At 40.2% G+C, this 57,671-nt stretch carries 51 protein-coding genes and 1 pseudogene (1 of these 52 running past the window's edge); 26 read left to right on the forward strand and 26 right to left on the reverse strand.

The window, feature by feature from the left end; translation table 11 throughout:
• Positions 1-70: 70 nt before the first annotated feature.
• Positions 71-1,114, reverse strand: coding sequence for a nitrilase-related carbon-nitrogen hydrolase (locus tag VB693_RS17340; protein WP_323267339.1), 1,044 nt, complete (start codon positions 1,112-1,114; stop codon positions 71-73).
• 555 nt (positions 1,115-1,669) lie between these two features.
• On the opposite strand from VB693_RS17340, the gene VB693_RS17345 reads away from it, so the two are divergent.
• From VB693_RS17345 to VB693_RS17355, 3 genes are all read left to right on the forward strand, one after another.
• Positions 1,670-2,053, forward strand: coding sequence for a hypothetical protein (locus VB693_RS17345; RefSeq protein WP_323267340.1), 384 nt, complete (start codon positions 1,670-1,672; stop codon positions 2,051-2,053).
• A 288-nt stretch (positions 2,054-2,341) separates the two neighbouring features.
• Complete coding sequence (locus VB693_RS17350; RefSeq protein ID WP_323267341.1) at positions 2,342-3,508, forward strand: pyridoxal phosphate-dependent aminotransferase; 1,167 nt, start codon at positions 2,342-2,344, stop codon at positions 3,506-3,508.
• Between the two features lie 210 nt (positions 3,509-3,718).
• A complete protein-coding gene (locus VB693_RS17355; RefSeq protein ID WP_323267342.1) occupies positions 3,719-5,044 on the forward strand; it encodes a hypothetical protein in 1,326 nt (441 codons plus the stop codon).
• Positions 5,045-5,099: 55 nt separating this feature from the next.
• On the opposite strand, the gene VB693_RS17360 is transcribed toward VB693_RS17355, so the two are convergent.
• Positions 5,100-6,071: a DUF1517 domain-containing protein gene (locus tag VB693_RS17360; RefSeq protein WP_323267343.1), complete on the reverse strand. Its 972-nt coding sequence runs from the start codon at positions 6,069-6,071 to the stop codon at positions 5,100-5,102.
• 1,460 nt (positions 6,072-7,531) lie between these two features.
• Here VB693_RS17360 and VB693_RS17365 point away from each other — a divergent pair.
• Positions 7,532-8,749 carry a glycosyltransferase family 4 protein gene (locus VB693_RS17365; RefSeq protein ID WP_323267344.1) on the forward strand — a complete coding sequence of 406 codons (1,218 nt, stop codon included), beginning with the start codon at positions 7,532-7,534 and terminating at the stop codon, positions 8,747-8,749.
• A gap of 223 nt (positions 8,750-8,972) precedes the next feature.
• Here VB693_RS17365 and VB693_RS17370 read toward each other — a convergent pair whose 3' ends face one another.
• A complete protein-coding gene (locus tag VB693_RS17370) occupies positions 8,973-10,244 on the reverse strand; it encodes a tetratricopeptide repeat protein (protein WP_323267345.1) in 1,272 nt (423 codons plus the stop codon).
• Positions 10,245-10,339: 95 nt separating this feature from the next.
• Here VB693_RS17370 and VB693_RS17375 point away from each other — a divergent pair, with 95 nt between their 5' ends.
• A complete protein-coding gene (locus VB693_RS17375; protein WP_323267346.1) occupies positions 10,340-11,473 on the forward strand; it encodes a DUF711 family protein in 1,134 nt (377 codons plus the stop codon).
• A gap of 158 nt (positions 11,474-11,631) precedes the next feature.
• On the opposite strand, the gene VB693_RS17380 is transcribed toward VB693_RS17375, so the two are convergent.
• Positions 11,632-12,300, reverse strand: coding sequence for a 2OG-Fe dioxygenase family protein (locus tag VB693_RS17380; RefSeq protein WP_323267347.1), 669 nt, complete (start codon positions 12,298-12,300; stop codon positions 11,632-11,634).
• Between the two features lie 234 nt (positions 12,301-12,534).
• On the opposite strand from VB693_RS17380, the gene sfsA reads away from it, so the two are divergent.
• The 4 genes from sfsA (at position 12,535) to VB693_RS17400 (ending at position 15,534) form a co-directional block, all read left to right on the forward strand.
• Entirely contained in the window at positions 12,535-13,260 is a 726-nt protein-coding gene (gene sfsA, locus VB693_RS17385; RefSeq protein ID WP_323267397.1) for a DNA/RNA nuclease SfsA, read from the forward strand.
• An 80-nt stretch (positions 13,261-13,340) separates the two neighbouring features.
• A complete protein-coding gene (locus VB693_RS17390; RefSeq protein WP_323267348.1) occupies positions 13,341-13,514 on the forward strand; it encodes a hypothetical protein in 174 nt (57 codons plus the stop codon).
• Between the two features lie 202 nt (positions 13,515-13,716).
• Positions 13,717-14,886: a transposase gene (locus tag VB693_RS17395; RefSeq protein ID WP_323267349.1), complete on the forward strand. Its 1,170-nt coding sequence runs from the start codon at positions 13,717-13,719 to the stop codon at positions 14,884-14,886.
• A gap of 165 nt (positions 14,887-15,051) precedes the next feature.
• On the forward strand, positions 15,052-15,534 hold the full coding sequence (locus tag VB693_RS17400; protein WP_323267350.1) for a gluconokinase: 483 nt from the start codon (positions 15,052-15,054) through the stop codon (positions 15,532-15,534).
• A gap of 55 nt (positions 15,535-15,589) precedes the next feature.
• Here VB693_RS17400 and VB693_RS17405 read toward each other — a convergent pair whose 3' ends face one another.
• Together VB693_RS17405 and VB693_RS17410 are read right to left on the reverse strand one after the other, a co-directional pair.
• Positions 15,590-15,793: a chlorophyll a/b-binding protein gene (locus VB693_RS17405; RefSeq protein ID WP_237991246.1), complete on the reverse strand. Its 204-nt coding sequence runs from the start codon at positions 15,791-15,793 to the stop codon at positions 15,590-15,592.
• 142 nt (positions 15,794-15,935) lie between these two features.
• Positions 15,936-16,142 carry a chlorophyll a/b-binding protein gene (locus tag VB693_RS17410; RefSeq protein WP_323267351.1) on the reverse strand — a complete coding sequence of 69 codons (207 nt, stop codon included), beginning with the start codon at positions 16,140-16,142 and terminating at the stop codon, positions 15,936-15,938.
• A gap of 593 nt (positions 16,143-16,735) precedes the next feature.
• On the opposite strand from VB693_RS17410, the gene VB693_RS17415 reads away from it, so the two are divergent.
• Positions 16,736-19,849, forward strand: coding sequence for an MFS transporter (locus VB693_RS17415; RefSeq protein ID WP_323267352.1), 3,114 nt, complete (start codon positions 16,736-16,738; stop codon positions 19,847-19,849).
• A 291-nt stretch (positions 19,850-20,140) separates the two neighbouring features.
• Positions 20,141-20,467 (forward strand): XisI protein, encoded by a 327-nt coding sequence (locus VB693_RS17420; RefSeq protein ID WP_323267353.1) that lies wholly within the window; start codon positions 20,141-20,143, stop codon positions 20,465-20,467.
• 30 nt (positions 20,468-20,497) lie between these two features.
• Here VB693_RS17420 and VB693_RS17425 read toward each other — a convergent pair whose 3' ends face one another.
• Together VB693_RS17425 and VB693_RS17430 are read right to left on the reverse strand one after the other, a co-directional pair.
• Positions 20,498-23,074 carry a PAS domain S-box protein gene (locus tag VB693_RS17425; protein ID WP_323267354.1) on the reverse strand — a complete coding sequence of 859 codons (2,577 nt, stop codon included), beginning with the start codon at positions 23,072-23,074 and terminating at the stop codon, positions 20,498-20,500.
• Positions 23,075-23,525: 451 nt separating this feature from the next.
• The gene (locus tag VB693_RS17430) at positions 23,526-23,660 is read right to left on the reverse strand and encodes a hypothetical protein (protein ID WP_323267355.1); all 135 of its coding nucleotides are present in this window, start codon (positions 23,658-23,660) and stop codon (positions 23,526-23,528) included.
• A gap of 216 nt (positions 23,661-23,876) precedes the next feature.
• On the opposite strand from VB693_RS17430, the gene VB693_RS17435 reads away from it, so the two are divergent.
• Together VB693_RS17435 and VB693_RS17440 are read left to right on the forward strand one after the other, a co-directional pair.
• Complete coding sequence (locus VB693_RS17435; protein ID WP_323267356.1) at positions 23,877-24,350, forward strand: hypothetical protein; 474 nt, start codon at positions 23,877-23,879, stop codon at positions 24,348-24,350.
• 283 nt (positions 24,351-24,633) lie between these two features.
• Positions 24,634-28,638, forward strand: a complete 4,005-nt coding sequence (locus VB693_RS17440; protein WP_323267357.1) for a hypothetical protein — start codon at positions 24,634-24,636, stop codon at positions 28,636-28,638.
• 327 nt (positions 28,639-28,965) lie between these two features.
• Here the strand turns inward: VB693_RS17440 and VB693_RS17445 are convergent, their stop codons facing one another.
• Together VB693_RS17445 and VB693_RS17450 are read right to left on the reverse strand one after the other, a co-directional pair.
• The gene (locus tag VB693_RS17445; protein WP_323267358.1) at positions 28,966-29,889 is read right to left on the reverse strand and encodes a CRISPR-associated protein Csx3; all 924 of its coding nucleotides are present in this window, start codon (positions 29,887-29,889) and stop codon (positions 28,966-28,968) included.
• A 63-nt stretch (positions 29,890-29,952) separates the two neighbouring features.
• Positions 29,953-30,258: a CRISPR-associated protein Csx3 gene (locus tag VB693_RS17450; protein WP_323267359.1), complete on the reverse strand. Its 306-nt coding sequence runs from the start codon at positions 30,256-30,258 to the stop codon at positions 29,953-29,955.
• A 375-nt stretch (positions 30,259-30,633) separates the two neighbouring features.
• Between VB693_RS17450 and VB693_RS17455 the strand changes: the two genes are divergently transcribed.
• The 3 genes from VB693_RS17455 (at position 30,634) to VB693_RS17465 (ending at position 33,396) form a co-directional block, all read left to right on the forward strand.
• Positions 30,634-31,962, forward strand: a complete 1,329-nt coding sequence (locus tag VB693_RS17455) for a TIGR03985 family CRISPR-associated protein (protein ID WP_323267360.1) — start codon at positions 30,634-30,636, stop codon at positions 31,960-31,962.
• 327 nt (positions 31,963-32,289) lie between these two features.
• The gene (locus VB693_RS17460) at positions 32,290-32,967 is read left to right on the forward strand and encodes a response regulator transcription factor (protein ID WP_323267361.1); all 678 of its coding nucleotides are present in this window, start codon (positions 32,290-32,292) and stop codon (positions 32,965-32,967) included.
• Positions 32,968-33,072: 105 nt separating this feature from the next.
• On the forward strand, positions 33,073-33,396 hold the full coding sequence (locus tag VB693_RS17465; RefSeq protein WP_190703907.1) for a hypothetical protein: 324 nt from the start codon (positions 33,073-33,075) through the stop codon (positions 33,394-33,396).
• A gap of 68 nt (positions 33,397-33,464) precedes the next feature.
• On the opposite strand, the gene VB693_RS17470 is transcribed toward VB693_RS17465, so the two are convergent.
• Entirely contained in the window at positions 33,465-33,842 is a 378-nt protein-coding gene (locus VB693_RS17470) for a KGG domain-containing protein (protein WP_323267362.1), read from the reverse strand.
• A 355-nt stretch (positions 33,843-34,197) separates the two neighbouring features.
• Between VB693_RS17470 and ligA the strand changes: the two genes are divergently transcribed.
• Positions 34,198-36,237 carry an NAD-dependent DNA ligase LigA gene (ligA, locus tag VB693_RS17475; RefSeq protein WP_323267363.1) on the forward strand — a complete coding sequence of 680 codons (2,040 nt, stop codon included), beginning with the start codon at positions 34,198-34,200 and terminating at the stop codon, positions 36,235-36,237.
• Between the two features lie 66 nt (positions 36,238-36,303).
• On the opposite strand, the gene VB693_RS17480 is transcribed toward ligA, so the two are convergent.
• Complete coding sequence (locus VB693_RS17480) at positions 36,304-36,726, reverse strand: hypothetical protein (protein ID WP_190703917.1); 423 nt, start codon at positions 36,724-36,726, stop codon at positions 36,304-36,306.
• A 643-nt stretch (positions 36,727-37,369) separates the two neighbouring features.
• On the opposite strand from VB693_RS17480, the gene VB693_RS17485 reads away from it, so the two are divergent.
• From VB693_RS17485 to VB693_RS17500, 4 genes are all read left to right on the forward strand, one after another.
• Positions 37,370-38,149, forward strand: a complete 780-nt coding sequence (locus VB693_RS17485) for a carbonic anhydrase family protein (RefSeq protein WP_323267364.1) — start codon at positions 37,370-37,372, stop codon at positions 38,147-38,149.
• 218 nt (positions 38,150-38,367) lie between these two features.
• Positions 38,368-38,946 carry a hypothetical protein gene (locus VB693_RS17490; RefSeq protein ID WP_323267365.1) on the forward strand — a complete coding sequence of 193 codons (579 nt, stop codon included), beginning with the start codon at positions 38,368-38,370 and terminating at the stop codon, positions 38,944-38,946.
• 52 nt (positions 38,947-38,998) lie between these two features.
• Positions 38,999-39,262 carry a DUF433 domain-containing protein gene (locus VB693_RS17495; RefSeq protein WP_323267366.1) on the forward strand — a complete coding sequence of 88 codons (264 nt, stop codon included), beginning with the start codon at positions 38,999-39,001 and terminating at the stop codon, positions 39,260-39,262.
• A gap of 45 nt (positions 39,263-39,307) precedes the next feature.
• A complete protein-coding gene (locus tag VB693_RS17500; RefSeq protein WP_323267367.1) occupies positions 39,308-40,318 on the forward strand; it encodes a site-specific DNA-methyltransferase in 1,011 nt (336 codons plus the stop codon).
• 92 nt (positions 40,319-40,410) lie between these two features.
• On the opposite strand, the gene VB693_RS17505 is transcribed toward VB693_RS17500, so the two are convergent.
• The 4 genes from VB693_RS17505 to VB693_RS17520 form a co-directional block, all read right to left on the reverse strand.
• Entirely contained in the window at positions 40,411-41,160 is a 750-nt protein-coding gene (locus VB693_RS17505; protein WP_323267368.1) for a ScaI family restriction endonuclease, read from the reverse strand.
• Positions 41,161-41,382 (reverse strand): helix-turn-helix transcriptional regulator, encoded by a 222-nt coding sequence (locus VB693_RS17510; RefSeq protein WP_323267369.1) that lies wholly within the window; start codon positions 41,380-41,382, stop codon positions 41,161-41,163.
• A gap of 232 nt (positions 41,383-41,614) precedes the next feature.
• Positions 41,615-43,210, reverse strand: a complete 1,596-nt coding sequence (locus tag VB693_RS17515) for a nickel-dependent hydrogenase large subunit (protein WP_323267370.1) — start codon at positions 43,208-43,210, stop codon at positions 41,615-41,617.
• Positions 43,211-43,265: 55 nt separating this feature from the next.
• Positions 43,266-44,228 (reverse strand): hydrogenase small subunit, encoded by a 963-nt coding sequence (locus VB693_RS17520; protein WP_323267371.1) that lies wholly within the window; start codon positions 44,226-44,228, stop codon positions 43,266-43,268.
• A gap of 828 nt (positions 44,229-45,056) precedes the next feature.
• Between VB693_RS17520 and VB693_RS17525 the strand changes: the two genes are divergently transcribed.
• From VB693_RS17525 to VB693_RS17535, 3 genes and pseudogenes are all read left to right on the forward strand, one after another.
• On the forward strand, positions 45,057-45,323 hold the full coding sequence (locus VB693_RS17525; RefSeq protein ID WP_323267372.1) for a hypothetical protein: 267 nt from the start codon (positions 45,057-45,059) through the stop codon (positions 45,321-45,323).
• An 8-nt stretch (positions 45,324-45,331) separates the two neighbouring features.
• Positions 45,332-45,556, forward strand: coding sequence for a hypothetical protein (locus VB693_RS17530; protein ID WP_242039387.1), 225 nt, complete (start codon positions 45,332-45,334; stop codon positions 45,554-45,556).
• Between the two features lie 53 nt (positions 45,557-45,609).
• A pseudogene (locus VB693_RS17535) lies at positions 45,610-45,879 on the forward strand (hypothetical protein); the annotation flags it as partial.
• Positions 45,880-45,949: 70 nt separating this feature from the next.
• Here the strand turns inward: VB693_RS17535 and VB693_RS17540 are convergent.
• Positions 45,950-46,447: a hypothetical protein gene (locus VB693_RS17540; protein WP_323267373.1), complete on the reverse strand. Its 498-nt coding sequence runs from the start codon at positions 46,445-46,447 to the stop codon at positions 45,950-45,952.
• Between the two features lie 177 nt (positions 46,448-46,624).
• Here VB693_RS17540 and VB693_RS17545 point away from each other — a divergent pair, with 177 nt between their 5' ends.
• Positions 46,625-48,316, forward strand: a complete 1,692-nt coding sequence (locus VB693_RS17545; RefSeq protein WP_323267374.1) for an NAD-binding protein — start codon at positions 46,625-46,627, stop codon at positions 48,314-48,316.
• A gap of 88 nt (positions 48,317-48,404) precedes the next feature.
• Here VB693_RS17545 and VB693_RS17550 read toward each other — a convergent pair whose 3' ends face one another.
• The 5 genes from VB693_RS17550 to VB693_RS17570 form a co-directional block, all read right to left on the reverse strand.
• Positions 48,405-49,277 carry an MBL fold metallo-hydrolase gene (locus VB693_RS17550; protein ID WP_323267375.1) on the reverse strand — a complete coding sequence of 291 codons (873 nt, stop codon included), beginning with the start codon at positions 49,275-49,277 and terminating at the stop codon, positions 48,405-48,407.
• A gap of 259 nt (positions 49,278-49,536) precedes the next feature.
• Positions 49,537-50,658, reverse strand: coding sequence for a geranylgeranyl reductase family protein (locus tag VB693_RS17555; RefSeq protein WP_323267376.1), 1,122 nt, complete (start codon positions 50,656-50,658; stop codon positions 49,537-49,539).
• A gap of 169 nt (positions 50,659-50,827) precedes the next feature.
• Positions 50,828-51,376, reverse strand: coding sequence for a ribosome recycling factor (frr, locus tag VB693_RS17560; RefSeq protein ID WP_190703964.1), 549 nt, complete (start codon positions 51,374-51,376; stop codon positions 50,828-50,830).
• Positions 51,363-52,094: a UMP kinase gene (gene pyrH / locus VB693_RS17565; protein WP_190703966.1), complete on the reverse strand. Its 732-nt coding sequence runs from the start codon at positions 52,092-52,094 to the stop codon at positions 51,363-51,365. Before pyrH ends, frr begins: the two co-directional genes overlap by 14 nt.
• A gap of 70 nt (positions 52,095-52,164) precedes the next feature.
• Positions 52,165-52,719 carry a thioredoxin family protein gene (locus tag VB693_RS17570; protein ID WP_323267377.1) on the reverse strand — a complete coding sequence of 185 codons (555 nt, stop codon included), beginning with the start codon at positions 52,717-52,719 and terminating at the stop codon, positions 52,165-52,167.
• 466 nt (positions 52,720-53,185) lie between these two features.
• Between VB693_RS17570 and VB693_RS17575 the strand changes: the two genes are divergently transcribed.
• Positions 53,186-54,106 (forward strand): alpha/beta fold hydrolase, encoded by a 921-nt coding sequence (locus VB693_RS17575; protein WP_323267378.1) that lies wholly within the window; start codon positions 53,186-53,188, stop codon positions 54,104-54,106.
• 72 nt (positions 54,107-54,178) lie between these two features.
• On the opposite strand, the gene VB693_RS17580 is transcribed toward VB693_RS17575, so the two are convergent.
• The 4 genes from VB693_RS17580 to VB693_RS17595 form a co-directional block, all read right to left on the reverse strand.
• On the reverse strand, positions 54,179-54,436 hold the full coding sequence (locus VB693_RS17580; protein WP_323267379.1) for a hypothetical protein: 258 nt from the start codon (positions 54,434-54,436) through the stop codon (positions 54,179-54,181).
• A 566-nt stretch (positions 54,437-55,002) separates the two neighbouring features.
• A complete protein-coding gene (locus VB693_RS17585; RefSeq protein ID WP_323267380.1) occupies positions 55,003-55,296 on the reverse strand; it encodes a hypothetical protein in 294 nt (97 codons plus the stop codon).
• Positions 55,297-56,290: 994 nt separating this feature from the next.
• On the reverse strand, positions 56,291-56,509 hold the full coding sequence (locus VB693_RS17590; protein WP_323267381.1) for a hypothetical protein: 219 nt from the start codon (positions 56,507-56,509) through the stop codon (positions 56,291-56,293).
• A 389-nt stretch (positions 56,510-56,898) separates the two neighbouring features.
• On the reverse strand, positions 56,899-57,671 hold the final stretch of the coding sequence (locus VB693_RS17595; RefSeq protein WP_323267382.1) for a peptidase domain-containing ABC transporter. 1,387 nt of this gene lie beyond the right edge of the window; the window shows 773 of its 2,160 coding nt (coding positions 1,388-2,160); its start codon lies off the right edge, out of view — the gene reads right to left on this strand; it ends in the stop codon at positions 56,899-56,901.

The raw sequence follows: 57,671 nt of genomic DNA on the forward strand, positions 1-57,671 counted from the left end.
GAGGCTTACTCCCCTTCCCTTGTAGGGAAGGGGTTGGGGGTTAGGTCTGTCAAACCGCTATACCTTTTCCCTAAATTATCCCCAACTCACTGAGGCGTTCAATGGTTTGCTGCTGGGTTTGGATAAAATGCTTGCGTTCTACAGGTTGGTTTAGCATAGTGTTGGCTGGGTAAAATTTTGACTGGCTATAAGTTTGGGCATATAGTTCAAATCGCTGACGGGAAAGTAAATTATTTAACCCTGGACGGTGGCGATCGCGTCTTAATGCAGCTAAATCTATCTCTGCAAAGGCTGCCATACTTTCCCCTGCACCTGTCTCGGCTAATACTATGCCGCGATGGTCAATGATTTTTGAGCCACCATCTACTGAACCGATGGGTATAGGACTATTCGCAAGTCCGGCGGTGTTAGCTGAGACTACATAAGCCATATTCTCAACAGCGCGGGTAATTTTGGCTGCGTCTTTGGGGGTGAAGTTTTTACTATAAACTTCGGAGGTGGAATGTAAGAAAATTTCTGCCCCACGCATGGCTAAACATCTTGCTACTTCTGGATATAAAATTTCTTCTGAAGCCAAAGCTGCTAAGTTACCGATCGCAGTTTTCGCTACCGGGAAAACTCCCTCTAAGCCGTAGCAGTCAAGGTATTTATCCCAGACATCATGGGGTGTAGGCGCAAACATAGAATTTAGCCGCCGATAACGCAGTACAACTGCACCACTTGGATCAATGACAAAGCAGGTTTGAAAGTATAAATCCGGAAAGTTGGAGTCGAGTTCGTAGGCGTTTCCAGCTAAAAATATATTGTATTTTTGAGCAATTTTACCGAGTGCTTCATACTCAGAGCCGTTAATTTCTATACAGGCTTTGTTTGCCCATGCTTCCACAGACTCCCCCATCGGGAAACCAGTCAGGAAATATTCGGGTAAGACAATTAACCGACAATCAGAGCCAATAAATGCAATACTGGCGGCGATTTGCTTTGCTAGGCGGGTGATAGTTTTTTGTATTAGTAATCTAACTTCTTGGCGATCGCTTGCTTGATTGACTGCGTGGCAAGTCACTTGCAATGCTAAAGCCCGAAATGAGTCTAGGGATTGAGTTTGATCTGTCATGCTGGTTGTGAGTGGGGGGTAGAGACACGATGAATGGTATGATTTTAAACTTATTATTTCCTACCTCCGGTCGGTCGTAGACCATCGCACCAGTTTATTGGCTAATTCTTTACCTAACATCTTGCTTGTGTCAGAATTTCTCAAAATTTTAGAGACATTGCATCGGAATGTCTCTAAAAATTAGACGTTGAGGCTTAAATCAGTTTGACGCAAGGAAACCCAACATTATCAAGACCTTGTTAGGCTAATCTGCGCCTAAAGATGACCTCAGAATTCTTGTTTAACCTGTAAAAAGTTAGTTGGTTTAGGAAAAATTAAATAACGAAAAAATATGTTATCTGACTGTATTTTCCCTCTCTCGCCTCATTTATCATCTAAGTTCCTAGCTTTTGTATGATTTTGATTAGAAGATTTAATTGGTACAGCAATTAGTATTATGACTAGTTTTAACAGAGTGATACTACTTTTTATATAGACGTAACTAACCTAGAGAAAGAAGTTGGCTGCATGGAGAATTATCTAACTTTATTGAAGAGTGAATAGGGAATTTTTTTAATGTTGGAAATCAAGCACATTCTTCATCAATGGCAGCGTAAAATTGTCTTAGTGATGTTAACAGGGTTAATCTGGCTGATTAGCTTGCCGACTAATTCTGTTGAGGCGACTGGTTATTATTCAGTCAAAGACCACAAGGCAGAACTAGTCAGACCTTATTACGCTACTAGAGAACGCCACATAGCAGGCACAGAAATTACAAGGCCTTACTACACCACCAAAGATAGAACACGGATCACAACTACAGGTGATAATTACATCGAAAGTGGGAAAAGAGGCACAGAAGTTATGCCTAAAGAAATAGGTACAGGTAAGCGACAAAAAAATTCAATCAAAAGAACTTTTAGAACTAACGATTATGAGCGTAGTGAAATTGAAAAATAACTTATTCGTAATAAAGCTTAGGGGATATTTTCAGTAAGTAAATGGAAGCGAGGAGTTAAAGACTAGAGAAGAAAGATGTCCTTCCTTTCTCGGTGTGATTGATTAGCCTATGTTTTTCCTCCCCCTAGTACAGCACGGCGTAAATAAGCAGACCATTTCAAAACAGCAAAAGCCTTGGTATATTAAACTTTGGACTTTTGACTTCCGCCTTGCCGCACTAGCCCCTATTTTTAAGGCAGATTCTGGGATATCCTAAAGAAAGAGAAAGATTTGCCAAATAGAGTAATAATGAAGCTGGCAGCAAGAGTAAGTCAGGTAACACCTTCACTAACCTTAGCGATCGCCGCGAAAGCTAAGGCGATGAAGGCAGAAGGTATAGACGTTTGTAGTTTTAGTGCTGGCGAACCGGATTTTGATACCCCAGCGCATATCAAAGCAGCCGCAGTAAAGGCTCTGGAGTCAGGCAAAACCAAGTATGGCGCAGCCGCCGGTGAACCAAAGTTACGGGAAGCGATCGCGCACAAACTGCAATCTGATAATGGTCTAGATTACAAAGCGGAGAATGTCATTGTCACCAATGGCGGTAAACATTCTCTGTACAACTTGATGGTGGCACTGATTGACCCCGGTGATGAGGTAATTATTCCCGCCCCCTACTGGCTTAGTTACCCGGAAATGGTAACGTTGGTAGGTGGGAAACCAGTAATTATCAACACAGATGCGTCCACGGGCTATAAAATTACACCAGAGCAACTGCGAACAGCTATTACCCCCAAAACCAAGCTATTTATCCTCAATTCCCCATCTAACCCTACAGGGATGGTGTACACACCAGAGGAAATCAAAGCCTTAGCACAGGTAGTAGTTGATGCAGATATCTTTGTCGTATCTGATGAGATTTACGAAAAAATTCTCTACGATGGTGCAGAACATATCAGCATCGGTTCGCTAGGAAAGGAAATTTTTCAGCGCACCTTAATTAGTAATGGGTTCGCCAAAGCTTATTCTATGACTGGTTGGCGACTGGGTTATTTAGCCGGGCCTGTGGAAATTATTAAAGCCGCCAGTACCATCCAAGGGCATAGTACATCGAATGTATGTACCTTTGCTCAATATGGTGCGATCGCCGCTTTAGAAAGTTCCCAAGACTGCGTGGAAGAGATGCGTCAAGCTTTCGCTCAACGGCGACAGGTAATGTTAGATCGACTCAACGCCATCCCTGGTTTGAGTTGTGCCAAACCAGACGGCGCATTTTATCTGTTCCCCGACATCAGTAAAACAGGTCTAAAATCTTTAGAATTTTGTGATGCGTTGTTAGAAGCACATCAAGTAGCAGTCATTCCCGGAATTGCCTTTGGTGCTGATCAAAACATTCGCCTTTCCTATGCTACAGATTTGGCAACAATCGAGAAAGGCATGGATAGGTTAGAAAAGTTTGTGTGCAGCCGTATTTAGGGGTTTAGGGGAGAATAATTAATTAATTAATTAATTAGTTATTCGTTATTCTCCCCACTCATTACTCATTACTCAGCACTCAACACCGTAAATTTACCAATATCCCTCAAAAAATTAATGTAGCTTTGAATAAACTGATTGATAGTCCTATGTGTTAGGGGTAAGCTAATAACAATAAAATTAAAAACCTCAAGAGTCTTGAGAAACTGCATGACCGCTAATACTTTACTTAGTAATCTCTTCCATAAAGATACTGTTAAGTTAAACTCTCAAGAGATAAATCTGCCACTTTTACAGGATAAATTTTATAGTTTCTTCATAGAAAATGTAAATACCTGTTCACCAGAAGATGTTTTACAAGAATTTAAAGTGTTATTTATTGATTGCCTCAAGTCAGGCAACTTCCATAATGTGCCAGCAATTCAGAAAATTGTATCGTTTAATAACGAGCAGGAGTTTCGTCATACACTCAAACGCTGCTGCTACATTTTAATTAATAATTGGGCAGCTAAAAGAAAACATAAATATATTCAAGAACTGATTAATTTATTTGCAGAATTACCTAATTTTAGAGCCATAAATACTTTTAAAGAGTTAAATTTATATAGACAATGGCTAGAGAATTTTATTAATAGCCAAGATTATCAAGAACTGAAAATATTTAATAATTATAAAAATGATCATAATAGCAAAGGTCACTGGAGCGATCGCTATGCTGCTTATTTATTAGTTGTTCAATCATTAGATACAGATAAACCCAAAGAACAGCAAGAGGCAGCAATCAAACTTTACAGACAGATGAAAGACAAGTATAAGTTTGATTTAGCTATGTATATAGCTCGTTCACAGTCGGTTGCATCAAGTAGCACACGTTATAATAACCCCAGTATTTTAGGTGACAACGTTCTGCATTTAATTAAAAGAATCGTAGTCAAAAAAGGTAAATTCAGCCATGAAAACCTTGCCAATATATTTCTCAAGCAAACTGAAAATCAAAGCTTGAAAGAATTTAAGACTAGTTTGCAGAAATATTTATTTTTCTCAGTTGGTAATCAAGCAGTTGTATCCTTATTGCAGCAATCTTTCAAAGAAAAGTTTTTATTGTGGAAACCACAATTAGATAAGGAAATAATTAACAGAAATTTATTACTGAGAGTTTGCAACAAACTGATTGATTATCTGACCATAGAAAATAGACATGAACCTTCAGAATTATTCATTTTATTAGTTTCCCAAGGACATCCTTTAACTTTAGTCATTATCCTCCTGAAGATTATTTTTATTTCTAAAAATTCTCGGAGTCATTTAGAAACGCGCATTGCCGATTTAATTAGTTACTATCAGCATCAATCAGAAGATGAATGTCAATGGGTCATTCATTTTATAGAATTTTTTAATATTACTTTTGCTATTTATGCAGAAAATGTAGATTATAACTTGCTAAAAATGCAAAAGGATGAATCAGTTGACGATTCACAGGGCAATTTGGATATTTACCGTGTCTTTTCACAGGTGAAAGAACATCAAAAATATTAAGGGTTTTTGAGGAATATAGAAGCCCGGTTTCTCCAATAAACCGGGCTTCTATATGTCATACCAATTTCAAATCAGGATACTCAGCAAACAAATCATCAGAGGAGAGAGTATCGCCTTCAGCTTGGGGAGTCCACAGTATTTCCAACGCTAAGAGTTTATCCGCCGGAATGCTACCAATTTGTCGTAAAACTTGACGCAAATCATCAGCACTGTTAACTGCTGGTAGTTCAAACTTACCTAGTGTCGCCGTCAACAAGGTAACAATAATGTATTCCCCAGGGCCTTCAGTAATTAAACGAGTGGGGTTGTCAAGTTCACCAGATGAGGGTAAAGCTTCTTTAGCAAGGGCTGCTTTTAACTGGTTGTTGACATTAGAGAGAGTTTCTTCACTAAATTTGCTGCGTTCTGCTAGTGCTAGCCGGTTAAATTGACTTTCAGCCGCATTTAACTTGGCTTGTTGTGTACCAGCCCCTGCATATACCCAATATTCAGGATGGCGTAGCAAGGCTAGGCTAGTTTCTTGCAACACTTCTGCACGTCCCTCTGGGGAATTGGTATCAGCAGTTTCAGCGATGCGGTTAAGTTCTGGTTGCAAGTCTCGCGCTTGGGCTAATAAACCAACTTGCAAGCGATTTACGCTGATAGAAGGGTTGCTGTCGTAGCCGACTTCTTCTCCTTCACCACCGGAGACACGACGGAAACTTTGGACTAGGAAATTAGCGATCGCCAAGAAAATTAAGATAGTAAATAAACCGCCAAATCCTCCGCCAATACCCCAAAACGGAATCAAGAAAGGAAAGCCAAAACCACCACCCCCAGGATAGTACCCGCCACCGCCTGGAGGCGCGTAGGTGCGTGGGTTATAAGTACGGCTAGAAGGCATTCTAAAAGAACCACCACCAATTCTGCCACCACTACGGGCAGCTAATGCACCATCAGCATGGCTTAACGCTAAAACCATTACCAAGCCTAGGGTAAAGACAGTTTTTAACAGTGGTTTGATAGCTTGTTGTAGTTTTTTAGACATAATCACAGTTGCTTGAAAAACGCTATTGCTTAATTATTTTTTCTCTACTCAGAGCGTTGAGGTGTGTATCTGATACCAACTCATAATCAGCAGTGAGTGTTTGATTGGTAGTAAGGCTACATATCCAATCTACCGCGTCTTATCTGAGAGAATCAGCAAACCGTAGGGGGATTTCTGTAGTGGATAACCGTACCTCAGAATTTATTCCCTTTGAAGGAACTTTGGGATTAATTAATGATTAGTATGTCTGGGTAGATTATTCTGGTGCGTCAGATGTCGAAAATCTGTTAATTTTTACCAGCAATTATGCAAAAACTCTCTCTAACTCTTATTTCTCTGTGTTCTCTGTGTTCTCTGCGTCTCTGTGGTTTGTTATTCCGTAATTTGTGCGTAAGTCCTATTTACAATGGAATTTTAAGCATGAATTATTTAACACTGGGTAGATTATGCTGATGAGAGCCTATAAACCTGTTTCCAACTGCTAAAAAACCTTATCATCGCCCATTATCTTGGATCATAGCTCTGCAAAATGGTTAATTGATAGCGTTTTTAAGATGATAATTATAATTTCCTCAATCAAGAGATAATTTCTGCAATAGTTATCTCTTTTTCACTTTCCAGACACCAAGAAACTTGGCGAATTACCGTAATTATTTATGACCATTGTTTCTGGTGAACAGTCAAATTTATAACAATAAAAACAAAGCATATAATTAACCAACACTTCACATAAACAACAATAAATTTTCTATGTTTCATATTCTAAAATATAGATATAACCTTTGTAATGCTCTCAACTTATTGTCCTAGTAGTCCATCAAGTTGAAAGTGATGGATCAGCAAATTCGTAGTCTTCGCGTAGCGTCTCATAGAGACGACTAAAGTCCTGACTGTTCTAAGCAATAAAATGCTGACTACAAACTCTCAAAACTAACTTGACAAAACACTAGGTATTAGAGAGTACCAAACAAGCCTACCGATATCTCAGTCACAGCCAGTTTGATGAAGGATTGTAAAAATTTTTGACAAAATTGTGTAAATACCTAGCTTTTCGGGTCTACCTGTTGGCTAAAACTAAAAAAGAGGAGAAAATTTAGATACTAGCGTCAGTAAATCCTTCAGTACGATCATCCACAGAAATGCTTGCTTGTGTAATTACGTAATGGAGGTAGTACAAAAAGGCAAAAGTAAAAAGAAAAACATAAAAAGGACGAATGCTTATTTCATAAGCAGTTGGACTATTTACGATCGTGAATTTACTTAAGTTAGTATGTAGTATTACGGACAAACGTAGTGATTTTCCCAATGAGTTTAAATTTTGACTACTGGGTTCTGTAGGTGCAGGTTTGCCTAGGTCGGTGCAAGCCTAGCCGCAGTCTATTCTGAATTCTTCAATTACTTCGCCTTAGTTGCAGTTTGAATACTTTCAACTTATTTGCAGTCAATCAATCAAAATCAACATGGAACACGTCTCGCAACTGGCAACAAAAATCAGAGAAAAAACTGCATCCCCGGATATTTTAGTAATATCGCGGCTTTTTTTGCCGAAGGAAGCAGTAATTGGAGAATATCTTTACAATCGCTGTCTACAAGATCCAGAGCAGGTGATTGTTTTGACTGCTAGTTGTGCAGGTGATCAAGTATTTGACCAAGCGCAACAGTTTCCTGTATATCGCTGGCCTAATCCTAGATACTGGCTGGGTGGTTTTCTTGGCAGCTATTTGCAACCTTGCTTTAATTTAATCTGCTCATTTGTATTAGCTATCAAACTCTATTTTCGCTATCACTACCGCTATATTGAATGGGGACATGGCTATGAGTTTCCAGCGTTGTTGCTGTTGAGCTATATTTTACCTGTGCATTTTTTTATTTACTTGCACGGTCAGGATTTGGTGCGTGTTTTACGTAATCCCTTGTGGCGATCGCTATTTAAACTCACTCTGAAACGAGCCGAAGGCATTGTGTGTAATAGCTCATCAACACAAAATTATCTCAGAAACACCCTCCGCGTGCAAACACCCACCCATGTAATTCATCCTGTAGTTAGGCCAGAAAAATTTGGCTTGGGAAATAACTCTAGAAATTTAGATGAGTTACGTTCACAGGTGCGTCAAACTTACAATATTCCCCCAACAGCAGTAGTCATTCTCTCAGTAGGAAGCTTAGTAAAACAAAAAAGCTACGACCATGTAATTGAGAATCTACCACTACTTTTAACAATTGGTGTGGATGTTCACTATATCATCTGTGGGCAAGGTGCTTGTGAATCGTCACTGAAATCTCTAGCGCAAAGATTGCGGGTAGACAAGCGAGTACACTTTACCGGATATGTACCCCATCAAGAACTAGCAGGCTATTATGCAGCCTGTGACATCTTCGCCATGCTGACATTATCCAAGAAACCAACTAGCGCGTTAGAAGGTTTTGGGATTGTCTATCTAGAAGCGAGTTATTTTGGTAAGCCTGTAATTGCTTCCCGTCATGCTGCTTTAATTGATGTAGTGCATCACGAAGAAAACGGTCTATTGGTTAATCCTAAATCGGGTTACGAAGTATTTCAAGCCTTCAAGCAATTGTGTCAAGACCAACAACTGCGCGACAGGCTTGGCCGCCAAGGTAAAGAATTAGCCAAGCGCAGAACTCTGCATCGTTCATTATATTTGGGGAGTGGGGAGTAAACTTCCGCCGTCGGCTGAAATCCTGATTGCTAAAAATATTAAAGCCTCTCTCCTTGCAGAGGCTACGCCAACATTTCGCTGTCGCTACATACTCCTACGGAGTAGGCTTATGCCTGCGTAGCAAAGTAAGCTACAACATGACAGTTGAGAATTTTGTCAAGGTTCTGAAATGTATGCGGGTAGCACTTGTGTGTACACCGTAGCATAGAGAAGGGAAGGGGTATTATGAATTACGAATATCGCGTTCTAAATCATCGATTACTTTTTGCATATACCATTCTTCTGTCATCCCTGGATAATAATCTTTCTTCTGTTCAATTAATCTTTGTGCAAGTTCCCAATATCCTCCAACGAGGCGTAAAAGTCGCTGACGTAATATGTTAAATTTTTGCTGTTTAGCTTCAGGAATAGATTTTTGAATTTGTTTGAGGCTATCTAAAACTTGTTGATGATTTTCCCAGTCTTCTTGTTCACAAAAAATACTTATTGCTTTTTGATAGTCTTCTATAGCATTTTGCATTTCTTCTAAAAAAGTATAGGTAATGCCGCGATTGTAGTAAGCTTGGGCATCATTGGGGTTAATTTGCAAGGCGTGGGCGTAGTCAGCAATCGCACCGAGATAATTACCCATTGCTCGATAGGTGTTACCTCTGGCAACATAGGCTAAGGCATCTTGGGGTTGTAGTTGGATAGCTTGATTAAAATCCGCGATCGCACCTTGATGATCTCTCAATAAAGAACGGGCTTTACCCCGGTTACGATAGACGATCGCATCTTGAAAGTTTAATTGTAAGGCTTGGTTAAAATCTGCGATCGCTTCTCGATAATTCCCCATTTTGCAACGCACCACCCCCCGACAGCAATAAGCCTGTGCATCCTGGGAATCAGCCTGTAATATCCAATTTAAATCAGCAATGGCTTGGCGGGTGTCGCCCTTTTCGGCTTTTGCGAGTAGCTGTGTAAAATAGTCGTTAACAGATGGAATCGGCGCACTTTTAGTAATTAATGGCTGTGTAACCGATTTTTGCGCGGGTTGTAGCTGTTTAATTCTTTCTAAGCACAGACGACAATTTTCTGTGTCTTTTTGCAGTAAATATAAATCTGCGGCTTTTTTAAAACTAGCGATCGCATCTTGAATATACCCTTGTTTGCGCCGCACTATACCCCGTAAGTCATGCGCCGCAGCATAATTAATATTCAGACGAATCACCTTGTCTACATCTTCTAACGCCCCTGGTAAATTTTTCAGTGCTAGTCTTGCTAAAGCCCGACAGCGGTATGCTTCCACACTCTCAGCATTTATCTTAAGTGCTTCAGTGTAATCTGAAACAGCCTGAAGAATTGCGCCTGAGTCATAATATGCTAAACCCCGTTTTAAGTAAGCTTCGACATAATAAGGAGTTAGTTGTATTGCACGGCTAAAGTCCTCAATTGCGCCAGCATAGTCTTTTTGTTTCGCTTTCTCTAGTCCCTGATTGTAAAAGTCGTTATTCATCACTGTTGTTTACCCAACTCAGCTAGTTATTAGCCCTATATCTTAAATATTCACCATGATTTGCAATTATTCCTAATCACGAAGAAAATTAAACTATGAAAATTAGAACTATCACTACAGGTATATCACTTGATTCTCCACAGGAAACAGACAAGCTAAAAATAGCTGCTAATTTTAACCAACAAGCAAAGGTAATTTTTACACAACAAGGTTACGAAGTCCAAACCACAAGAATTGCTACTAACCCCTGGGAAGAATATCTCTCAGGGTTATCTAAAGTTGAAATTATCAATGAGATTAAAAATTTAGAAGAATTTTGTCAAAGTTTAAATATCAGTTTTTTTAATATTGGTTATGCTAGCACCCCTGAAACTATAGATATAATTCCTCAAATCAATAAACATACATCAATAATTTACTGTTCAAGTAAAATAGGTGTGAACTTTGAAAACGCTAGAGAATCAGCCCAAGCTATTAAACGCATCTCCCAAGAGAGTGAAAATGGCTACGGTAATTTTCGCTTCTGTGCTGGAGCTAACTGTCAGCCTGATATCCCATTTTTCCCGACATCTTACCATGTAGGTGAAATGTCTTTTGCGATTGGGTTAGAGTTGGCTGATTTGGTAATGCAAGCATTTTCGGAAGCTGATGATATTCAAGATGCGGAAAATAAGCTGCAAATAATTTTAGAGCAAGAAGTTAAGCAAGTGGCGGCGATCGCAGAAAAAATATCTGCTCAATTTGAGATAAAATTTCATGGTATAGACACCTCTCTTGCACCATCTCTAGATAAACAAAGTAGTATTGCTTTCGCCTATGAAGAATTACTAGATGGCAAATTTGGCAATCCTGGAACTTTAGCAATTTCTGGAATGTTAACGCGGGTTTTAAAAAAAATACCAATCAAAACCTGCGGTTATTCTGGCTTAATGCTACCAGTTTGTGAAGATATTGGTTTAGCAACTAGAGCCAATGAGCAAACCTATGATATTACAAGTTTATTATTATATTCAGCAGTTTGTGGCTGTGGATTAGATACTGTACCGATTCCTGGGGATGTTTCCATAGAACAGATTGCAGCCATATTAATTGATATGACAACTTTAGCATTTAAACTCAACAAGCCACTATCCGCCAGATTATTTCCTATCCCCAATAAAAAAGCAGGGGAAATGACTAATTTCAATTCCCCCTATCTTGTAGATTGTCAAATATTTGCAGTCAATTGATATTATTCATAAATTGTAGGTTGGGAAGCCACCGCCTTGGACGGGTCTCCCGGCTTGGGGCGAGTGGCGTTTGACGTAAGGAAACCCAACATTGCTAAAGTATTTGTTAGGTGTTGGGTTGCGCTGTGCTTAACCTAACCTACATACTATTGCTTCCTTCAATCAGTCAATAAGCTGGGAGAAGTTAATACAAACACATCTCTAATGCCTTGAGATTCAGTTTGGGGTTTAATTGGCGTGGTAAAGTGGAAAAAATCATGATCGTTGACTAATAATAATTCTCCTGGATAGAGAATTTTACTCAATACAGGCTTTTCTTTCTTAGCCGTATATAAATGTGTCTCTCCACCTTGAATATTTTCTCGCTTCACAGAGAAAATCCCAATAAAATCAGTACCATCTTGATGGATACCTTCAGGTGCAGGATTGCCAAAACTATCAGGCGTGCAAGTCGTTCTAATTTGATGCACCCCAATTTCTGCTTCTGGATGTAGTTTACAAGAATCACGAAATGCTAGCACTAGCTTTTGAAAACTATCAAGTTCTATCATGGCATCTTCTATGTCAGCAAACTCTCTTTTAATGTCGCCAACTAAGGGATTATATTCTTTACTTTGAAAAAGATAACCATGAGGTAATTTATGTAATTTCCCCCCGGATAAAGTAACCCGTGACAGTCTTCTTAAACGGTAGTTGCCTTTAATATAAGGATCTAAGGGTAAATTATTAAAGAATGGTTGGAAATCTTCTGTGTTAATAGAATTTACCTTTCTCAAGGTAAATAGAAAAGCGTATTCTAATGCTGTAATTTCTCCTACTTGTTGCATAGGATGTTTCTCCTTGCATTTTATTTATCTCCCGATTTTTTTCTGGGAGGGTTATAACACCGAGTATATGCTACTTTTTATTAAATTGTGGTCAATCGTAGTACCAAAGTTGTCATCTCATGATATGTGCTGTTCGTATTGAGGACTAACGTCCTCAAAAATATAAGGACTGTAGTCCTGACTATGAACCTGGAAATCTGGGAAAATGTTTTTGTCACTGCATTTACTTTTTCCATGACTGATTGGCTTTACTGTTATCCGCCTCTGTATCCTGGTGTTTTGCTAAAACGCTACAAACGCTTTTTTGCTGATGTGCAGTTAGCTACTGGGGAAGTAGTTACAGCACACTGTCCCAATACTGGCCCGATGACTGGAGTATCAACCGTTGGTAGTGTGGTACAACTTTCTAAAAGCGATAATCCTAAGCGAAAATTGGCTTACACTCTAGAACTAATTCAGGTACACGATAATCAGCCGACTTGGGTAGGTATAAATACAGTTTTGCCCAATCGGATAGTGAAGTTAGCTTTAGCAAAGTACCTGTTCCCAGAATTGGGTAACTATAGCCAAATTAAAGGCGAGGTAGTTTATGGACATGATAAGAAAAGCCGGGTAGATTTCTTGTTGACAGGGACTGACGCAGAACGCCCGATTTATTTAGAAGTGAAAAACACAACTTGGTGTGAAGGGACTTTAGCACTATTCCCGGACACCGAAACTACCAGGGGACAAAAGCATTTACGAGAACTAACTGCACTCCTTCCCCAAACCCGTGCAGTTATGTTGTACTTGATTAATCGGGGTGATTGTACAGAGTTTGCCCCTGGTGATAATGCTGATCCTGTTTATGGTAAGTTATTACGGGATGCGATCGCACTTGGTTTAGAGGTTTTACCTTGCCGCTTTGATATTTCCCCCGAAGGTATTCGTTATCTAGGTTTGGCAAAGCTCAGAGTTTAAACTTAAGTATTTTTTTAGACATGACAAATCTGCAATAGCATACTAGTATAAGTAGGATTTTTGAATTTATGGATTCAGTTATGGATACTTTCTCAGTTGCAGCTAATGCTATTGCTACTCTAGTTTTTTCGGAAGCAGTCAAAGAAATCGGTAAAAATATCGGTAAAACTATTTCTGGCTTTGTCGGATTTTCAGTGAGTTTCATCAGTGATAAGTTTAAACAAGGTATGCAGGCAATTTTTCACTGGGCTTAAAATTATCGTCTCTACAACAAATCTATCTTTAATGGAGCAAGAGGACTCCCGGCACAGTGTTAGCTTGCCGGAGAGATGAATTGCGACCAATATAAAACCGACCGCAGGAAGACAGTTTACATAGGTTGACAGCGTGTGTAGAAAACAGTAAGATACATAAACATTCAAGTGGTCGTTCGCGGTAGCGTTGCGTAGCAAGAGAATGCTTACACTTACTTACGAATACAAGCTCAAACCAACAAAACAACAGATTGAGGATATTGAAAACATCTTAACTGTGTGTCGTAAAGTTTGGAATTATGCTTTACGAGAAAGAAAGGATTGGGTTAATTCGCGTAAGTGTAAGGTGAATGCTTGCTCTCTTGAATGCGAATACATTATCAAAGCTGATGAACCTTTTCCTAATTATCATGTCCAAGCTAAGAGATTAACTGAAGCGAAGAAAAATAATCCCGAATTGAAAAGTGTAAATGCTCAAGTCTTACAACAAGTTCTGAGAACTTTAGATAGGGCATGGGATGATATGAAAGCTAGAAATTTCGGCTTTCCTAGATTCAAAAAACACTTTAGGATGAAAAGTTTTGTCTTCCCCCAGCTAAAAGGAGAAGTCCTTAAAGCCAATCAACTTAAATTGCCTCAAATCGGATGGGTTAATTTTCATCAATCTAGACCAATACCCGTCGGCTTTGTTGTTAAACAAGCTAGGGTAGTGAGAAGGGCATCGGGATATTTTGTTATGCTGTCTTTACAGGCAGACGTTGATGTACCTGATATTTCCTTTCATGGTCATCCTATCGGGATTGATATTGGTTTAGAAAGTTTTTTAGCTACTTCTGAAGGCACACTAATTGCTAGACCTAAATTTTTTAAATCTCTCCAACGTCAGCTGGAATTGCTACAAAGAAGATTGAGAAATAAAAGGCTAGGTTCTAATAACCGCAAGAAGTTGAACGTAAAGATAGCTAGATTACATCAAAAGATTTCTGATACAAGAAAGGACTTTCACTTTAAAACAGCACACAAGATTTGCGACCAGGGTGATTCAATATTTGTAGAAGATATTGATTTTAGGACATGGGCTAAAGGAATGCTTGGTAAACATACACTTGATGCTGGTTTTGGACAGTTCTTTACAATATTGAGTTACGTATCATGGAAAAGAGGTAAGTATTTTGGCAAAGTCAACAAGGACAGAACTAGTCAAACTTGTCCTTGTTGTAATGCACATACAGGTAAGAAAACATTAGATGTAAGAATACATTCTTGTCCTGAATGTGGATATACAACAAATCGAGATGTTGCTGCTTCGCAGGTAATTAGAAATCGTGGTGTAAATGCCGTAGGGCAGACGGTATTAGAAAATGCTTGTTGACTCGTACTGTCGGGGGCTAGTAGTAATACTAGTCTAGGTAAGTGGGGATGAAACAAGAATCTCCCTTCACAGGCATTCGCGGAGCGTTCCGTAGGAAAGCCTTGAAGGTGAGAGTGTCAATCGGGAATTAATCCTTGTCGCACTACTAGTAATCTTTAGCCGTCAATGATAGTTATCATCATGGGTGTATCGGGTTCTGGTAAAACCACCATTGGTAAACTGTTGGCGGAGTCTTTGGGATGGGAATTTCAAGACGCGGATGATTTTCACTCGTCAGCAAATATTGAGAAAATGCGCCTGGGTATTCCCCTTGATGATGCTGATAGAATACCGTGGTTGCAAGATATACGAAATGCGATCGCGCAATGGTTGCAAGAAAATAGAAATGTAGTTTTAGCTTGTTCCGCACTCAAAGCCAGTTATCGACAATTTTTAGTAGGGGATAGCAGTGACATCAAGATAGTCTACCTCAAAGGAGCAGACAAAATTATCCAAAAACGGCTGCAAGAACGCCAAAGTCACTTTATGAGCGAAAAACTCCTCAACAGCCAATTTAACACCATTGAAGAGCCTAATAACGCTATATATATAGATATTTCACAACCCCCAGAAGAGATTGTGAATTTTCTCAAGACTACTTTTGGTTGATTTTGGGAGTTGGGAATTGGGAAGAAGTTATTACCCATTACCAACCCTTAGCAAATTAATATCTGATGAAGTGTAGCACATCACGCAATACACTATAACCTGCTAAATCCCACAGTAAATAAGCTAGAAAACCAATCATTGCTAAACGACCATTCCAGAGTTCGGCTTGGGGATTAAAGCCGAAGATAAAGGCGTTGCGGTCTATGCCATTGTAAGCATTAGCAACTGGTGGTAAATCTGTAGAAGGACGAGTTTCCATTGTTTTCTCCTAAATATTCAGAACTGTTTTTTCAAAGCTTTGTTTTAGTTAGGATTTACCCACTCACAACGAAAATCAAAGCTTTGCGATTGCTTGTTTACGGTCGCAATGACGAAAATACGTAATGATTGCGTAAGTCTGGTTAGTAACCAATGAGGTGCAATACATCCCGCAGGACGCTATAACCTGCTAAATCCCAAAGCAAGTAAGCGAGAAAGCCAATCATCGCCAAACGACCGTTCCAAATTTCCGCTTGGGGATTCCAACCAAATAAAAACGCATTGCGATCGCGTCCGTTATATTCGGTAGCAATTGTTGGCAGATTACTAGTGGAAGAACGAGTTTCCATTTTTTGCTCCTAACAATTTGTTACTTAACTTAACTTTAGCTATTTATCAGTGAATTGCTTTCTGTCGGTAGATACAATCTCTAAGCACTTCTTGCGGACGATTAATGGAAACATTTTTATATTGTCAAATCCATCTTGAGGAGGTGACGATCATCTTATTTGTAAATAAACGTAAATTTGCATTAAAGTCTCATGGATTATGAGGATATTTCTTAAAAGAAATAAGGCACAAACAATTATTAAAAAATAAATGTATTATTCTGTGTTCTATAAGGATTTTTTGCTCCCATTTTTATAAATCTCTTTAAAATAATGCGGTTAAAAATACAAACTTCTATCTCCCGTAAGATATGATTTCAATCTTTGGGAAGATGATTTTAACTATCAAAATTAAGGATTCTATATATTAACAATAAAATTGTAGGGAATGCCATAAATACATACATCAAATACACTTGCTACTCACAAACTGACTAACTTAGTGCTGAGTCCTAAGTAATGAGTGAGCGGACTTTTGCTTATTTTTGCTTAAATCCGCCCTTACCCACTTAGCACCCAGCACTTAGCAATTATTATTAGCGCAAGGAAATACAATGTTTCACAGTACAGATATTATACTCGCACTCTACAAGCCTCTATTGTGGGTAGCACAAATCCCCGTTACTCCACCAGGGGTCTCACCAGCACAATTATCACTGCTGACTGCTGGGCCGCGCTTTTTTGTTGCTCTCCTGTCTGGAGTGATTTTAGCTTTTGCTTTCCAATTAGTATTAACCAATCTTTCCGTAGCCGCAGGGATTTCCTATTTGGGTCGTCCATCTGATTCAGGTACGGATGCAGGCGGCAGTTTTGGCGGGACAATTCGCAAAATTGGCACGGCGGTCGGACTGTGGACATTAATCTCTGTCACTATTGCCTTATTAATCGCCTCTTTTCTCGCAGTAAAGTTGAGCCTGTTGGTTCTAGATCCGGGATTGGGAGCAATTCTAGGTTTAGTGATTTGGGGTGCATACTTTTTATTATTGGTGTGGGTGAGTTCTACTACTGTAGGTTCATTAATTGGTTCGGTAGTTCACACCGCCACCTCTGGTTTTCAGGCGATTATGGGAACAGCTACCGCAGCCCTCGGTGCAAAAGCCGTCAATCAGCAAGTAGTATCCACAGCTGAAGCCGCCGCCTCTGCGGTACGGCGGGAATTAGGCAGTGCGATCGACCCGATCAGTATCCGAGAAAACATAGAAGATTATATTGAAAAGCTGCGTCCACCAGAATTAGACGTATCTCATATTCGCCGGGAATTTGAAAGTTTACTTCAAGACCCACAGCTGAGAGAAATTGCTGGTAGCCCTGATTTGCGTCAGATTGACCGCCAAAAGTTTGTTGAGTTAGTCAGCAGCCGTACAGACCTGTCGAAGCGAGATATCAACCGCATCGCTGATAATCTATACAAGGTTTGGCAACAAGTTGTAGGTCAACAAAAACCTGTACAAGACAACCTGGGTGAGTTGGTTAACTATCTCAAAACGATGCCACCTGGACAAACCAAAACCGATGAACTCAATGCCAAACTAGATCGGTTGATTGCAGAAATGCGTCCAGCGAAGGAAGCTGATCAAAAAACAGCCCCAGGGCCGATTCAGAGTACAATCCAGCAAGCAATATCTGCTTTAACTGGCGTAGCTTTGGGACGGGCAGATTTATCAGATTTAGATGTGGAAAAAATCTGGCACGCCTTGACTACAGCCAAAGAAAAAGCTACAACACAAGCTGATAAATTAGGACTGCCTACACCTTCCCAACCTTACAGCCCGATTCGCGCTGATGTAGAAAACTATCTGCACAACACCTATGCTTGGCAATTGAGTGAGGATAGAATTGCCCAAGAATTTCGTGATGTGATCTACGATCCAGCCGCCGATCCTAGTACAGTGCGGCGAGAACTAGAACGACTTTCCCGCAAGGATTTTGTGAATATTCTCCAAGACCGGGGATTACTGACTCAAACTCAAATTCAGCACATAGCCGATCGCCTGGAAGCGGTGCGTCAGGAAGTGCTAGTAATAGTCACTGCTGAAGCTGAAAGAGAGATATCCCAAGACTTGCAACGCCGTGTTAACAGTTATTTGTTAGTAACGGCTAAGGCTGATTTGACCCCAGAAGGGATTGAAAAAGATTTCAAACCTTTAGTAACAGACCACGAAGCAGATTATGAAACCCTATCGCGGCGACTGGCTATAGTTGAGCGTCAACAGATGCGAGATATATTGCTAGAACGCAATGATATGCAGTCCTACGAAGTTGATGCCATTTTAGATCAATTAGAAAGACAACGCGATCGCAGTTTGGTAGAATCCAAAAACTTGGCAGAACAAGCCAAATATCAAGCTGAAACCCTCTGGCTAAATGTCGAGGCATATCTGCGTAACACCGACAAAGCCGAATTAAACCCCGATGCCATCCGGGCTGACCTGAAAACCTTGCTAGCAGACCCCCAAGCCGGAATGACGGCAATTGGGGCGCGGTTATCTCGCTTTGACCGTGATACCCTAGTACAATTATTGAGTCAAAGGCAAGACATCAACGAAGACCAAGCTAATCAAATCATCAATACTGTTGAGGAATCTTGGCACAGTGTCCGCCATGCACCGCAAGCTATAGCAGACAAAGCCAAAGAACAATATGATTCTGTAACTACAACTATTGCCGATTACTTACGCAGAACTGGCAAGGAAGAACTTAACCCAGAAGGGATTCAACGGGATTTAAATAGATTGTTTGAAAATCCTAGTGAGGGAGTTGTTGCACTGCGGCAGAGGTTGTCACACTTGGACAGAGATACCTTGGTAAAATTGCTCAGTCAACGCCAAGACTTGAGTGAAGCCCAAGTCAACGAAGTGATTGACTCTGTGCAAACTTCCATTCGTAACATTGTCCGTGCGCCCCGTCGCCTAGCTACCCGCACCCAACAAAGAGTGCAGAACTTCCAAGCTTATTTAGAAGCATATCTGCGACATACTGGCAAGGAAGAATTGAACCCAGAAGGCATCAAGCGCGATGTGCAGTTACTACTGCATGATCCCGGCGTAGGGATGGAAAGTTTGGGCGATCGCCTGTCACATTTTGACCGGGGTACAATTATTGCTCTGCTAAAAATTCGCGAAGATATCAGCGATGAAGAAGCTGCCCGCATAGCAGATAATATCGTCTCAGTCCGCGATCAATTTGTCGAACAGGTGCGGGGAATCCAACGGCGCATTCAAGATGTGATTGATGGAATTTTTGAAAGGATTCGTCACTATCTCAACTCCTTAGAGCGTCCCGAACTCAATTACGATGGTGTTAAACACGATGTTCGCACATTATTAGAAGACCCCCAGGCAGGATTTGACGCATTGCGCGATCGCCTCTCATCCTTCAACCGCGATACCCTCGTAGCCATCATGAGTTCTCGTGAGGATATTTCCGAAGCCGATGCTAACCGGATTGTTGACCAAGTTGAACGCGCACGTAATACAGTCTTACAACGTGCCGAACGCCTACAACATGAAGCCGAACGCCGCTTAGAAGAAGTCAAACATCAAGCCCAAAGACAAGCAGAAGAAACCCGCAAAGCAGCCGCTTCAGCCGCTTGGTGGTTATTTGCTACAGCAGTAGTATCCGCCGTTTTCGCAGCCTTTGGAGGCGTGATCGCTGTTGTCTTAGTGTAGTTGAACAAATTTGTCTCCGCTTAATTTTCAGCCTCCTAAATATGGGAGGCTTTTTTATAGGAACTGTAAAAAATCAACAATTCATGCCGCAAAGAGATAATATCCACAGTATGAGTTAATGTATTGCCTGACATTGTTAATGTATTGCCTGACATTGTTAATGTATTGCCTGACATTGTTAATGTATCGCCTGACATTGTTAATGTATCGCTTGACATTGCCAATGTATCGCCTGATATTGCTAATGTATCGACTAACTATCTTGTGTGTAGACTGTAGCTAGGTCAAGCAATGGATACCAACACGGTTTATCGAAACATTGTAAAACAAGTCATTCAGAAATACGCTAGTTTTCGTCCGTCTCATGGTGAAATTAGACTAGACACAGTATTTGATGATACCCAAAATCGTTATGCACTCATGCAGGTAGGCTGGGAAAGGGGACGACGAGTTAGAGGAAATTTGATTTATGTCACTATTCAAGATGGGAAAGTTTGGGTGGAATATGATGGCATGGAAACTGGTATTACTCAAGACTTAATTAATAGAGGAATTCCAGAGACGGATATAATTTTGGCTTTCTTACCTCAATCACAGGCTGTAAAGACTGGATATTGAGACAAGGAAGACAAGAAAAAAACTTAGTGACTAATGACTAATCAAACTAGCGATCGCCTCAATCAAAGCATCTGGATCTACTGGTTTTGATACGTGCATTTGAAACCCAGCGTCGATTGCTTGCTGCTGATTGATTTCCCCAGCGTAAGCAGTCAGTGCGATCGCCGGGATATTTCCCCCCCGTTGTGGTGGCTGCTGTCTTAATTGCCGTATCAACATATAACCGTCTACCTCTGGCATTCCAATATCACTAATTAAAATATCTGGTAACGACTCAGATAGTATATCTAATGCTTCTTGTGCTGATGTCACGGCAGTAACTTCGACACCGTAATCTTCCAGAATAAAACTTACTAAGTCTCTGATGTCTGGTTCATCGTCTACTACCAAAACCCTTCTACCTGAAAGCATAGGTGATGGATGGCTAGTGGATAAAGGTTGATCGTCTTCGTAACTCATTGGTTCAGGTTTGTGTATCAGTGGTAAATTGACGCGAAAGGTAGCACCCATACCTTCACCAAGGCTGAGGGCTGCAACAGTGCCACCATGTAATTCTACGACCTGACGCACGATCGCGAGTCCTAAACCCAAGCCACCAAATTTTCTGGTAGTTGTACTGTCGGCTTGACGAAAGTAATCAAACACATAGGGCAAAAAATCTGGTGCAATGCCCTTACCTGTATCACTGACTTGAATTTGTACTTGGTGATTAACTTCTTTGAGGTGAATATCTACTCTACCCCCAGGGGGTGTAAACTTGACTGCATTAGAGAGTAAATTCCATGCTACCTGTTGTAGTCGATTGGGATCACCCATGACTTGACTTAAATTAGGATCAAGAAAAGTCTGAATGTTAATAGATTTAGCATCTGCCGCCAGTCGTACTGTTTCCACCGCCGCTTCCACTACCATAACTATACTTACAGGACAGACATTTAATGTCAGTTTGCCTCGAAGGATGCGGGAAACATCTAATAAATCTTCAATTAATTGCGTTTGCAGTTTAGCGTTACGTTCAATGGTTTCTAAGGCTCGTTCAGTAGTAGCTTGATCAAACTTGCGGGAACGTAACAATTTTGACCAACCTAAGATGGGGTTGAGTGGGGTTCTTAGTTCATGGGAGAGAACCGCCAAAAATTCATCTTTAATGCGATTGGCAATCTCTGCTTCTTCGCGTGCTAATCTTTCTTGAGATAGTAAGCGATCGCGCTCTTGTTCTACTTGCTTGCGTTCGTTAATATCCAGAACAAAAGCCACGCCCATGTTTTGCGAGTCGTTGAGTAAAGCTATGCCTAATACCACTGCTACCCGTTTACCGTTGTGGTGGATATATTCCTTTTCGTAAAGTTGGGAAACACCATTGGCTTTGACTTCAGCGATCGCGCGATCGTCCAAAGGTCTATACTCTGGAGGAGTAAGTTCTCGCCAATCGATTTTACCTAAAGCAGCAAACTCTTCACGGGTGTAACCAGCTAGTTTTAAGTAAGCATCATTAGCATCAGTAATCAAGCCATCTACAGTCCAAAACGCCACCCCAATCAAATTGGATTCAAACAACCGCCTAAATCTAGCTTCGCTATCTCGTAAAGATTTTTCAGCGCATTTGTGTTCTGTAATGTTACGAGAGACTGTGATTACACCCTCAATATTTTTGTCAACATTACGTAGTGGTGTCAGTATGTATTCATAGTATTGTGTACCATTTACTGTCACATATTCACACTCATCTTTGATCGGTGTGCCGGTTGCCATGACAGTTTGATATTGATACTCTACTGTTTCGATTAAATCTTTTGGTAAATCAAGTTCTTGCACAGTCTTACCAACCATATCTTCTGGATGAAGACCCAAAGTCGCAGCACCCCCATGACTGACATATTGATATTGACCTGTGCTATTGAAGATAAAAATGTGATCTACTGAGGTAGCGAGAATAGCATCTAAGATATTAGCCTGTTCTTGAACTTGGTTCACCAGATGCTGTGTATTTGCTTCTATCTGTTTGCTTTCGGTAATATCCATACACGTCCCAATCATCCTTATCGGCTGTCCCTGTTGGTCAAAGAAAAATTTTCCCTGAGCAGCAATCCAATGTATTGTGTGATCTGGCCAAACTACGCGAAATTGATCACTGTAATGCGGTTTACTAGCTTGGTTTTGGGAAATTTTCTCTATGACTTTTTGTCTATCTTCAGGATGCACACAGGATAAAAACGCATCATATGTACCAGCAAAACTTCCTGGAATTAAACCAAATAAAAGTGCATGATTTTCCGACCAGATGACTTTTTCAATCAGGATATGCCAATCCCAAAACCCCATATTAGCAGCATCTAAAGCCATCCTCAGCCGTTCTTCACTCTCCCCTAAAGCCGTTTTTACCTGTCGTCTATCGCTAATTTCTTGTTGTAGTTGCTGGCAAGGAAGTTGACACTCAACTAATTGCACAGGCGGCTGACACCCGGCTGCGTTCAGTTGTTGCTCAAGCAATGCTTGGCTGCGCTGATACTGTTTTTCTAATTGTTCTAACTCAGCAACCCGTCCTCGTAAAGATATTAATTCCTGAGTTAGTTCACAGTTAGCCGGGTCAACATTTGGGATTGACATTGGGAAAATAATTCTAAATTAATAATGCGACATCAATTATGATGCACCGCATAAATCAGATTGAGTATGAATTTTTTAACTAAACAAATCAATCCCTCATCAGATATATAGAAATTTATCTCAAAGGTTGTATATTTATACCTGTCATCTATCTAGGGTTAGATATTTAGTCGAAGTAATGTAGGCCTGACTTTGCCCACCCGACATTAGATAATACCTTTTATGGGAGCGATCGCAGTCAGACAATGTTGGATGTACTTTGATCACCTATAAACTTAACTCTGACTATTGCTGGAGATAGAGGGAATGTATTCTACTGTACAGATAAATTTATATATAGACTAGTCCACAATTAAATGTCTTTGATCATTGCCTCCGAAAGCGTCTAACTTGGAGGTAATTTTTTTGTCAAGGGAGAATTTGAATTTTTGTTAAAAAAGCCCCCCGGTCGTTAGCCGAGGGATTCTGCAAGTCGGTATTGTCGCATAAAGACATTCGCGAATATCACCATACCAACCTCAAAAATGCCATATGTGCCAAAATGCCAAATGAGTGTAGCGGTAGCGGGGCGTGAATTACTGGTCATTGATTAATTACACTGTAAGCTTTAGCTTTAAGTAAAGTCATTAATTGATCTAGCTGTTCATAGATATCTAATTCATTCAAGATATTCACATAACTATAGTTTAATGTTGACGTTGAAATGCAGCACTGGTGTGATTAAACCTGTATTTCTACGTATAAATTTGGTTTGTATAGATGGGAACTCTAAATTAGAAAACCATACTGGAGATCAAAGTTTATGCCCAGGAGTCCTGTTAGTGCAACGCTGAGTGCAACAGATAAGGATGCCTTGTTGCAAACGATCGCTACAATCAAAGAAAAGCTACCATTTTTAGTTGATTTGAATAATGAAGAGCGGAAAGCCTTACCCAAGATGGGAGATAAGAGCCGAGCCTTTGTCAGCAAAGCATTAGAGGTGGCGACACAGAACCCAGAGTTTTTACCACGTTCTTTTGACTTGGAAGAAATGCGAAAGGATGTGCAATTATTTGAAGCGTTGTATCCTTTATTGCTGGCGTTGACACAGTTGCAAGAATTGCTTGATGATACATCTTTGGCGGTGGGTAGTGAAGCTTATGCAGCCGCGTTGCAGGTATATAACTATGCTAAAGCCAGTGGACAAACGGGAGGATTAGACGCTGTAGTTGAGGAAATGGGACAAAGGTTTGCGCGTAAATCTCGGAAAGCCAAGCCTCAAGCAGCAGTGTTGTAGAAAATAACTCGACAGTTGCACTTTTTAAGAGGAAGTGTGAACTTCAGAACTCGGATGTTGAAGTAAATTGCTCGGCGTTCCGAGTTCTGAGCTTGATTTTTGGAGTAAAAAGCTTGGCGTTTTGAGTTCTGAAGACGAAATTTCGAGTTCCAAGGTTGAAGGGTGAAGTTAAGCAGGCGATCTTAGTAGTATTTTATTCTAAAAGCCTGACTATTATGTGGCATGACTACAATTTTGGCTGAGTTAATATAGTAAAAATGTTTTCTGTTTATTCTCGGTAAAAATGCCAACTCAAGATTACAAATTTAAACGGTTCTGGTATCCCTTATCAGTAACTCTCAAGTACACTTGCGGCGGTTATTTATGCAATCCTGAAGAAGAGTGGGGACACATATATAATCCTGAATTACTTGCTTTTGATACCATTTTAGAAAAGCCATGTTTGGTGCTACTAGGTGAAGCTGGTATGGGTAAAACTACAGCAGCCGAACACGCATATTTTCAAATAAGTCAGAGGCTTAGTGGTTCAGAAGATGTATGTTTGTGGTTCAAACTTATTAACTATGACTCAGATAAGGATCTGTGTGATGCAATCTTTATTAATGAAACGTTTCAAGCTTGGCTTAAAGGAAGACATAAATTACATCTTTTTTTAGATAGCCTAGATGAAGGATTACTTTCCATCAAGAAAATTATCATTATTCTCAAGCGTGAAATAGAAAAGCTACCTTGCGATCGTCTATATTTTCGGGTCACTTGTAGGACGGCGGATTGGAAAGATAGCTTAGAGAAGACGCTAAAAGACAAGTGGGAAGAAACTAATGTAGGAGTCTATCAGTTAGCTCCTCTACTTCGAGAAAATGTAATTGAAGAAGCGAATAGAAGAGGCATAAATGCTGAAGATTTTTTACAGGAAGTTTTTAACAAAAATGCTATTCCTCTGACTATCAAGCCAATAACATTAAAATTTATTCTGGGCATTTATCAAAATGGGCGGTTTCCTTCTTCTCAAAAAGATTTATACGAAGAAGGTTGTTTACAAATGTGTGAAGAAGTTAACCCAGATCGCCGTGACTCAGGAAATATTGGCAATTTAAGTGCAAAAAAACGATTAATTATAGCAAGTAGAATTGCTGTATTACTTCTATTTTCTAATAATTCTGCTATCTGGCTCAATCCAGAATACGGGGATATGCCTAAGACCGATATTGCTATTGGTAATTTGTGTATAGGTAAAGAAAACATTGAGCAGCAAGAATTTTTCTTTGACGAAAACTGCATTAAAAAAGAAATTTTATCGATTACAGAGTTATTTTCTTCGCGTGGACAGCATCGAATTGGGTTCGCCCACCAGACCTATGCTGAATTTCTTGCTGCATGGTACTTATATCATAATAAAATACCTTTGAATAGGATAATGCAACTGTTTGTTTCACCTGAAGATCCTGAACGTAAGTTAATACCTCAGCTTCATGAGACAGCTGCATGGCTAGCTAGTATGAGAAATGATGTACTTCAGGAAATCATGAAGACTGATCCTGATGTGTTGTTGCAAAGTGATATACCTACAGATGCAGATATTCGAGCAGCAATAGTTGATAACTTATTGAAACATTACGAACAGGGAAAATTATTTGATTCAAATAGAGATAATTATTTTAGATACGAGAAACTTAAACATTCTGGGTTAGCTGTGCAATTACGTTTATATATTCAGGATTCTAGTAAGCCAATTGAAGCAAGAGAGGTAGCGATAGATATTGCTGAAGCTTGCAATGTAGATGAACTTCAAGAGGATTTAGTAAACCTAGCACTTGATTCATCCCAATCAATTTATCTCAGAGTTAGTGCAGTAAAAGCAATTGGTAAGATTGACAATACAACTACACGATTGAAATTAAAACCTCTGGCTTGTGATCAAATATTGGAAGATGAAGATGATCAGCTTAAAGGTTATGCTTTGAGCGCACTTTGGTCTGAACACTTAATGGCACAGGATCTATTTGATATTCTTACCCCACCTAAGCAGAGAAACTTCTTTGGGGCATATCAAATGTTTCTGAATTTTGAACTTTTACCAAAACTGCAACCAAATGATTTAGCATTTGCTCTTAAATGGTTAGAAAAACAGGGTTTAAGGTATTTTGAACATCCCTTTGAGACATTGGGAGATGCCATTATTGTCAAAGCTTGGGAGCATTTTTATTTACCTAGAATTTCAGAGTATTTTACTAAAGTAACTCTAATACAGTGGAGAGAATACCAAAAAATTATAACTCGTGATAGTGTATTAGAAAATAATTTTCAAACTTCGCTTATCAATGATACTAATAAACGGCGAAAACTTATTGATCAGGCAGTTGCACAAGTTATATCTTCTGGAGAGGAAGCAGATTTTTTAGTGAGTGGATTAACAGATTATATTATTCAAAGTGATGATATTATCTGGATGCTTGGCAAACTGAAAAATGTTGACTCTCAGGAAGAGCGAATTTGGTCAAACATAATTCAGTGGTCATTTAACCGTCAAGATGCAAAGCAAATAGATGCTATTCTTACAGCTACCCAGACTAATAACATCTTACGTGAAGGATTTATATCTTATTTTACAACTATTGATTTAAATTTAGAACAGGCTGAAATCCTGAAAGCTGATTACGAGAAGAGGCAGGAAAGAGAAAAATCTAGACAAAACCCACCTCTCAATCCCCCACCTAAAGAAAGAATCGTTTTACTCTTAGATCAACTGGATGTAGGCAATCTATCAGCTTGGTGGCAACTTAATAGGGAAATGTGCCTTAAGCCAGATAGTCGATTTTATGAAAATGAGTTTGAGTCAGATTTAACTAAACTTCCAGGATGGGAAGAAGCCGATCTAAAAACTCGTAAAAGAATTATTAAAGGTGCTGAAAAATATATTCAGGAATTCATTCAAGTTGCTTATGATTGGATAGGGAAAAACAAGTTCAATAGAGCAGCGTTAGCAGGCTGTAGAGCTTTACAACTACTTTTGAAAGAAACTCCAAAATTTTTAGAGGCTCTATCATCTGAGGTTTGGCAAAGATGGGCATCAGTTATAGTTGGTTTTCCTTCCAACTCCCAAAGAGAAGAATACTATACTGAGTTAGTCAAGCTTGCATATATCAATGCTCCAACTGAAACTTTAAATACGTTGCTATTAATTATTGATAAAGAGAATAAAGAACATGATTCTATATCCATCCTTTATAAATTTGATAAATGCTGGAATGAACGGTTTAAAGCGGCTATTTTACAGAAAGCTAAGGATACAGCAATTAAACCTAAATTCTTAAGTCAGTTACTTGAAGAACTGTTAAAACATGAATCGACTGAGGCGAGAAAGTTTGCTCAATCGCTTGTGTCTATTCCTCTACCTCTAGAAGAAGAAGCGCATCAAAAAGCAGTATTTGCAGCTAAGGAATTAGTGGGATGTGCAGAACCTGTTACCTGGGAGATTGTTTGGTCAGCCATTCAGCAAGATACAAATTTTGGACGGGAAGTATTGGAAGCAATTTCTAACCGCTACTCACATGGTGTTTATTTGCCCATCACAGAAAAGCAGCTAGCTGATTTATATATCTGGCTAGTACAACAATATCCTCATGCTGAAGATCCAAGACATGATGGTGTTTACTGGGTAGGAGTTAGAGAAAGCATTGCTGGTTTTAGAGATAATGTTCTGACACAACTGAGAGAAACTGGCACATCTCAAGCGTCTACTGAAATTGAGCGTATTTCTGAACAGTTTCCTGAATTAACATGGCTAAAAATAACTTTGCTCAACGCTCAGTCGGTTATGCGACGCAAGAATTGGCAACCACTTCAACCAGAAGAGATACTACAAATTGTAAGTAATACAATAGAATTTCAAACTACACACATTCAGGCAGAAGTTTTGATTATGAACCAATCAAACAACCCAATTATCAACTTTAACAACGCTGTAAACGCTGCTAATATAAACAGCACTATCAATGGAGACCAGATTCAACACAATTATGCTCCAGAACAAAATCTAGTAGATACTTTTGATGAAATTCAGCAAATCTTCAACCGCCTTACAGAAAATTACCAACCTTCAACTGAACTTGAACAAGAAAAACTTGTCACAACAGCAGTGGAACAAGTAAAACAAAACCCAACTTTGATGAAACGCGTAAAAATTGGAGGACAAGCATTTATATTTGAAGCACTTCAGAAGGCTTCTGATCAGTGGTGGGTTAGCCCATTTGTAAAAGCAATTGAGGCTGGGATTAAAGGAGAATAAATCTAAGTCAAAAGTTAGGTGGTTGGATAGACAATCACCATCATTTAACCTCATAACTCGAAAATTGCACTTCAGAACACGAAGTTCCGACTTCAAAACAGCAACATCCGAGCAAAAACCTCGAAACTTCAGTTTCGGAACTCCAAGTTTCGCTTTCAGAACACCAACGTTGAGCCTCTGAACTCGACATTTCGACTTCAAAACCCGAAACTTCCCTTTCCGAACTCAAATTTTGGACTTCAGATGTCAAAGTACCGAGTAAAAAATTGATAATTTGAGTTATACGAGATATTGAATAAACATTGATGGTTTTGAATTTTGTTTTCTCTACTTGTCTCTACTCAACCCCACCAACAACCGCGCCAAAGCCTGCACCGTAGGACGCTGCGAAACATCCTCCCCTCGCTGTAATCTATGAACCCTACCACGTAAAATCGGCGTTTCCGACTCAACAATGTCATTATTCCCCAAAAAATCGCTAAAAACGATCGCAATAACTTGCACTCTCAACTCATCACACAACTTTTCCCAAGGCGCAATCTCAGACTCATCTTTGACTAAAATCACCGCATGGGTAGCTTCTTTCATAATCAAGCGGTTCGCGTCGGAGATTCTTCCCCCAATATCAAAGACGAATATCGGTGTATTGATACCTCTGACTTCCTGCGCCTTCAATTTGGCGAACTCTGGACTAAATCCTGCTTTGTATCGTGCTTTTAACTCGGTGGCTAAATCAGGATCACGCCTGGCGGTTTCGCTGTACCACGAACCATCGCCATCGGGACAGCCGGAAATGAAGTATGATTCGGGTGCGTCGGGAATCTGCAATAGTGCTTGTTTTAATCCCTCTCGAAAGCAAGTCTTTCCAGTGTTTGCAAAGCCACACAACACAACTTTCAGGTTGCTTTGCGGCTGCGACTCTCGCACCATATCCAAAATATCCCCGACTTGATATTGGGGATGTCTGCTAATGGTGACTACATATCTATCTATCCCTGGATCGCCTATTTTGGGATCTAATAGAGCGATCGCATCATACAATTTCCCTAACTTATCCGCTAATACCTGACTAACTAATACTGAAACTCGGCCATTGATTTTGATGAGATCACCACCGGGTAATTCCCCTGTAGTAATCATCTCATCTAACTTTGCCGCTACATCGCGGACTATGCGATCACCTGTAGCTAGCGTACTACCAAATCCTACTTTGAGGATATCACCCTGTAACTTGATATAGTAGGTATTCATTATGTAATTAATGACAAAGCATTGATTCGGGCTTTTGCCTGATTACCGATTCCCTCCTAAAATTTAATCAATCAAGTCTCCCAATTTATACGCGGGATTGTGTGTGATTGAAATCACATACTTAGCCAATTTAGGATCATAAAAAGCTACTGCTCCGTAGATATGAGCAAGTTTATGTGCTAATACAAAGGCTACAGGTATAGATATTGGCCCATTGATTTTGAGTAATGTTCCTCCTGATAGTTCACCTGATGTAGCCATTTCTTCTAGGCGTGCTGCTGCATCGCGGACTATTTGGTCATTTTGAGCAGGTTCGCCAAATCCAATGCGTAAAATTCCGTCTTTTAACTCGATTTTGTATGTAGCCATGTCGCTTTGCTCCAAATTTTAAATTCCAACTTAACACTTCAAAACGTGAATTCAATGAACCTCTCCCCAACCCCTCTCCGACGCGGAGAGGGGCTTAAATCTGGCTGGTTTCAACGGAAAGTCGAGCTTTTAAAGCCTCTAACGCCACTTCTCTTATGATCGTTGTTTTTTCTGTGCTGGATACATCATACACCCTACTGGAAGAGGCTACTTCCAGAGTGTCGTATGCTAGAAGCAATGGAATAGGAAGACAAGGAGAATTTTACCCAGTCCCCAGTCCCCAATCCCTAGTTATTTAATTTTGAATTTTGAATTTTGTAGGCTTGCCTTCCCGTAGGGTATTTTGAATTGATTTGTCCCCAATCCCTAATAAAAGTGTCTGAACAAATTTTTACTGATGTGCCGCAAGTCGAATTATTACAATGGTTAGCGCGGGGTTCTCTGAAACAAAACTTACCGCGTGCAGTGCGTTTGTGGGTATGGCTGCGCTCTCTGTACGGTGATGCTCAAGACCGTGCATTGTTGGATGATGGTTTTAGTTTGGCACAGTGGCGAGATACTTTTTTTACTCTCAGCCACCCCAAAGGTGAAGCAATTCCCCCACTGCATCACCCTAGCTGTCCTTGTAGTAAAACTACCGCAGAATGGTTGTTTGATCAAAAAACGGGACTGGAGCGATCGCAATGGCTACAAACTGTACAAGCACATACTCCCATCCCAGATTTAGATAAATTCCTACAACAGCGATTGTTTGGTGTAACTCGTCGCAGTCTCCAAGCTGATTTAGATATCTTGGCGGAGTTGGGTTGGTTGGAGAAACATGAGCAGAAATATTATCGCGTCAAATATTTCCCCTCGCGTCCGATTACCACCAAACGACACACCAACGAATTAAATTTTCTCAATCAAGAGGACTTAGTCGCGATCGCGCAAAATCTTTCTCAAGAAATCTGTGGTGTGCGGCGGTTTTTCTTCAAACTAGATTTTGTGGTGACAGCTACAGATGAACTGGAAAACTGGCAATATGAATTACAAAGGCTATGGGGAAAAATACCAGTCCCACCGATTGAACTCACTTATAACAGTGCGAGATTGGGGAATACTTTCATCTGTGTAGTTTATCCAGTCTGTATTTATTATGTCCAGCGTGCTGTTTATTTGTGCGCTTTTGGGCAAAGTCCTGATCTAAAAACCGATTGGTATAACTTCCGCCTCGACAGAATCCAAGATATCACCCCTATTGAGTGGACACATCAAGACATCCCCAAAAATCTGCAACTACGCTACCACAAACGTAACTTACCCACCCCGGATGAAATAGAAGCAAAAATGTCAGAGGCTTGGGGATTTGATTTCTATTTAGATGCTCGCTCGATGTTATTACGATTTGACCGAGATTATCACGATCGCTACATTCGCCGAACTTTTCGCCATGACACATTTAAAGCGATCGCCTATTCACAAGTCAAAAATCTCATCAAAAAGCATACAGTCAATCTAGAACAACAGCAGGCATTATTACAAATTCTCGCCCAACGCTCCCCGGATGATGCTTACTACCGCGTGCAGTATCGACACGGTGATCACAACGTTATTATGCGTTTACGAGCATGGCGACCCAGAATAGAAGTTTTTCTCCCTTGGGATATGCGGCAAAGTATAGCTAATGATGTGGCTAGGGAGTTTCAACTTTATAATTCGTAGTTCATAATAACCTGAGACAAAGTAAATTAAGTAGAACGACTTGAAAAAACCAAACTATGCTAAGTAATGTAAAAAAATTAGGATTGAGTTCGTAGTATTCGCGTAGCGTCTGTCTACGACACGCTGCGCGAACGCGCAGCGTCCCGCAGGGAACGTAGAGAGGACTTTAGTCCTTTTTTGTTCGCGGAGCGTCCCGCAGGGAACGGAGAGAACGCAGAGAGAACTAAAGTTCTTACTACAAACCTTTAATTATTTACCCTGTTCTACTTACATAAGTAATTAATATTTAATTACGAATTACGAATTACGAATTACGAATTACGAATTATGGTCGCACATATCCTTTTAGTTGAAGACGAAGTCAAACTGGCTCGATTTGTGGAATTGGAACTGAGTAGTGAAGGTTACAAAGTCAGCGTAGCCCATGATGGTATGACTGGTTTGACCTTAGCGCGGGAGTCAACGCCAGATTTAGTAATTTTAGATTGGATGTTACCAGGACTCACAGGCTTGGAACTGTGTCGGCGGTTGCGTGCAACTGGAAATAAAATACCAGTAATTTTGTTAACAGCCAAAGATGAAGTGAGCGATCGCGTGGCAGGATTAGATGCAGGAGCTGATGATTATGTAGTCAAACCATTTAGTATTGAGGAACTATTGGCAAGAATCCGCGCTCATTTACGCCGCACCCAAGAGACAAATGAAGACTCCTTACAATTTGCAGACTTAACACTCAACCGCCTTACCCGTGAAGTATTTCGAGGTAAACGAGCAATTGAACTCACCGCCAAAGAATTTGATTTATTAGACTATCTTCTTTCACATCCCCGTCAGGTATTTACTAGAGATCAAATTCTCGAAAAAGTTTGGGGTTATGACTTCATGGGTGATTCTAATATTATTGAAGTTTATATTCGTTATCTCCGGCTCAAGTTAGAAGAAAATAATGAAAACCGTTTAATTTATACAGTGCGTGGTGTAGGTTATGCCCTGCGAGAATCTTGATAGGGCTGCTTGTTCCCCCTACCCCCTGCCTCTTCCAGTCAATGATCCGGATAAATCAGAATAAAGCTGAATAATGACTTTACAGTGAATCTATATGCTCAACTTATGGAAATGCCCCAACGCGTATCAGTTCGCTATAAAGATACGCCCTACAATACTAGTGAAATACGTTTAAAAACCTTCCGCCTTGGTTTACAAATTTGGGAAGAACAAACCAAACCTAGAAAAACAGAACTGTATGAGTTTATTTTGTCTTGCTTGAAGCAAATTGATCGCCAAGATCGTTTTATGGTTTCTCTATTATTTGTAGAGTTAGCAGACCTCATTCGCGATACTGCCCTAGATAGAAACATGAAAGAGGATATAATTAAAACCGCGTTTCGAGAGTTTGCTTGTGCAGTAACAGATTTTGAAGATATTGCCAAATAACTAAATAGTAAAGACGTTGCATGACAACGTCTTTACACATTCATAGAGTTAACAGAATCAGATTACATCTATTGTTTCTTGTTTTTATTCTTGTGGCTTTGTCGTCCGGCTTCAGCGTGTTGCTCGCTTGTACCACCACGAGTTTGCTTCTCTTCACCAGTATCCTGAATTTCTTCGGTATCTTCGGTATCTTCGGTATCTTCGCTACCTTCTTTCTTGCGTCCACCGCCATGAGAATGTTTACCACCCTCACGACCGATTTCGGCCATATGTTCTCTGTCTTGGCTGACAGTTTCACCGCCTTTGCGTCCGGCTTCACGCGCTTCTTCAGGAGTAAATTCGTGAGCAGTTCCCTTTTCGTGAGCAGCGTGTCCACCCTTGCTAGCAATTTCGCGCTGTTTGTCTTCATCCATCGAAGCGAAACCGCGCTTGCTTGTATCTGACATAATCAGACTCCTTGTAGATGTTTGGAGTTTTTGTCTTTTTGAGCCAGTGAAAATTTTTACTGGCTATGCTTTGAATGTAACTGAGCAAATTACTTTTATTCATTACCCATTAGTGAGAATCATGTCAGGGTAAACTCGTACTTTAGACATATCACCTGAGTTTAACTTAATTCTCAGAGTACGGGCTATGCAATTCTCACAAATCAAATCGGATTCCTATATATAGTAAGTGAGTAAGTGTATTGAAAGTCTGATTCTACAGATTATCATTTTAGAATAATCAACCAACAACCTCTTAGCCGTAGATTTTATAAGTTATCACATTTATCCACTGGTTATTTTATAATTAAATCTAATGATTCAAACTCAGTCTGAAGTCAAACGCGCTCATGAACTGCGCCAGCTGTTGCAACAAGCTAGCTATGCTTATTATGTCTTGGATGCACCAATCATGGACGATGTCATCTATGACCAGCTATATCGAGAACTGCAACAACTAGAAATTCAATATCCAGAATTAGTATCACCCGACAGTCCCACTCAGCGCGTCGGGGAAAGGCCTGCTACACACTTTACCTCTGTACGGCACAATGTCCCCCTGTATAGTTTAGAAAATGCCTTTAATATTGATGAGTTGCAAACATGGGATCAGCGTTGGCGCAGACAAGTACCGCCAACAGATTCAGCCGAATACGTTACAGAATTGAAAATCGATGGTTCAGCTTTAGCTTTGACATATCATCATGGCGTTTTAGTTAGGGGTGCAAGTAGGGGTGATGGGGAGATGGGGGAAGATATCACCCAAAATGTGCGGACTATTCGCTCAATTCCTTTACGTTTAAATTTTGATGGGTTGGAAAATATTGAGAAAGTGGAAGTCCGGGGTGAGGCTTTCTTACCAATGGAAGTTTTTCAATACATCAATGAACGCCGACAAAAAGCCGGGGAACAGTTACTTGCTAATCCCCGTAACGCCGCCGCAGGTACACTCAGACAACTAGATTCTCGCATTGTGGCGCGACGACGGTTAGATTTTTTCGCCTACACACTGCACATTCCCGGTATGGATGACGCTAGTATTGCTAATACCCAATGGGAAGCTTTGGAATTGTTGCAAAAGTTGGGTTTTCGGGTGAACTCTCAACACAAGCTTTGCCAATCTTTAGCAGAGGTGGCTGAATACTATAAATACTGGGATACCGAAAGATTAAATCTACCCTATATGACTGATGGGGTGGTGGTGAAGCTGAATTCCTTTAAGCTGCAAGAACAGTTAGGCTTTACGCAAAAATTCCCTCGGTGGGCGATCGCACTCAAATACCCAGCCGAGGAAGCACCCACCCGTGTAGAAAATATTGCCGTGAATGTAGGACGCACCGGAGCTTTAACGCCTTTAGCAGAAATGCGTCCAGTAGAATTAGCGGGAACTACTGTATCTCGCGCTACCTTACATAATAGTGATCGCATTACCCAATTAGACATTCGCATCGGTGATACCGTCATTGTCCGCAAAGCTGGGGAAATCATCCCGGAAGTCGTCAGGGTACTAAAAGAACTGCGTCCGGCTGATACCGAACCCTTTATTATGCCAAGTCATTGTCCAGTGTGCGGACAGTCTGTGGTTAGGGAAACCGGGGAAGCTGTGACTCGCTGCGTCAATGCTTCCTGTCCCGCTATTCTCAAAGGTTCGATAGAACATTGGGTGAGCCGGGATGCTTTAGATATTAAAGGCGTAGGAGAAAAACTGGTGCATCAACTTGTCGATAAAGGTTTGGTGCATTCCGTTGCAGACTTATATGAGTTGACAGCAGACCAATTATGTGGATTGGAAAGAATGGGGCAGAAATCAGCCGAGAAATTAATTCAGGCGATCGCGCAATCCAAAAACCAACCTTGGTCAAGAGTATTATATGGTTTAGGTATCCGTCATGTGGGCAATGTTAATGCTCAATTACTCACCGAAAAGTATCGCACAGTAGAACAGTTAACCACAGCCAAACAATCAGATATCGCCGGGATTTATGGTATAGGTGCAGAAATTGCTCAATCTGTTTATCAATGGTTTCACATCAATGCCAATCAAACTTTAATAGCACGTTTGCAAACAGCAGGATTACAATTTGTTAACACAGAGGAAGCAAAAACCCCTAATAATATTAATCAAAAACTGCTTCGTAAAACTTTCGTAATTACTGGAACTTTGCCGACATTAAAGCGTGATCAAGCCAAAGAATTAATTCAAAAAGCTGGTGGGAAAGTAACGGAATCAGTTAGTAAAAAAACCGATTATTTGGTTGTCGGTGAGGATGCTGGATCTAAGTTAGAAAAAGCACGATCTTTGGGAATTGCACAGTTAACTGAGGCACAGCTATTAGAAATTTTACCTGCAAATTAGCCAAAGAAATAGGGAGATAGAAAAATATCCAGAAATCTTACTTTCTTATCTCCCTTGTTTCCCTGATCAGAACTTGACATTATATTTGTCAGCCAGTTCAGAAAGCTTTTCATACTGTTGGATTGCGGCTTCAGTAATTAAAGCTTTCGCTTCTTCTGGACTCTTGCCATTTTCTGGAATTAAATACTTGATATAAAGTGCGACAAAATCTACCATGATTGCCGAACCAACTAATCCATGACTATCAGCTTCCTGTCCAGCCATTGCTGATACTAGTCCAGCTTTAATGGGGTCTGGTCTGGCTTTCATAAACTGATCAATAAGTTGCCAAATGTATTCATTTGGTGTGAGATTTTGTAACTTAGTTGGATCAAGTATAAATTCTCCTGCTACTACTTTTGCCTGCTCTAAAATACACCATTCTGCAAATTCTTTGAGTGCTTCTTCAGGAAGTTGTGGGAAATATTTGTGTAATTCTAAATCAGACACAGGCTCACCTTATAAATTTGAGTTTTGTTGCAGTACATTAAGGCAAGCCTAACTCACTATTTCTACAAGTTTTAGTGTGTTACGCTACGACTATTGAAAGATAACAGATATTAATTTTGTAGAGTTAGCATCAGCACAGAAGTAACTCCAAAATTCACAATAGTATTAGAGGATGTTTGAACAGTTCGGTCAGGTATAAATTGTCGTTCTGAGTGGAGCGAAGTAGAATGTAAAGCCTGACTTTTCACGGGATCTAGAAAACCCCTCTCCAAAGACACGGAGCGGCTTCTCGTGCTTAGTACCTCTCCCCTACAAGGAAGAGCCACTGCGTTGCCGGAGTTCCCCCGGTTGTAGTTAGTGGCGTTAGAGGCTTTAAATTTTCCCCCTTCCCTACTAGGGAAGGGGGTTAGGGGGTTAGGTTTCGCGTTAGCTAGTGAAGGGTTCAGCATGACTTTTCAAACAACCTCTTAAGTTAAGACGGTATCTCAACCAACACCGTTATTTTCATATGTAATATTTCGCATAAAAGTAGCATTTTTATTATAGTATTTGTCAAGGTTTCAACTACTCCACTCTGCTTGCCTACGGCAGGCTACGCGAAGCCTGATGATGGGATATCTTACTCAAAAAAATTAATACGATCATGAATCTAATCAACAAAAAATGGTGTAAAAATATATTAGTATTTGTAACATTTTTCATAGGGTTGATAACTATACCATCTGTACAGACCTTTGCGGGAGAAGGAACACCCGACTGGGGCTATGGTGGTGCAGCAAATCCCACTCAATGGGCCCAAATCAGTCATGATTTTGCACTATGTGAATTAGGTAGAGATCAGTCTCCTATTAATCTTGTGAGTGCTATCAAAGAAAAACTTCAACCAATATTTTTTAACTACAAGCCTACACCCTTAGTTGTTGTCAACAATGGTCACACTCTCCAAGTAAATTACGCACCAGGAAGCACCATCACCATTAATGGTGAAAAATATACACTTCTCCAGTTTCATTTCCATACTCCCAGTGAACATACTATTGGGGGAAAAGCTGCCGCGATGGAACTGCACCTAGTACACCGCAACGATGCAGGTCAACTATCAGTTGTGGGTATCATGATGAAAGAAGGAGCAGCAAATCGTCTAATTAATGAGATTTGGCAGTACATTCCTGCGGTTGGGGAAACAAAAACTGTGAGCCGCACTATTAACGCGGCTGCTTTCTTACCTAATACCAAAGCATACTTCAGCTACCCTGGCTCACTGACAACACCACCCTGTAGTGAAGGAGTGAGATGGAATGTTTTAGTAGAACCTATTACCGTCTCGAAAGAAGAAATTAGTATCTTTCAAAAACTATATCAGGTGAATGCCCGTCCAATTCAACCCGTAAATGGCAGAGTAATTGAATTGCATAGCAAATAGTTATTTGTCAGGATCTCAATTGATGAGAAATTTGATTTCTGCAAGCTGCACACTCGTGACATATAGTCAGTCGTGAGTTAGACGTTCTATATTGTGGTAAAATCAGCATATAGAACAGGTGATTTCAAAACCTGTGAGGTTCAAACTATTAACCAAGTGGGCGATGACCGGCCATCGGTCGGAGACCATCGCAAAAGTTGCAGATTTGCAAAAACACTATGGCAAAGCGGAAAAAAAGCAATCTCCAGTGGATCAAAGAAACCCTCGACCTCAAGCCTGACCATCACTGGGAATCGCCATCAGGCTATAAAATTTTTGTTGCTAATCGGGGGGCTGTTCGGTTAAATGTCCCTCAAAATTGGGTGTTTGAGCCACAAGAAAAATCTTTTAAATTTCTGGATAAAAAACCACCTAAAGATGATTGCTGTCTAGAAGTATCATTTAATCAACTACCTCCCCGTGACTGGAGTTTGTTTCCCCTCAAATCTACCTTGAAGAAAGTGATGGACGATGACAGTCGCAACGTCATTGAGAGGGGAGAAATCTTCACGGTTAAACGCCAAACAGCCAAAATTGTGTGGACAGAGATTAAGTTTATCGATACCCAAGAAGAACCACGGGAAGCTTTTTCACGGACTTGCATCGGTTTGGGTTCAAATGTGCAGTGCTTGATTACATTCGATTATTGGGCAGATCAAGCCGAGCAACTCACACCCATTTGGGATGAAGTGATGCGTAGTCTGACATTAGGCCTATATATCAGTGATCCTAGCACTGGTACAGCTTTTCCAGACTGAAGCAGCACCTTGTCTAAGTTATGATTAAGGGCAAGACTGAGAAATTTATTGTATGCAAACTATTACTGACATTGGCACATTAATTGTTCGCACACCCGGAACTCTTGGCGGTCGTCCTCACATTGCAGGAACTAGAGTATCTGTACAGAGAGTTTCTGCTTGGTACAAAATGGGTCTAAATGCAGAAGAAATTGTAGAACGAATGGGTAATTTGACTCTAGTGCAAGTGTATGATGCCTTGACTTACTATCATGCTAATCGAGAAGAGATTGAAGCTTATCTTGCCGCGGAGAAGTCAAGTTATGGCTCTAGATGATAATATTTTCAAATAGTTACAAATATTCCGTTAACCATACAAACAATGAAGGTTCCAGTCAAACAAGACAAGGTACGCAAGATAGCCAGTCAAGAACACAATATTTACATTAACGAAGGAATTGATCAGCACACAGCCACCCAGATGGCTCCACGTTCATTACTAAAGCCCTTTTCTGAAGACTTAAAGCGTAATCTTTCAGATCAGCAAAAGTTTTTAGAAGTAGAACTATACAAGTGCCTAGATAAACCTTTTTATTCTGATGATGGGTTTATTCTTTATCAAGGTGATTCAACAGATTTTCTTCAAAAACTTAGTTCAAGCAATATTAAGATTGATCTAACTATTACATCCCCACCATATAACATCGGCAAAGAATATGAAGCACTAATGTCAGTTGACGAATATATTAATTGGTGTTCTCATTGGATGCAGCAAATTCATAACATTACTAAACCTAATGGTGCATTTTGGTTAAATGTTGGATACCTCGAAGTCCCCAGGAGAGGATTATGCGTACCAATACCCTATCTGTTATGGGATAAGTCACCATTTTATTTACTCCAAGAGGTTGTTTGGCAATATGGAGCAGGTGTTTCAACAAAATATCGTCTTAGCCCACGTAATGAAAAGTGGTTATTTTATATTAAAGACTACCAGCACTATACATTCAATTTGGATGACATCAGGGACTCCAATGTGAAGTATCCCAATCAAAAGAAAAATGGCAAATATAGATGCAATCCTCTAGGTAAGAATCCATCTGATGTCTGGGAATTTTCCAAAATTACAACAGGTACAAAGAGAAGTTCAAAAGAACGTACCGGACATCCGGCGCAGTTTCCTTTAGGCATTGTAGAGAGAGTTATTAACGCTTCATCAAATCAGTTAGAAATAGTGCTTGACCCATTTGCCGGTTCTTGCTCTACTGGGATAGCAGCAACAGGTTTGGGGCGTATATTTTTAGGTTTTGAGATGAGGACTGATTACTGCAAAATGGCAGTTGACAGATTTAAGGAATTTAAAAAAGAGAGGGATAGTTCTAATGAACAGTAAATACTATTTTCAGAATGACCTAAAGTAAGCTAGTAGTAATTAGTAATGTATATAAAATCTAGAGACATACAAGTATTATTGAACATAAATTTTCAGGAAAAATCCATTTTTTTTAGTGTTTCGTTCAGCTTTAAAATTTTTGCATTGCTTCCATGATAATTTTTCAAATCTCTGACATTTAGCACTCCTTCTTCTGCACAAAGCTGTGATATTTGTGAACCAACACCTTTTAAAACACGGATGGGAGCGTTCAGCCTATAATCACCTTCAATCTTAATTAGTTTGTATGTGTAAACTGATTCACTAAGACTAGCTGCTTGACCTGTCGCAGCTTTTTGAGCTTTCCAGTCAGAGTGATCAATCCATCCAAATCTAAGAAGATGAAGATCCTGCCGATAAAAGTTGACTGTAATATAATATCCAGATTTTTCTTTCTTTAGCAGTTCGGTATTTTCTATATTTTGTCCATAACTTCTATTCCCAAATACTTTTTCTCCTAGTTGTCCTGAACTTTTAATTTCAACAGAGTATAAATTATTAGGAATACATACGATATCTTTATCTTCTTTATTCTTCCCAGCACGCCAAAGATGAGGTTGCTGCCTCTCAAGTTCCTTAGCAAATAACTTTTCAAAAAAGTAACCTACTACAGTAGCAGGAACGTCGAGTTCAGACAGATTTATCGACAGTTTACCTTCTCCGATAGTTGTAGACCATAGGGTCTTCCAACTTTTAAAAGCAATCTGCTTGATGGTTTCAACATCTAAAGGGTGACAGCTAATCAACTCTTTAGTCTTTACCAACCATTCTTCCTCAGTTAAACCCTCATACGGGGAAGGCACTTAGTCAACTCCTTTCATCAAATTACTTAGCGAAACATCTAAAGCCTTAGCTAACCGAACAATATTAATAAAGGCTACGTTCCTCTCCCCTCTTTCTATCCCACCAATGTAAGTTCTATGAAGACCAGCTAAATCAGCTAAATCTTCCTGTGAGAGTCCTTTCAGTAATCTTAACTCTCTAATTTTTAAACCAAACTTTAAAAGTTCATGGTTATTAGCCATGAATTAATGTTGTCTGCTTGATGCTTATAAGTCTACAGACTATAAGTAGCACTCAATATTTAGAAATTGAGTTAAAAACCCCTGAACTGAAACGCAGCTATATTATCTGCTACGCTCATTTCTCAAAACAAGAATCAGTTATCAGTTGAATAATTAGCTGATAACTGATAACTAATTTGGCGTTGCATAATAGAAGGATGAATTAGGAGCGCATTTATGCAATACCACTAATTTAAGCAGTGCGAAAACGTGCCAACTCCTCACCAGTCTTCGCATCATGGGCGTGAACAGTACACACCAGACAAGAATCAAACGATCGCGCGACGTGTCCTACTTCCACAGGGTCGCTAGAATCTTCAATAGGTGTCCCTATCAAAGCTTGCTCAATCGGGCCACGTATTCCGTCTTTGTCACGGGGGCCGACATTCCAAGTAGTCGCAGCAATCACCTGATAATTCTTAATCTTGCCATCTTCAATATCTACCCAGTGACACAAAGAACCCCGTGAAGCTTCCGTTGCACCCCAACCGCGCCCGTCTTTTTCTTTAGGTTTGATATACCAGGGGTCATTTAAGACAAACTCACGCAAACATCGTTCCGCTTGGCGGTATAACTTGACAATTTCGTGGACTCGTGCAAGCTGACGCACATGAATACTAGCACCACCCATTTGTTTGAAGACATCCAGGATAAACCCATCATAGTGTTGCCAAGATTCTCCATGCTGACCACCTGCGACTAACTGACGCGCTAGAGGCCCGACTTCCAAACGTCCAAAGTCTTTGTGTAGTACAGCCGTTGACCAAGAATAGGCATTATTGAAGTCTTTAGTATTTTTCTGAGTGGGTTTGGTGGTGCGGTCAAAGGGGTGAACGTTGTCTGTACCTTCGTCATACCAGGCATGGGTGGTATTCTCACGGGCAAAGGTATGATCCATTAAAGCGTGAGTGTCGGTGAAGCTGTTGTACACACCACTTTTCATGATCATAGCGGCATTGCGTCCTTCGATAGTCGGCTTCTGGTATTTATCTTCATGGGGTAAATATCCCCAAGAGACATATTTACCAACACCAGCACCGTATCTATCTAAACCAATATCTAAACCCATGCGCCAATAGAAACCCAAGTCTGACTCACGATGTTTAATGTCTGCTTCTAACCAGTCCATGAAGTCATCATAAGTTTGAATTTCTTCGTAGCGTTCCAAGGAACAACCCAACCACACAGGTTCTAACCAGTTGGTGCGGAAGTATTCTAAAATTGCCCAAGCGCGGGTGATGTCTGTTAATGTTGGGGCGCACATCACACCACCAGGCACCATATAACTGCTGTGCGGCCATTGTCCACCAAACAGGGCGTAAATTTCTACCGGTTTGCTAGAAATAGTCACACCAAGTTCATAAGATTTACCTGTGAAGGCAGAAAAGCGGCGGACGGCTTCATCGTAGAAGCGGCTACTCCGGTATTTTTTGTTTGTTAAGTCAATGGCGAACAATCCATAAAAGTAGCGGGGGATGCTTTGGATAGTTTCGACAATTTGACCGAGGTTTCTAGCTAAGATGGCATTGCGGGGAACTGTTGTCTTCCAGGCTGTATCTAATGCCCAAGATGCAGATGTTAAATGTGAAGCACCGCAGATACCGCAGATACGAGGAGTGACAATTAATCCAGCTTGGGGGTCTTTACCTCGAAGAATAATTTCAAATCCGCGAAATAGTTCGGCGTGTGTCCAGGCGTTAACGACTTGTCCATCTTCAATTTCCACACGAACGTCTAAATCACCCTCGACTCTACCGACAGGCGAAATATCTAATGTTTTAATTCCCATTCTCCTCTCCTCTCGGTAATTGTTTTGTAGTAAGCACTTCAGTGCTTACTACGAACTAAACTGTAAAAAAGTCTTCTTCTGCCCAGTTGGGGGCTGTATTTTTAGCCACCATTGTGAGTAAGGCGTAGTCTTTGGTTTTGACTCCTGGTGGTAATTCTTTGGGGACACCCATAACGGTTTGAGTTTTAAATACCGTTCCGGGTTTGAGATCAAAGAAGGGAAATTCTGGTTCTGTACAACCTAAACACGGCATTCCGGCGCGGGTTTTCGAGGAAACGCGATTCCAGAGGATGCGGTTGCAGGAGGAATGGGTCATAGGGCCACGACAACCCAAGTCGTAGAATAAGCAGCCTTTACGCTGACCAAATTCGGCGGTGGTGGCTTTGTAAGCAAAGTGGACGTTACGAGTACAACCTGTTTGGGTGTAGGTGTTGAAGAAGGTTTGGGGACGGTGCAGTTCATCGAGGGCGATGTCAGCGATGCGTCCAGTAGCGATCGCCACTAATATCTGCGTAATCCAATCGGGGTGTGCTGGACACCCAGGAATATTAATCACTGGTAATCCCGATGTGGCGACGAAATCCTTACCTAAAAAGCCGCCTTCTTGACGCTTGAGAAATTGCAAACCTTCGGATTCGCTGGGGTTAGGCGACATAGCGGGGATTCCTCCCCAAGTGGCGCAGTCTCCCACCGCTACAACGAAGCTAGCAACTTTCGAGAGGTCAGCCAGCCAATCTTTCATCGGGCGATCGGCAAACCGATTCCATTCACCTGTACCGTCGGGGGCATTAACTACAGTACCTTCAAATACCAAGATATCTAAAGGTATCTTGCCGAGAATGCAGTCCCACAGTAGGGTTTGTAAGTTGTTGCCTAGTTCCAATCCCAAGGAAGGATGCCAAAGTACCTTAATGCCAAAGTCAGCAATTAGATCGCAGACTGTCGGTTCTTCGGCGTTGAGAAAAGACATAGTGTTGCCCGAACAAGCACCACCTTGCAGCCAGAGTACGTTAGTCATTGGCTATTTATTTGTCTATGTTTACTATTTATGACGCAGGTGTTGACGCTTGTAGAGTTTCACCCGGTGATAAATATTTAGTTTTAATTTTTAGAATAAGATATTTTTTGTTTTTATTTTATTTAATTAAATAAAAATTAATCTTTAACTGAAAATTAAATCTTCATCACACTTGTTGAAAACTGTCATGTATTACACAGATTTTGATAAAATAACATGGAAAATAAATTTTAGTTTGACTTTATAAGCATAAATACTATGAATATATTACTTTTAAATTTATCGGATACATTGACTGGCAAAAATATTTTTTAGTGCTATTCTGTGACAGAAAATAATATAAGTAATGAGTATTTAAAGCATACATTCATATTAGCAATTATACCCTAGAATTTAAGAATCAAGGTGTTCTATATTAAAAAATGAGTCATGTAATTATAGGGGAATGGGTATTGAGAAAACTTTTACCGCTTCTCTAGTTCCAAAGCAAAGGGAATAACACTTCATAAAGTTCCTGTTGGCGTAAATAAATATAGCGTTTCTCGGTGGATTGAGGTACAAGAACCCCACCCCCTTCCCCCAAAGTTCTGTTCGGCAGAAACCGCCGCTCAGACTTCTATGTGCCGCAAGGAGCGGACTATGATATACCTCATGTGATTAGAAAACGCTATATATTTTCTTAAGAGGCTAGTACCTCAAAGCGTAAGTCAAAAAGCGTATCAAAAACGCTTCTCATTTATTTAGAATGGATGCTTGATTTACACGGAAATGTACAAGTTAAAAATCTCATTCCCAATTGATAATTACCAAAACGGAGAATTAGAGAACATGAGTGAATTTTTAAATGACCTGAATGTGAGGGCATTTCTTACAAATATGGTAACGAGGGATTTAACTCTAACCACTGGATTACTGTGGTTAGTTATAGCCACAATTATCTCAATGGTTGGTGGTGCTATTGGCGGGATGATATTAGCTGGAAAAGAGATAGGTTATATGTTTTCTGCAACCATAGGGGCATTATTTGCGCCGAGTGGAGCAGTTCCCGCAGTAGTTTTAGGATTCGCCATTCTATATGTTTTGAGTAATTTTTAGGGGGTCATATGATTGAATTAAGTTGGTTTTCAGTGAAGTTATTTTTTCGAGGTAAACTAATCCGTGATCCACTCTATTTTATTAGACAAATTACCATTGGTATGAGCCTTGGTATGCTAGTGCTAATATTGCTAGCTCAGTTGGAAATTCCTTTCTGTATACCAATAACTATGTCTAGCTTAACAACAGGTATAATGATGCCCTTTCTTCTCAAGGATTTTAAAATGAAGTGAGTTATTATTCATCATATATTGATTACTTTTGATCAACTATTGACTAATGACTAATGACCGACCTTGAGGAATATATTCGGGAAATCGACCGATTTGAAGCCATTATATCTGAGTGGGATGAAAGCCAAAGGGGTGTAGCAGTTGGGCTACAAAGAGCAATTGAAGCTTTACATAAAGCAGCGTTGACAAATTTAATTAAAAGCCTCAAGCAAGAATCAATGTCAGCGTTGCGTCACGCTGTTGATGATGAAATTGTGTATGCGGTTTTGCTATATCACGATTTAGTTAAACCACCACAAGCTGACATTGAGGAAGTTCGCCCAGATTGATGAGACGTGAAGTAGTACCTAAAATGTAAAGACGTAGCAATGTTACGTCTCTACTCACGTTTAATTAATCTGCGATCGCCCAACGCACAAAAGGACGAAAACCTGTAACACTTTTGTAGACAATTAGACTATCAGGTACGTTAAGATTTCGCAAATCGACACGAAAATATGCTTTTTTATTTTTAAATTCTACGTTGTAAAAAGCAGATGCTTGTGAACGTGCTTTACCCACACAAGAAGCATACTGATTATTCAAAGTTGAAACAAATTCTACAAACCGCTTATTGTTAGATGGAACTAACTTGGTTTCGTTGGCAAAAGCTGGAGTATCTGCCACTACTATATGCTCTGCACCACCTTCATAGGGTATACCCATCCACCATAATCCCACAGTTTTGGGACAATTACCACTGGTGCGTTGTACGTTGAACTGCACATTTGGGGCAAAAATCGGCCCTGGTTCTGGCTGTGATTGTGCAGATGTTTGATTGGCGATGATTCCTACTATTGCTAATGAACCTAAAAGTCCATTAATAATTCTGATTTGAGCCAGCTTTTTCATTACCTGAATTTTTTATATTATAGTTACTTTAATTACATGACTGGATGGCTGAAATAAAAGTGCCATGTTGTGACAATTTATCGTGTTTACAGTTACAGTTCTCCTGCCAGGAAGTAAGCAACAATATTAATTAATCAATAGAAATGCAGTCCTTAGAGTAAATTATGCTGCTATTACATGAAACCTCGAATTATTGTTTGCGGCTTAGAACGTACTGGATATAAAATCTTTCGTTTGCTCAGACAACAGGGAGCGTTTGTAGTTGGTATTCATCACAAACCCATCTCTGGCGAAGCAGCAGGCGATGTGATTATTGGTAGTTTATGTGCAGCTGCTACCCTAACAGCCGCAGGAATTCAGGAGGCGCATACCTTAGTTATAGCAGGAGCAGAGGATGAACTAAATTTATCAATCATGATGCAGGCGCGGGTACTAAATCCCCACATTCGGATTATTAACCGCCTATATAATCATAACTTGGGTGAACGTCTGGATAAAACCTTAACAGACCACTTAAGTATGAGTGTTGTGGGATTAGCAGCACCATTATTCACCTTTGCCGCTTTGGGAAATCAAGCGATCGGGCAAATCAAGTTATACGATCAAACTTGGCCAATTCAAGAAGTATATATTGATGAAAGCCATCCTTGGTTGGGTCGTCAATTGAGTGAATTGTGGGAAGATCCTACACGGATGCCGATTTATTACTTACCCCTAGAAGGTGAGATGAATTTAATATCGGCGGTAATTTCGGGACAAGAATTAAAAATAGGCGATCGCTTAATTATTGGTATCCAACCCCGCTTCCGCCCCATCCGTCGATCCTTAATTAAAAAATTCCTAAAAATATTAACTAGTCTGCGTCAGTTTCAGCAACATGGGCAATCAGTAGTAGTTGGTGCAATCGTGCTAATGGTAGTGATTTTAACTGCCACACTCACCTATATGTCTACAGAATTAAGTTTGTCTGTGGTGGATGCGCTATATTTCTCTGTAGGCATGATTACAGGCGCAGGTGGCAATGACCAAGTTGTAGAAAATGCCCCCAATAGTATTAAATTATTTACTGTGGTCATAATGCTAGTGGGAGCAGTGGTCATTGGTATTTGGTACGCCATGCTTACCGATTTTGTTTTAGGTAGCCGCTTCAAGCAGTTTTGGGATGTAGCCCGTGTTCCTCAACGTCATCATTATATAGTCTGTGGTTTAAGTGGCATTGGCAATCGCATTGTGCAGCAACTCCATAGCACTGGTCATGAAGTTGTAGCCATTGAAACTGACTCCAACAATAGATATATCAACTCTGTCCGTGGATTGGGTATCCCTGTAATTCAAGGTGATGCTAGTTTCCGCACCATCCTGCAAACTAGCAATGTGCATACAGCAGCAGCAGTATTAACTGTGACTAACAACGATGCCATGAATCTAGAAATAGCCCTGAAAGCCAAAGGTTTAGCACCCAAAATTCCGGTGATTGTCCATTACGCTGACCCAGATTTTGCGGGAATGGCAAAGCAGGTGTTTGACTTTGAAGCCGTACTCAGTTCCGCAGAATTGGCAGCTCCTGCATTTGCGGCTGCGGCTTTAGGTGGACGCATCTTGGGCAATGGCATCACCGCCGATAAACTTTGGGTAGCTTTTGCAACTTTAATTACACCATCACATCCTTTTTGTAGCAAGTTGGTAAAAGACATCGCCATGTCTGCTAACTGTGTACCTTTATATATGGAAAGGAATGGTCTAAGAGTTCAAGGCTGGGATTTACTCACCACTTACCTGAATGAAGGGGATGTTTTATATTTGACAATGCCAGCAAATCGTTTATATTTATTGTGGCGAGACGAGCGAATTAGTGCTACACAAGCTTAATCTGAGAGATAATTCCTAACCAACTCTCCGCGTACCTCTGCGCTTACCTCTCTTACCCTCTGCGTTAAAACTTCCACCCAAAGCCAAATTACAAGCTTTCCATCAATTCAATACACTTGTGCATCTGCTGACGCATGGTCTCGACATTACCATGAAATCGCCGCCCATGTCCTGGTAACACCCACTCAAAGGTGTAATTTGCCAACTCTCGCATCGATTTAATCTGTTCTGACCACGAATACCAGCAGTAATCACGGAATGCAGCCAACTGATGCAACCTTTCTGACCAAGCGAGATGGTCGCCAGTAAACAGAAACTGGTTTTTGTAAAGTAGAACTGTGTGTCCTTTAGTGTGACCAGGAACAGGAATAATTAACAAATCTGGTTCAAGCAAAAATGGTTCAGAACCTGTTAGCTGCATTTCTACATCGTGAGTACCCGCACCAATATCGTCAGAGTGAAGAATGCGATCGCACTGAAAATGTTCAGCAAACTTTTGATGATCTGCCACATCATCTTGGTGACTCAGATACAGATAACGAATTCCCCCCATTTCTTCTATCCGCCTAACTAACGGTGGCGCAAACCGGGGAGAGTCCACCAATATATTCCCTTCTGAACGTTGAATTAAATAGCTAGCAGCACCATAGGATTTTTCTGAATGATAGCCACAGTGGTAAACATTTTTATCTACTAAAATGGGAAAACTTTGTTGAGCAATTTTAATATCTTTTGGCTTTTCAACTGTCCCGATAGAACTAGTAGGACAAGCCAAAAGTGCTTGCAATGCTGCTAATCTTTCCGCTTCAGTTGTTGGTTGATGATGCACTGCTGACTGTTCATCAACACGATAAAATACATCAGGAGTCATCCAGCGACAGGTATCACAATCAATACAGCTAGTATCAACATAAAAATCGCCTGCAACATTTTGGGGGCGACGAATATTTAAATTAGCCATGATATACCTCTGTGTGCCTAGCTAACCCCTATGTCATCACGTTAGCAAAATTAGCCTACTTCTATCAGAACCAATAGATAGAATTCGTAATTCGTAACGATGCTCCGCCCCACTACGCTCTAAGCGCAGCTATGCCGCAGGCTTTACGTAATTCGTAATAGCGGCAAGGCTAATAAAGTTATCCTGAAACCTTGTAGAGACGTAGCAGTGCTACGTCTCTATGTCTCTACTTTTTCACCAGATGTCTATGTATGAGCATTTAACCTTTAAACCCAGGGATTAATCTTTTTAGTGCGCGTCCAGCGACATTACTATAGGAAAGTTCACCACATAAAACTTTACCTATGATTTGGGGACTAGAAGGACGCTTAATTCCAACTTGATAACCAACACCAGGAAAGCGATAAAATGCTCCGGCTAATTTTTTTGCCCAAGCCATTTCCGAACCCCATCTTTCATGGATGATCTCGGTGTATTGTTCTAAAGCATTGATATCACCAGCAAGTGCTTGATCAATCATCCCAGCAGCTACTAAACCGCTAAAAATCGAGGGACGAATACCTTCAGCTGATATTGGATCAACTACACAAGCAGCTTCACCAGCCAAAACAGCATTTTGAGTATGCAGCTTTTGATTACCATCCCACACGCAAAGGGGATGACCATATTGCTTACTATTTTTCACATCTACATTAAATGATTGGGCATATTCAGCCACAATTTTCTTAAAGTTTTGGGGTTCTCCACCAATAAAAGTGCCTACTCCAATGGAATAACCATCAGCTTTAGGGAAGTTCCAAATATAGCCATTTTTCACTAAACCAAACTCAACGTGAATTGTAGATTTGTCTTCCACATCAGCCGGAATTTCCGCTTCTAAAGCTCCTGCTAGACGGCGTTTACGATCTTTGAAGCCTAGCCATTTTGCCATCGACCCCTTTGCACCATCTGCGGCGATGAGGTAGCGTCCTGCGACTTGACCATTGACTGTATTGACTTGCCAATGGTCGCTGTTAAATTCAATACCTGTCACTTCTGTGTTGTCGCGCAGTTCAGCACCTTGTTTCTGGGCTTGCTGGACTAAAAAATGGTCGAAAATATCTCGTCGCACCATCCAAACTGGTTCTTTGGTGGTGATTTGCGCTTCTACCGGATCATTTAAGTTCCAGGTAAAGCGAATTGAATCTACTTTTAAGGAAATTGCTGGGCTAAAGTCAAAGTCAAACCAGTCAGCGATCGCAGGTGACACGCCACCACCACAAGGTTTATATCTAGGTAGGGATTCTTTTTCTAAAATTAATACTGAACGCCCTTTTTTAGCTAAATGATATGCTGCTGTTCCACCCGCAGGCCCAGCACCAACAATGATGGTGTCGTACATAAGCAATTCAAAATTCTTGCATTCAAAATTAATAAACCCAGGAAAAAGGGGAAAGTTCTCCAGGGAAAAAGAAAATTTCTTTCGCCTTCTCCCTTTGACCTTTTCCCCTCCTCCCATCAATAACAGGAAAGGCTTTACTGTCACCTGTCACCTGTCCCCTGTCCCCTATTTAGACAGTGCTGATATCTTTTTCTTTTTCCGCCAGTAACTCGTCAATTTTTGTCGTGTACTGGTTGGTCAGTTTTTGCAGTTTATCTTGTTGGTCTTTGGATTCGTCCTCAGAAATCTCTGAGGCTTTCTCTTGTTTGCGAATGGAGTCTATCGCCTCACGGCGGATGTTGCGAATCCCTACGCGACCTTCTTCAGCGTACTTGGCAGCTATTTTGACTAGTTCTTTACGGCGATCGCTAGTTAATGGTGGTATATTCAAGCGAATTACCGAACCGTCGTTGCTGGGTGTTAAACCTACATCTGAGAGGGAAATTGCCTTCTCAACTATGTTTAAGCTGCTTTTATCGTAGGGCTGAATCAGGACGGTTGTAGCATCTGGGGTACTGATATTGGCCAGTGATTTTAAGGGTGTAGGTGAACCGTAGTAGTCCACCAATACTTTATCTAGCAAACTGGCATTAGCGCGGCCAGTGCGGATTGTGTTAAATGCTTGTTGAGTGGACTCAACAGTTTTTTGCATTTTATTTTGAGCGTCAGCTAATTTCACACGAACCTCCCACAAGGGTACCGATAGATTCTCCTAAAACTGCCCGGCGAATATTGCCGCGCATTGTTAGGTCAAAGACTAAAATGGGGATATTGTTTTCTTTACACAAGGCGATCGCGGTACTATCCATTACCCGCAAATCATTCGCTAAAACATGGGTGTAGGTCAGACTAGTGTAACGTTTTGCATTCGGATAAATTTCCGGGTCAGCATCGTATATACCATCTACCTTAGTAGCTTTAAAAATTACTTCTGCATCAATTTCTGCGGCTCTCAATGCTGCGGTAGTATCTGTAGTAAAAAATGGATTTCCAGAACCTGCGCCAAAAATAACCACCCGACCTTTTTCAAGATGACGGATGGCGCGACGACGAATATATGGTTCTGCTAGTTCTTGCATAGCGATCGCAGTTTGTACCCGCGTCTGTACTCCTATACGTTCTAGTGAATCTTGCAGTGTCATGGCATTCATAACCGTGGCTATCATGCCAATGTAGTCGGCGGTTGCCCTGTCCATCCCCGCCGAGGCTGCTTTTACGCCGCGAAAGATGTTGCCACCACCCACGACGATGGCCATCTGCACGCCTGTAGCTATCACCTCGGCGATTTCCTGGCCGATTTCTTTGACCACTTCTGGATCAATGCCATAGCCCATGTTGCCCATTAAGGCTTCACCGCTCAGTTTAAGTAAAACCCGTCGGTAATTCGTCGTTCCCATGAAATCACGCTTTATCAAAAAAGTTGCAATTGCCTCCAATTTAAGATAGCAGTAGTATGACTATCTATGTCTATATCCGCCAGATTATTGAAGTGCCTACTGGTTCTGTTTCAGGTGTGGTGATTTCTTCACCTTTAAACAAGGCTGCGATCGCATTTTTGAGATAGTCTTCACCCATACCTAATGGTTCGTGAGGATGATTGTCAATCTGTCCTCTATATCGCAATATACCATGACTGTCTACCAGAAACGCCATCGGTGTAGCGATCGCGCCAAAACTCCGACTCACATCTTGGGTTGAATCCCATAGGTAAGGAAAGCTCAACTGGCGGTTTTCCGCAAAAACCTTCATACTTTCCAAGTTGTTCCCCGGAAACCCAGTATGATCACTGGCATTTATCCCAATTAATATAAATCCGTCTGCTTGAAATTCCGCTTGGATTTCTTTTAGTCTGTTGAGATATAAATTTACATAAGGGCAGTTGTGGCACATAAAAATGACACCAACTACACGGAAATTTTCTAAATAACGTCTAAGGTGGTGTACTTGATTGTGAATGCCTGGCAGTTCAAAATCTGGTGCGTAACCACCAACAGGAGTATCAATTGTTTCAGTTCTAGCCATCTTCTTTCTCTGGAAGGTACTAGCAATAAAAATGTAGGTTAAGTTTTGCGTCAATTTTTTAGACGCAAACCACCCGTTAGCAGATGCTTAACATTCAATATATCTTATAAGCAGATTTCAGATACGCAACTTGTAAAACTACTGAATTTGCACTTGTGTTATTTTCATAAACTTTTGGATAAATGATGTATTACCCAGTCTTGATATCAAGAAATCCGCCTGGCAAAATTATTGCTTTGAGTTATAAATTTGTCAAAAAGTAACCTAGAAAATATTTAGTTCTATGTTGGATAAATTAGATGAAGATAAGGGATAGTGAGCATGATGTTATTATGCGATCGCTAGGCTGAACACTTGATAAATTTTGCTCAAAGTTTAAAATGATATTCATCAAGAATTACTCATGCCTTTGGGCTTTTTATTTTTGAAATTTGCAGCATAAATTTTTTAGTATTCGTAATTTCTCATGACTACTCAGACTATCAACTCTGATTCTCCAAAAACCTGGACTTGGCGAGGCTTCCCAATTTGCTATCAAACTCAAGGAAATACAGGGCCATCTGTGGTTCTAGTACATGGCTTTGGGGCTTCGTGGTTGCATTGGCGAAAAAATATCCCCGTGTTAGCCGAAAACTGCCGTGTTTATGCAATAGATTTAATTGGTTTCGGTGCTTCAGCTAAACCACAACCAGAAGTCGAAATGGCATACACACTAGAAAACTGGGGACAGCAAGTAGCAGATTTTTGTCGCGAAGTAGTAGGTGAACCAGCTTTTTTAGTAGGAAATTCTATTGGCTGTATTGTAGTGATGCAAGCAGCCGTGAGTAACCCAGACATTGCACTGGGAATTACTTTAATTAACTGTTCTCTACGATTATTGCACGATCGCAAACGAGAAGCTTTACCTTGGTCACGTCGTTTTGGTGCACCCGTACTGCAACGGATATTATCTATCAAACCAATTGGCAAATTCTTTTTTAATCAAGTCGCACAGCCAAAAACAGTCCGAAAAATTTTATTGCAAGCCTACGCTAACGCGGAGATAGTTACAGATGAGTTAGTAGACATTCTCACCGCACCAGCAAAAGACCCTGGTGCTGTAGCTGTATTTTTAGCTTTCACCTCATATTCTACAGGGCCTCTGCCAGAAGACCTTTTACCCCATCTACCTTGTCCAGCAATTATCCTGTGGGGAACAGCCGACCCGTGGGAAAATATAGACTTAGGGAGAGAATTAGCTAATTATCCCCAAGTTTTGAAATTTATTCCCTTAGAAGGCGTAGGACATTGCCCTCAAGATGAAGCACCTGAAGTAGTCAACCCAATTATACAAGACTGGGTTTGGGAGCGTTCCAAAATCCTCGATGCAGAAACACTGAATACCTAACAAAAAATTGTAGAGACGTTGCATTGCAACGTCTCTCACAAAGCGATTCAGTGTTTGGGTTTGACCCATTTATTATTTGTAAATACGTCCGCGCAGTTGGATTTTCCAGCCACGACCATCTCTTTCATAGCCACTTTGACCCATCATCATACCTTGACCGTAACCACCTTTATCACCGCAAGGACAATCTTCTTCGTCTCGTTGAGGAAGACCCATTATGGGCATTTGATCTTGTGGTGCTATAGTTGAAAATTGACCTCCGACTAAAAATTCTTGTTCTTCTGTCGATAAATCCAGCAATAAATCGGATGCAATTGTTTGACGCAACATAATTTTTTACCTCACTTACTTAAATAGGTTTGTAAAACCTACATTTTTATTATTAGAAATTAGGCAAATTTTTCAACTATTCTATAGTTATAAAATTGCCGAATAAATATGTATCTTTTGGCTTAAAATAATATTATTTTAAATTGATTAGCATTTTAATATTATGAATGTTTTTTCTGCTAAGTCCTTCAATGATTAACACCTGAGAAAATATATAAGCACCCATATAGGAGAAATACCTATATGGGTGCAAAATGGCAATTACTGTGTTAACTTCTTCTCAAATGTACGAGTACCAATTAGTTAAAACTAGTGGCAACTGGAGTCATGGAGAAGTAAAAAACTACATGTTAGGTGTAGTACCTAGTGGTCTGTCAAACCTACTTTGACGGTTGGTAAGACTTGATAAATCGGCATCTATACAGAACAACTGTTCGTCAATTATGCCTTGACAGACTACTAGTCTTAGCATCTCTGTTCCGTTGATTTAATCAAAGAACAGATAACATTTTCCAAACTCACTCAAAGTTTGATTTATCTTGAGTGAGTTATGGAAATCTTATCTATCAGTCCTCCATACCATTGCCAGTGCTAATGCCACCATTTAAGCACTTAGCAAATGGCTTGACTGTTATGATGTGACCGATAACCATACGTGCTTTAGTGGGTAATGCTGGGCAAGTTGGTTCTTCACCATCTTCACTATCAACACCAGTACCACCTACACCAGCACTACCAACGCCACCGCTACCCATACCGCAACCACCTTTGTATCGTTTCCATCTACCACCAGATAAAAGTTGCTGTTCATCTGTGGATAAATCAGTTAATAACTCGGTTGCAATTGTTTGACTCAACATAATTCTTTACCTCACTTACGTTACATAGGTGTGAATCACCTATACTTCTTTTATATATATTTTTTTTATTAAAAGAATTATTCTTTGGTTATAAAAATGAGAGGTCATAATTCTACCTTTAGATATTGCATAAAAAACTTTGAATCTAATGTTTTGTACTTAAAAAATATTGAGTATTTTAGGGTAATTAACCTTGAAAAATAAATAGCACCCACATAGGAAAAATACCTACATGGGTGCAAAATTCGAGATTAAATTACGTAACTAATTAGCAATGGTTCAAAATTAATTAAATCGTAAGCATCTCCTGATACATCTTCTCAATCTGAAACATCTTCTAGGACTTCCAAATCCGCCCGAAAACCCTCCTTGTTGTCCTCCTGATAAAAGCTGCTGTTCATCTATAGATAAATCAGCGAATAAGTCGGTTGCAATTGTTTGAATCAACATAATTCTTTACCTCACTTACATTATTTAGGTGCTACACACCTATGTTTTTATTATTAATTAAACATGAGATTAATAACATATTCTATGGATATATAAATGTTGATTAAATATCTATCTTTAGTCTAAAAACCATAGCATCTTATTAGCAGGAAAGATTATATCTGCCAACAAAAAAATATGTAATGCTTTAGTGAAAATTTTTATTTTTATTTTGTCGAATTAAGTTTAGAATTTAACCCGATCTAAAACTTGTATAAGACTCCTATTTGATTGTTTTCAGTTAGTCTATATACGTAGGTAAGCACCCATGCTGATGAATTGTATGGGTGTAATTATAGTAATATTTCTGCATTCAGAACTCAAAGGTGCGAAGATAATCAAGAAAAAGGAAGAAAGCTAGATATTAAAAATAGTATCTAGCTTATTGATCTCTAAGTCGTTGACTAACGAATTCAAAGAACAAATAAGACAGATAAAACGTACTCAATTTAATTAATAATTAGTAGTTTTATCTGTCTTCTCCTCCCACCACAAACCGCCATTTTTAACGTACTCGACGTACTCTTACGAGGCCTGTGCTGCTAATTCTGTAGACACGAGTAGTACCAACACCAGCACTATCTAAGCCATCTTTACCTGTACTGGATATGGGTGTTTCTTCATCTCCACCCTCATCATCAAAGAATTGTCCACCAGCTAGAAGCTGTTGTTCATTTGTGGATAGATCCACAATTAAATCTGATAAAGCCATTTGCTGTAACATGATTTTTTTACCTCACTTACGTTAAATAGGTGTTGATCACCTATGCTTTTATTATTAGGTATTTACAAATAATTTGAATTATCCTTAAGTTAGAAAACAACTGATTTTGGGTTATTTCTTTTGGATAATGAAAAATCAAATAGCAAGTGTTAAACCATGAAACATATAAATATTCGTTTTCATCAAAATAGAGCTATATATATAGCTTTTATCGGTTGAGTGAAGTAAGTACAAAAAACCACGCTCAATCCCTTTCCACAAGCGAAAAAGGGTCTACCATATAGCTTATGTGATTAGAAAAAATTATAATGCAACTAATAATTTTCTAAAATTACTTAATATCATATGGGACTCATATTTGAGTCCTATATTTATGGATATAACCACATTTATACAGATAAAAACTTTAAATGTTCTCCCGGTTGAGCAAGTAAACTTTCCAGATTACCTTGCATTTGGACTTTACCTTGATCTAGCAAAACAATCCAATCAGCACGCTGCACTACGCTAGGACGGTGGGTAATCAAAATTGTGGTTTTTCCTTGGCGATGCTCTAGGAGGCGATCTAAGACTTGAGTTTCACTAACTGGGTCTAATCCAGCAGTTGCTTCATCTAAAATTAGTACAGGTGGATTAGTCATAACCCCTCTTGCGATCGCTAATCGTTGTTTTTGTCCACCAGAGAGATTCGCCCCAAATTCTCCCAACACTGTTTGATACTTGCTAGGTAGTTGACTAATAAAACCATCGGCATCAGCAACATGGCAAGCTGTGACAATTTCTTCAAAAGGAATGTGTGGAGTTCCTAAACGGAAATTTTCTAAAATCGAGCGACTCCAAAAATGTGGTTCTTGGGGGATATAAACTACCTGCTGTCGCAAACAATCAAGGGATAAATCGTGAATATTATAAAAACCAATGCGGATATTGCCAGAATTAGGTTGATATAAACCCGCCATAAGTTTCGCTAAAGAACTCTTACCACAGCCTGACTTACCAATCAAAGCAATAACCTGACCACCAGGGATTTTTAGGGAAAAATCTTCTAATAAATCAACTCTACCAGGGTGGTGAAAGTTGATATGGGAAAAACGAATATCTGTATCACCCGCTATTTGTGCAACAGGCTTTTGTATTTTTTCATCCTCTTCTGGAGTTGCAT

Origin of the sequence: Anabaena sp. UHCC 0399 (assembly GCF_034931465.1) — a bacterium.
In the GTDB taxonomy this organism is placed as follows: domain Bacteria; phylum Cyanobacteriota; class Cyanobacteriia; order Cyanobacteriales; family Nostocaceae; genus Trichormus; species Trichormus minutissimus.

Coding starts and splice junctions, on each gene's coding strand:
- VB693_RS17570 (WP_323267377.1), bottom strand. CDS start 52,719: ATGGCTAGAACTGAAACAATTGATACTCCTGTTGGTGGTTACGCACCA.
- VB693_RS17465 (WP_190703907.1), top strand. CDS start 33,073: ATGGAAATGCCCCAACGCGTATCAGTTCGCTATAAAGATACGCCCTAC.
- VB693_RS17575 (WP_323267378.1), top strand. CDS start 53,186: ATGACTACTCAGACTATCAACTCTGATTCTCCAAAAACCTGGACTTGG.
- VB693_RS17460 (WP_323267361.1), top strand. CDS start 32,290: ATGGTCGCACATATCCTTTTAGTTGAAGACGAAGTCAAACTGGCTCGA.
- VB693_RS17450 (WP_323267359.1), bottom strand. CDS start 30,258: ATGGCTACATACAAAATCGAGTTAAAAGACGGAATTTTACGCATTGGA.
- VB693_RS17520 (WP_323267371.1), bottom strand. CDS start 44,228: ATGACTAACGTACTCTGGCTGCAAGGTGGTGCTTGTTCGGGCAACACT.
- VB693_RS17540 (WP_323267373.1), bottom strand. CDS start 46,447: ATGAAAAAGCTGGCTCAAATCAGAATTATTAATGGACTTTTAGGTTCA.
- VB693_RS17400 (WP_323267350.1), top strand. CDS start 15,052: ATGATAGTTATCATCATGGGTGTATCGGGTTCTGGTAAAACCACCATT.
- VB693_RS17470 (WP_323267362.1), bottom strand. CDS start 33,842: ATGTCAGATACAAGCAAGCGCGGTTTCGCTTCGATGGATGAAGACAAA.
- VB693_RS17430 (WP_323267355.1), bottom strand. CDS start 23,660: ATGACCAGTAATTCACGCCCCGCTACCGCTACACTCATTTGGCATTTT.
- VB693_RS17415 (WP_323267352.1), top strand. CDS start 16,736: ATGTTTCACAGTACAGATATTATACTCGCACTCTACAAGCCTCTATTG.
- VB693_RS17390 (WP_323267348.1), top strand. CDS start 13,341: ATGGATACTTTCTCAGTTGCAGCTAATGCTATTGCTACTCTAGTTTTT.
- VB693_RS17515 (WP_323267370.1), bottom strand. CDS start 43,210: ATGGGAATTAAAACATTAGATATTTCGCCTGTCGGTAGAGTCGAGGGT.
- VB693_RS17395 (WP_323267349.1), top strand. CDS start 13,717: ATGCTTACACTTACTTACGAATACAAGCTCAAACCAACAAAACAACAG.
- VB693_RS17365 (WP_323267344.1), top strand. CDS start 7,532: ATGGAACACGTCTCGCAACTGGCAACAAAAATCAGAGAAAAAACTGCA.
- VB693_RS17555 (WP_323267376.1), bottom strand. CDS start 50,658: ATGTACGACACCATCATTGTTGGTGCTGGGCCTGCGGGTGGAACAGCA.
- VB693_RS17550 (WP_323267375.1), bottom strand. CDS start 49,277: ATGGCTAATTTAAATATTCGTCGCCCCCAAAATGTTGCAGGCGATTTT.
- VB693_RS17425 (WP_323267354.1), bottom strand. CDS start 23,074: ATGTCAATCCCAAATGTTGACCCGGCTAACTGTGAACTAACTCAGGAA.
- VB693_RS17370 (WP_323267345.1), bottom strand. CDS start 10,244: ATGAATAACGACTTTTACAATCAGGGACTAGAGAAAGCGAAACAAAAA.
- VB693_RS17485 (WP_323267364.1), top strand. CDS start 37,370: ATGAATCTAATCAACAAAAAATGGTGTAAAAATATATTAGTATTTGTA.
- VB693_RS17580 (WP_323267379.1), bottom strand. CDS start 54,436: ATGTTGCGTCAAACAATTGCATCCGATTTATTGCTGGATTTATCGACA.
- VB693_RS17510 (WP_323267369.1), bottom strand. CDS start 41,382: ATGGCTAATAACCATGAACTTTTAAAGTTTGGTTTAAAAATTAGAGAG.
- VB693_RS17585 (WP_323267380.1), bottom strand. CDS start 55,296: ATGTTGAGTCAAACAATTGCAACCGAGTTATTAACTGATTTATCCACA.
- VB693_RS17545 (WP_323267374.1), top strand. CDS start 46,625: ATGAAACCTCGAATTATTGTTTGCGGCTTAGAACGTACTGGATATAAA.
- VB693_RS17530 (WP_242039387.1), top strand. CDS start 45,332: ATGATTGAATTAAGTTGGTTTTCAGTGAAGTTATTTTTTCGAGGTAAA.
- VB693_RS17490 (WP_323267365.1), top strand. CDS start 38,368: ATGGCAAAGCGGAAAAAAAGCAATCTCCAGTGGATCAAAGAAACCCTC.
- VB693_RS17445 (WP_323267358.1), bottom strand. CDS start 29,889: ATGAATACCTACTATATCAAGTTACAGGGTGATATCCTCAAAGTAGGA.
- VB693_RS17420 (WP_323267353.1), top strand. CDS start 20,141: ATGGATACCAACACGGTTTATCGAAACATTGTAAAACAAGTCATTCAG.
- VB693_RS17440 (WP_323267357.1), top strand. CDS start 24,634: ATGCCAACTCAAGATTACAAATTTAAACGGTTCTGGTATCCCTTATCA.
- VB693_RS17405 (WP_237991246.1), bottom strand. CDS start 15,793: ATGGAAACTCGTCCTTCTACAGATTTACCACCAGTTGCTAATGCTTAC.
- VB693_RS17410 (WP_323267351.1), bottom strand. CDS start 16,142: ATGGAAACTCGTTCTTCCACTAGTAATCTGCCAACAATTGCTACCGAA.
- VB693_RS17500 (WP_323267367.1), top strand. CDS start 39,308: ATGAAGGTTCCAGTCAAACAAGACAAGGTACGCAAGATAGCCAGTCAA.
- pyrH (WP_190703966.1), bottom strand. CDS start 52,094: ATGGGAACGACGAATTACCGACGGGTTTTACTTAAACTGAGCGGTGAA.
- VB693_RS17590 (WP_323267381.1), bottom strand. CDS start 56,509: ATGTTACAGCAAATGGCTTTATCAGATTTAATTGTGGATCTATCCACA.
- VB693_RS17435 (WP_323267356.1), top strand. CDS start 23,877: ATGCCCAGGAGTCCTGTTAGTGCAACGCTGAGTGCAACAGATAAGGAT.
- VB693_RS17345 (WP_323267340.1), top strand. CDS start 1,670: ATGTTGGAAATCAAGCACATTCTTCATCAATGGCAGCGTAAAATTGTC.
- VB693_RS17375 (WP_323267346.1), top strand. CDS start 10,340: ATGAAAATTAGAACTATCACTACAGGTATATCACTTGATTCTCCACAG.
- VB693_RS17340 (WP_323267339.1), bottom strand. CDS start 1,114: ATGACAGATCAAACTCAATCCCTAGACTCATTTCGGGCTTTAGCATTG.
- VB693_RS17495 (WP_323267366.1), top strand. CDS start 38,999: ATGCAAACTATTACTGACATTGGCACATTAATTGTTCGCACACCCGGA.
- VB693_RS17355 (WP_323267342.1), top strand. CDS start 3,719: ATGACCGCTAATACTTTACTTAGTAATCTCTTCCATAAAGATACTGTT.
- VB693_RS17380 (WP_323267347.1), bottom strand. CDS start 12,300: ATGCAACAAGTAGGAGAAATTACAGCATTAGAATACGCTTTTCTATTT.
- ligA (WP_323267363.1), top strand. CDS start 34,198: ATGATTCAAACTCAGTCTGAAGTCAAACGCGCTCATGAACTGCGCCAG.
- VB693_RS17360 (WP_323267343.1), bottom strand. CDS start 6,071: ATGTCTAAAAAACTACAACAAGCTATCAAACCACTGTTAAAAACTGTC.
- sfsA (WP_323267397.1), top strand. CDS start 12,535: ATGACTGATTGGCTTTACTGTTATCCGCCTCTGTATCCTGGTGTTTTG.
- VB693_RS17525 (WP_323267372.1), top strand. CDS start 45,057: ATGAGTGAATTTTTAAATGACCTGAATGTGAGGGCATTTCTTACAAAT.
- VB693_RS17350 (WP_323267341.1), top strand. CDS start 2,342: ATGAAGCTGGCAGCAAGAGTAAGTCAGGTAACACCTTCACTAACCTTA.